The following is a 57,215-nucleotide window of genomic DNA, read 5'->3' on the forward strand; positions in this document are numbered from 1 at the left end:
AACACCATGGACGCCAGCGCCGGCGTGAGGTCCGGGTTGCGCACCCGGGCCAGCGCCTCGGCCACCGTCGTCGCCGGGGTGAGTACCACCGGCTCGGGGGTCATGAGACCGCCGGCGGTGTCGGGGGAGTGCTCGAGCAACCGCCGCACCGGCTCGGAATCCTCCGGATCCATCAGGCGCAGCAGCGACTCGGCGTCCGAGTCGGGCAGCTCGCCGAGCAGATCGGCGGCATCGTCGGGGTCCATCGCCTCGAGCAGGTCCGCGGCGCGTTCCACCTCGAGGTGCATCAGCAGATCGGTCTGGTCGTCGGTCGGCAGCTCCTGCACGACGTCGGCGAGCCGCTCGTCGTCCAGGGCGACCGCCACCTCGTGCCGGCGCTTCTCCGGCAGTTCGCGCAGCGCGTTCGCGACGTCGGCGGCGCGCATGTCCTCGAACTGCAGCAGCAGCTGCGAGACACCCTGGCCGGGCATGCCGAGGTTGGTGTAGGTCAGCCCGTGCACGTGCTGCCAGTCCACGACATGGATCGCGGACCGCCGGCCCAACCGGCCGCGCTGGGCCCGCACGGCCACGCGCGAGACCACCCAGTCCCGGGTGCGGGTCAGTTCGATGCCGAGGTCGACGACGACCACGTCCACGCCGGCGAGTTCACCCAGCTCGGGATCGTCGACGCGGACCTTCGAATCGAGCACCTGCGCAAGTGCCAGCACTTCGGTCGGCCGCTGCGTGAACCGGCGCAGGCTGACGTTGCCGGTGTTCAGGGTGACGGCCCCCGGCTCGATCGCCGTCACCCGCAGCATCGGCACGAATATTCGCTTGCGCGTCGGCAGTTCGACGACCAGACCGAGCACCCGGGGCTGCTGCCGCCCGATCCGGATGGTGAGCACGACGTCGCGCACCCGGCCGATCGACTCGCCGTCGGGTCCCAGGACCACCAGACCTGCGAGCCTCGCCGCGAATACCTTGCTCACTGCTGCCATGATGGTCAGGCTAGAACGTGCGGTCGTCGATTTCGGAACACGGAGGTCTGCCCAGCCCATGTCGTTCGACTTCAGGCCCCGGAGGTCCGTGCTCGCCGTTCCCGGCAGCAGCCGCAAGATGATCGACAAGGCCAAGGGCCTGCCCGCCGACGAGGTGTTCCTCGATCTCGAGGACGCCGTCTCCCCGCTGGCCAAGGAGCAGGCCCGCACGACGATCGTCGAGGCCCTGAACGAGGGCGGATGGGGCGAGCAGCTGAAGGTGGTGCGGGTCAACGACTGGACGACCGACGCCACCTACCTCGACGTCGCCACCGTGGTGGGCGGCGCCGGCGCGCACCTCGATGCGATCCTGCTGCCGAAGGTTCCCGACGCGAGCCATGTGCAGGCGCTCGACCTGCTGCTGACCCAGGTGGAGAAGGCCCACGGGCTCGAGGTCGGACGCATCGGTATCGAACCGCAGATCGAGGACGCGCTCGGGCTGACCAACATCGACGCGATCGCCACCGCCAGCCCGCGGGTGCAGACGCTGGTGTTCGGCCCGGCCGACTTCATGGCGAGCATCAACATGCGCACTCTCGTCGTGGGGGAGCAGCCCGACGGCTACGACCGCGGCGACGCCTACCACCACATCCTCATGACCATCCTCATGGCGGCCCGGGCCCATGGGTTGCAGGCGATCGACGGTCCGTACCTGCAGATCCGCGACGTCGAGGCGTTCCGGCGCTCCGCGCAGCGCACCGCGGCCCTCGGTTTCGACGGCAAATGGGTCCTGCACCCGAGCCAGATCGACGCCGCGAACGAGGTCTTCAGTCCGCGCCAGGAGGACTACGACAAGGCCGAGATGATCCTCGACGCCTACGAGTGGCACACCTCCGCGGCCGGCGGCGCGCGCGGTGCCGCGATGCTCGGGGACGAGATGATCGACGAGGCCAGCCGCAAGATGGCGCTGGTGATCTCGGCGAAGGGCCGGGCGGCCGGGATGACCCGCACCACGAGCTTCGAGCCGCCCCGCTAGGCGGCTGCGCCGCCGGTGTGTCCTTTGGGCCGTGGGAGCAGCCCAAAGGACACACCGGAGAAGGCGGGCAGAATAGACAGGGTGCGCCGGATCGGGGCGCGCAGTCACGAGAAGGAGCCGAAGATGACCAACCCCCTCGGACAGCCGGGACGCGCCACGCCGGGCCTGCCGACTCCGCCGAGCGGCTGGCCGGTCGGTTCGTACACGACCTACGCGGAGGCGCAGCGCGCTGTCGACCATCTCTCGGACCAGTCCTTCCCGGTCGAGGACGTCACCATCGTGGGTGTCGACCTCATGCAGGTCGAGCGGGTCACCGGCCGGTTGACGTGGGCGAAGGTGATCGGAGGTGGCATCGCCTCCGGCGCCTGGCTCGGTCTGTTCTTCGGTCTGCTGCTCGGGATCTTCTCGACCGATTTCCTCGGCCCCCTGCTCGTCGGCATGGTCGGCGGCATCGTCTTCGGTCTGATCTCCACGACGATCCCGTACGCCGCGACGCGCGGCCAGCGTGACTTCTCGTCGACAATGCAGCTGGTGGCCGGCCGCTACGACGTGCTGTGCGCGCCGCGCAACGCGGAACGGGCACGGGACCTGCTCGCCAAGCTCGCGTTGTAGACCGTTCGATCACAGTTCCGTTCCGGGCGGCAGTTGAGTCGCGCGGCGGCGTCCGGTGCGTTACGTTCGCACCAAGTGTGACGGAAGTCACCGTCACGCAGGGCGACGGTCGGAGGCTGCGGTGCGGAGACGGTCGGTGCGGGTCGGACTGGTGGGCGCCGCAGCGGTGCTCGCCCTGTCGTCGGTCGCGGCGTGCGGCAGCGAGTCCGGCGGGACGGTACTGAGCTTCTACACCGCCGCCGACGGCGCGGAGCAGTATGCGGCCGCGGCGGCGAACTGCACCGCCGCCGCCGGCGGCCGGTACACCATCGAGCAGCGCACCCTGCCCAAGGGCGCCGACGACCAGCGGCTGCAGCTCGCGCGGCGGCTCACCGGTGGTGACGAAACCCTCGACCTGATGACCCTCGACGTCGTGTGGACGGCCGAGTTCGCCGAGGCGGGCTGGGCGCTGCCGCTGCCCCCGGATGTCGCGGCGGCAGTGTCCGAGGGCACCCTCGCCGGACCGCTGGAATCCGCCACGTGGCAGGGCACCCTCTACGCGGCACCGCTGAACACCAACACCCAGTTGCTGTGGTACCGCAAGGACCTGATGCCCGGCGGTCGGCCACCGCAGACGTGGGACGAGATGATCGACATCGCGAGCGGGCTCGCGGCCGAGGGCCGTCCCAGCTGGATCGGGGTGCAGGCCCGCCAGTACGAGGGCCTGATGGTGTGGTTCAACACCCTGCTCGCCAGCGCCGGCGGATCGGTCGTGGCCGAGGACGGCACCACCGTCACCGTGGCCGACGGTGACGCCGCGGTGACGGCTCTGGACATCATGAAGCGGGTGGCGACCGCGCCCGGTGCGGACCCGTCGCTGAACCAGTCCGACGAGGCCGCTGCGCGTCTCGGTATGGAGAGCGGCAAAGCCGCGTTCCAGGTCAACTGGCCGTTCGTCTACCCCGGCATCATCGAGAACGCCGAGAAGGGCTTCCTGCCCTTCGTCGACGAGAACGGCAACGTGACCGCCGAGAACACCGGCAACACGGTCCTGACGGTGAACGGCGAACAGAATTTTCTGCCCGCCCCGTATCCGTCGGTGATCCCCGGCCGACCGGCCGAGGTCACGATCGGCGGGTTCAACATCGGGGTCGCCCGCACCACCAGGTATCCCGACCTCGCGTTCGAAGCCGTGCAGTGCCTGCGCAACGAGGAGAATCAGCGCAACAACGCCGTCGACGGCGGTGTCCCGCCGACGCTGGCATCGCTGTACGACGACCCGGAGTTCCAGCAGGCGTACCCGATGTGGCGGGAGGTGCGCGAGAGTCTGGAGAATGCGGCGGTGCGCCCGGTTTCACCTGCGTATCAGAGCATTTCGACGCTCATCACCGCGACTCTCAATCCGGTCGACCGGATCGACCCGCCGCGCACGGTCGACGAACTCGCCGAGCAGGTCCGCAAGGCGGTCAATTCGGAAGGGCTGATCCCGTGACCACCACGCCCGCAACCCGACCCGTCCCACCGGCCGAGGGCGACCGGCCCGCACCGTCCGAGCGTGGGAAAGCCGTTCTGTCCGAAGGTAAGAAGGCCGAACGCCGACTCGGCCTGTGGCTCGTCGCGCCCGCGGCGCTGATGATGCTCGCCGTCACCGCCTATCCGGTGGGGTACGCGGTGTGGCTGAGCCTGCAGCGGTACGACCTGCGCTTCCCCGACGAGCGTGAGTTCGTCGGATTCGCCAACTACGTCTCGGTCCTCACCGACACGTTCTGGTGGCAGGCCTTCTTCGTGACCGCCGGCATCACCGTCGTGTCGGTGGCGATCGAATTCGTCCTGGGTCTGGCGCTCGCGCTGATCATGCACCGCACCATCGTCGGCAAGGGCACCGTCCGCACCGTGGTGCTGATCCCGTACGGGATCGTCACCGTCGCCGCCGCCTACAGCTGGTACTACGCCTGGACACCGGGGACCGGCTACCTCGCGAATCTGCTACCCGAGGGCAGCGCCCCGCTGACCGAACAACTTCCGTCACTGGCGATCATCGTGCTCGCCGAGGTGTGGAAGACCACTCCGTTCATGGCCCTGCTGCTCCTCGCCGGCCTGGCGCTCGTCCCGGACGACCTGTTGCGCGCATCCCAGGTCGACGGCGCCGGAGCGTGGACGCGGCTGACCAAGATCATCGTGCCGCTGATGAAACCGGCGATCCTGGTGGCGCTGCTGTTCCGCACGCTCGACGCCTTCCGCATCTTCGACAACATCTACGTCCTCACGCGCGGGTCGAACGGCACGGGCTCGGTGTCGATCCTCGGATACGACAACCTGTTCAAGGCGTTCAACCTGGGCATCGGCTCGGCGATCAGCGTCCTGATCTTCCTGTGCGTGGCGATCATCGCGTTCGTGTTCATCAAACTGTTCGGGGCCTCGGCGCCCGGCTCCGATGCGGAAGGGAAGCGGTGATGACGACGACCGAAACCCCGCGGCGCAAGCTGAGCTGGTCGGCGGTGAACCTGCTGGTGCTGCTGTACGCGCTCGTGCCGGTGCTGTGGATCGCCAGCCTGTCGTTCAAGCCGGCCGGCACGATCAAGGACGGGCGCTTCATACCCCAGGAATGGACTCTGGACAACTACCGTGGCATCTTCCGCACCGACGCCTTCACCAGCGCACTGATCAACTCGATCGGCATCGGACTGATCGCCACGGTGATCGCGGTGGTCATCGGCACCATGTCGGCCTACGCGATCGCCCGCCTCGACTTCCCGGGCAAGAAGATCCTCGTCGGTGTCGCACTGCTGATCGCGATGTTCCCGCAGATCTCGCTCGTGAGCCCGCTGTTCGACATCATCCGCAGGCTCGGACTGTTCGACACCTGGGCGGGTCTGATCATCCCGTACATCACCTTCTCCCTGCCCCTGGCGATCTACACGCTCTCGGCGTTCTTCAAGGAGATCCCGTGGGAGCTGGAGAAGGCCGCCAAGATGGACGGCGCCACGCCCGGGCAGGCCTTCCGGAAGGTGGTGGCGCCGCTGGCGGCGCCGGGCATCGTCACCGCCGCGATCCTGGTGTTCATCTTCTGCTGGAACGACCTGTTGTTCGCGATCTCGCTGACGTCCACCGAGCGGTCCATCACCGCGCCCGCGGCCATCGCGAACTTCACCGGCGCCTCCCAGTTCGAGGAGCCCACCGGCTCGATCGCGGCGGCCGCGGTGGTCATCACCATTCCGATCATCGTGTTCGTGCTGATCTTCCAACGTCGCATCGTGGCCGGCCTGACGTCCGGCGCAGTGAAGGGATGACCCAGATGGCAGAAATCGTGCTGGACAAGGTGACCAAGCTCTACCCCGACGGGGCGCGGGCGGTCAGCGACGTGGACATGACGATCGCCGACGGCGAGTTCATCATCCTGGTCGGCCCCTCGGGTTGCGGAAAGTCGACGACGCTGAACATGATCGCCGGCCTCGAGGACATCTCCTCCGGCGAGTTGCGGATCGGCGGTGAGCGGGTCAACGAGAAGGCGCCGAAGGACCGCGACATCGCGATGGTGTTCCAGTCGTATGCGCTGTACCCGCACATGACCGTCCGGGAGAACATCGCCTTCCCGCTCACTCTGGTCAAGGTGCCCAAGGACGAGATCGCACGAAAGGTGGAGGAGGCCGCGAAGATTCTCGACCTGACCGGCCACCTCGACCGCAAGCCGTCGAATCTGTCGGGCGGGCAGCGGCAGCGGGTGGCGATGGGGCGGGCGATCGTGCGCAATCCCAAGGCGTTCCTCATGGACGAGCCGCTGTCCAACCTCGACGCCAAGCTGCGGGTGCAGATGCGCACGGAGATCGCCCGGCTGCAGAAGCGCCTGGGCACCACCACGGTGTACGTCACCCACGACCAGACCGAGGCCATGACGCTCGGGGACCGGGTGGTCGTCCTCCGCGGCGGGCTGGTGCAGCAGATCGGTGCCCCGCAGGAGCTCTACGACCGGCCGAAGAACCTGTTCGTGGCCGGGTTCATCGGCTCGCCGTCGATGAACTTCTTCGCCGGCCGGCTCGACGGCGACAGCGTGCGCACTGCGATCGGGGACTTCACGCTCCCGGCCGAACGGTGGGCGGCCGTGCAGAAGCACGATCCCGGGCGTGACGTCGTCGTCGGCGTCCGGCCCGAGCACTTCGAGGACGCCGCGCTCCTGGACCCGGCGCAGCGCGAGCTGGGCACCACCTTCACGGTCGACACCGACGTGCTCGAATCCATGGGATCGGACAAGTACGCGTACTTCACCGTCGAGTCCCCGCACCTGCATTCGAGCGACCTCGACGATCTGGCAGCCGATGTGGGCGTCGCCGATCTCGCCGGCGGGTCGATGGTCGCGCGGCTGCCCGCCGAGTCCGACGTCGCGAAGGGCCGGCCGGTGCAGCTGTGGTTCGATCCGGCGAAGGTTGCCCTGTTCGACCAGGCGACGGGGGAGAACGTCACCCTCTGAGCGAGGAGTGCATAGTAGGCCGGTGGACCTCGACGACATCGCCGACGAGCTGTACGGGCTCGATCCGGGTGAGTTCACCGCGGCCCGCAACGAGTACGTCGCCCGTGCCCGCGGCGCCGGCGACCGAGAGCTCGCGGTGGCGGTCGGCCGGCTGCGCAAACCGACCGTGTCGGCCTGGTTGGTGAACCTCCTCGTCCGCGAGAAGCCCGAGGAGATCACGGCCCTGCTCGGGCTCGGCGACGCCCTGCGCTCCGCGCAGCGTCAGCTCTCCGGGGCCGAGCTGCGGCGGCTGTCCACCCAGCGACGGCGGGTGATCGGCGCGCTCGAGAAGACGGCCTCCCGTCTCGCGGCCGAGCACGGCCGGCGCGCATCCGAGGCCGCCCTGCGCGAGGTGGGCCAGACCCTGCACGCCGCACTCGCCGAGGCCGAGCTCGCCGAGCAGGTGCGCGGCGGCCGGCTCGAGACACCCCTGGACTACAGCGGTTTCGGACCGGTGGGACTGTCGGTCGTTCCGTCCGCGCCGGAACGGAAGGCCGCCGGCGCGGACGACACCGGGGCGCAGGAGGCCGAGCGCACGCGGCGCGCCCTGGAAGCAGCCGTCGCCGAGGCGGAGGCGGCGCGGAACACCGCCGACGAGGCCCGGTCGGTTGCGGACCGTGCACGCGCCGCGGTCGAGGAACTCGACGAGCACGTCGCGCGGTTGCGCGAGGAGCTGGGCCGGGTCGAACACCAGCGCGAGTTCGCGCGACGCACCGCCCGGACGGCCGACGAGGACGCAGCGAAGGCCGAGGAGACGGCGCAGCAGGCGGAGGAGGCGGTGCGCGCACTGCAGGAACAGAGTTGAGCGGACGGTGACCGGGGCGGAGGACATCCGGTTTCCCGTCCCGTTCCGGACCGGGAGCTCAGCCCCGGCGGACCGCGTCGGCCTGCTCGTTCGGGGTGTGCTCCGCCGCGAGACCGGATACCGTGCTCCATTCGGCGGCCAGAGCCGTCGCCTCGACCTCGTCCTCCTCGCGATCGCTCAGAGCGCGCGTGGCCGGCCGTCCGCCGACGAGGACGAGCAGTGCGGCCGCGGCCGCGGCCCCGACGCCCAGCCCGAATGCGGCGACGAATGCGCTCTCGCGGACGACGCCCGTGCCGGGAACGGTCAGCGTGGCCAGCAGTGTCGTCACCACCGCACTGCTCAGTGAACTGCCCACCGTGCGAGCGATGGAGTTGATGCTGTTCGCGACGCCGGTCTGATCGGGACGGACCTCGGCGACGAGCAGCGCCGGCAACGCGGCATAGGCGAGGCTGACGAAGGTGGTCACGAGGATTCCGGAGACGATCAGCTGCCAGCTCCGGTCGTGCACGACCGCCACCAGGGCGAAGCCGGCGATCCCGAGAATGCACGCCCCGATCAGCACCCATCGGGCGTCGAACCGGTGGATGAGCCGGCCCGCGAGTGCCGCGGCAACCACCCCGACGAGCGCGCCGGGCAGCATGTACACCGCCGTCGCCTCGAGCACGGTGGCGCCGAACCCGTATCCGGCGACGGCGGGCGGCGTCTGCACGAAGTACGCCGTCGCGAGGAAGCTGACGAACATGGCCATGCCGACGAGGAACGCGGCGCCGTGCACCACGAACACCGGCCGATCGGTGAGCATCCGAGGCGGCACGAGCGGCTCGTCGACGTGCCGTTCGAAGAGCAGCCACGCCGCGAGCACGGCCAGTCCGAGTGCGGCGCTCCCGAGGGTGGGCGCCGACGCCCATCCCCACGTCCCGCCCTCGGACAGGGCCAGCAGCACCAGCGCCAGCCCGACGGCCAGCAGGGCCGCACCGAGCCAGTCGATCCGTCCGTCCGCGGACCGCGGACGTCGCGGCACGACCAGGAACGCGCTCAGCAACGCGACGGCGTTGAACGCCGCCACCAGCCAGAACACGCGACGATAGTCGCCGCCCGAGACCATCAGGCCGGTGAGCACCATGCCGATCGCTCCACCGACCCCGAGCGTCCCGGAGAACAGGCCCATCGCCCCGATCAACCGCTCCGGCGGCAGTTCGGCCCGCAGCACGGCGATGCCGACGGGGAACAGCGCGAACGACACGCCCTGCAGGACCCGGCCGATCAGCAGGAGCGCGAACGAGTCCGCGGCGGCGCACAACAGCGAACCGACGAACACCACGACGAGGACCGTGAGCAGAACCGGGCGTTTGCCGCGCAGATCGGCCAGCCGGCCCAGCAGGGGAGTGGTGACGGCGGCCGCGAGCAGGTTCGCGGTCAGGACCCAGCCCGCGGCGGTCGTGCTCACCCCCAGCTGTTCGCGAATGGTGCCGACGATCGGTACGACGGATGTCTGCATCACGGCGATGGTGGTGACGATGAAGCACAGCACCGGAACCAGCAGCCGCGCACCTCTCGGATCGGACATCGGCTCTCCTCGACGCTGCAACATGAAACTAAATTCAACTAAACATCTACCGGACGCTCGGTTGCCCCGTCCAGGCGCAGGCGCCGACGAGGCCGTGTCGGTCCGCCGTGACAGGGTGTCCACGTGACGCCGCGCACCCTCACCGCCCGTGCTCTCGGCCGCGCCACCCTCGCCCGTCAACATCTGTTGCATCGTGCCGACCTCCCGGTGCTCGACGCGGTCGAGCACCTGCTGGGCCTGCAGGCGCAGGCCCCGACACCGCCCTACTTCGCGCTGTGGGCGCGGTTGCGGCGGTTCCGGCCCGCGGCTCTTGCTGACCTCATAGAGGGACGGCACGTGGTGCGCACCGTACTCATGCGCGGCACGGTCTTCGCAGTCTCGGCCGCCGATGCTGCGGCGCTGCGGGACTGGGTCCAGCCGCTGCTGGACCGGGACCTGACCACCAACACCCAGTACGCAGCCGATCTGGCCGGGGTGGACCTGCGTGAGCTCGCCGCGGCGGGTCGCGACCTGCTCGGCGACGGCCCCCGCAGCCTGCAGGAGCTGCGCCCGTTGCTCGCAGAGCGATTCCCCGGCCGCGATCCGGCCGCGCTCGCCTACGGGCTGCGGAACCTGCTCCCGCTGGTGCAGGTGCCGCCGCGGGGGTTGTGGGGGCGTTCCGGGCAGCCGCGACTCACACCGCTCGGGGAGTGGACCGGTCACGGACCGGCCCGGCCGGACCCGGCCGTCGTCCTCCGGCGATACCTCGGCGCGTTCGGGCCCGCGAGCGTGCGCGACGCCCAGGCCTGGTCGGGGCTGACGCGGCTCGGGGAGGTGTTCGAACGGCTGCGCCCGTCGCTCGAGGTGTTCCGGGACGAGAACGGCGTCGAGCTGTTCGACCTGCCCGACGCACCGCGCCCGGATCCGGCGACACCGGCGCCGGTGCGGATCCTCGCGCCGTACGACAACGTCCTGCTCTCACACGCCGACCGGACCCGGATCGTCTCCGACGAGCACCGTCGCCGGATCGTGACGCAGAACGGCATCGTGCGCTCGGCCGTCCTCGTCGACGGGACGGTCGCCGGAACCGCGAAGCTGGCCGTCGCGAAGGACTCGGCCGTACTCGAGGTGACCCCGTGGCGGCGTCTGACGGCCCCGCAGCGCTCGGCGGTCGAGGCGGAGGGACTGCGGCTGGCGCGGTTCGGCGCCGCGACCGCCCCCACACACGAGGTGCGATTCCCCGCGGGGTAGCGGAGAGGCGTGGCGGCAGCCGTGCGTGGGGGCGGCCGTGCATGGGTACTACTGCGCGGACCGAGCTACGTGCAGGAGAAGCAGATGAGCAATCAGACCGAGACGTCCGTCGACCTCGTCGACGCCGTCCGCGAACAGAGCCGCGAGTACACCGGCGGGGAGGACATCCCCCTCCGGGGCTACACGAAGGTCCTCGCCGGTTACAGCACGCTGGTCACCGTCGCGGTGATCGCCGCGGTGGTCACCGGGCGCCGACTGCCGGAGCGGCTGAGCGGGCAGGACCTCGTCGTGCTCGCCCTCGGCACGCACAAGCTGTCGCGCACGGTGACGAAGGACGCGGTGACCAGCCCGATTCGCGCACCCTTCACGCGATACAAGGGGCAGGGCGGCCCGGCCGAGGTGACGGAGGAGGTTCGCGGGCCGAACAACAGTCTCCGGCACAGCCTGGGCGAGTTGCTGAGCTGCCCCTTCTGCTTCGACATGTGGGTTGCGACGTTCTTCACCATCGGAATGGTCTTCGCGCCGCGTCCGACCCGGCTCGTCGCCGGGCTGTTCGCCGCCCTGGCCGGCGCAGACTTCCTCCAGTTCGCCTACGCGAAGGCGCAGCAGAGCGTTCAGTGAGGCCGCCGTCCGAGGGCGGGCAGGATCGACGCGCCGGTTCGGAATCCGCCCATGTCACGGCGGGGCGGATTCCGAAGTCGCGGGCGAATCGACCGGGCGCATCCTCACCCGGGATCCGTCAGGCGATGTCCGGCTCCGGTTCGGGCTCCGAGTTCTCGGGGCGCAGCAGATCGTGCTCCTCCACCGCCTCGAGCGACAGCGTGCGGTAGCCGTACTCGTCGAACAGCACGGTGATCCGGTCCGGCTCGGCGCTCATCACCTCGCCGGGGCCCCACTGCGCATGCACCACGCGGGTGTGCAGCGGAATCGGCTCGTGAAGACTGTGTTTCGGCGGCTCCGCCCGGTGCTCGGGGATTCCTTCGCGGCAGCAGTCACAGTGGCCGCACGGATCGGGCAGCGACTCACCGAAGTACCCGAGCAGGAACTGCCTGCGGCAGCCACGGGTTTCGGCGTACCCACGCATCATCTCCACGCGCGAGCGGTCCATCCGTTCACCGACTGCGGCCACCTCGGCCGCGCGGCGGACGGCGATCTCCACCTCGACGGTGCGTGCGGTGAGTCCTTTGCGTCCCGAGGAGACCACCCCCGCGCGTTCGAGCAGGTTGATCGCATTGGTGAGCGTTCGGCCCTTGGTATCCAGTTCGGCGCGAAGGTCTTTCAGTCGCTTCGGTGACTTCGCGCGCGCCAGTGCGGTGAACGCCCGGCCGAGCAGTTCCTCGTCGGGGCGGTGGGTGGTGAAGAACTTCGCGAGCGACAGGTCCTCGGGCCGGTAGAACAGCAACGCCTTCGCCGCGAGCCCGTCGCGGCCGGCGCGGCCGATCTGCTGGTAGTAGCTGTCCACGGAATCCGGCGCGGAGGCGTGTGCGACGAACCGCACGTCGGGCTTGTCGATACCCATGCCGAACGCGGAGGTCGCCACCACCACGTCGAGCTCGTCGTCGAGGAATCCGTGGTGCACCCGCTCGCGCGTGGCCGCCGGCAGGCCGGCGTGGTACGCGGCCGCCCGCAGTCCCCGTTCGGTCAGTTCGGCCGCATAGAACTCGGCGTCCTTGCGGGTCGCGGTGTACACCAGTCCGGGTGTCTCGAGTCCGGCGACGGTCTCGATCACCGCCCGGCGCTTGTCGGCGTCGGTGGTGTACCGCTCGACGGCCAGGTCGATGTTGGGCCGGTCGAAGCCGCTGGCGATGACCACCGGGTCCCGCAGGCGCAGCTCCTCGACGATCTCCTGTCGCACCGGCGGCGACGCGGTGGCCGTGAGCGCCACCACGGGGGGCCGGCCGAGGCGGTCGAGCGCATCGGCCAGGCGCAGGTAGTCGGGCCGGAAGTCGTGACCCCACGCGGACACGCAGTGCGCCTCGTCGACCACCACGAGGGAGACACGCGCGGCGGCGAGGCGGGCGACCACCTCGTCGTTGGCGAGCTGTTCCGGTGCCAGGAAGATGTACTCCACGGTGCGCTCACGGATCGTCTCCCAGGCGGCTGCGGTCTCCGAAACCCGCTGCCGGGAATTGATCGCGACCGCGTCCGGCGCCGAGGTGGCGTCGAGCCCCGCGATCTGATCGTTCTGCAGCGCGATGAGCGGGGAGATCACCAGGGTGGTGCCCTCGATCAGCAGCGCCGGAACCTGGTAGATCGCCGACTTGCCCGATCCGGTGGCCATCACCGCGAGCACGTCCCGGCCCTGCACCAGCGGTTCCATCGCGTCGAGCTGGCCGGGACGCAGCTCCTCCCAGCCGAACACGCGGCGCGCGGCCGCACTCAGCTCGGTCCGGACGTCCCGGGTGGTGTCCGCTGCGTCCTGCACGGTCGCCGTCAAGCGCACTCTCCTGTCGTGGGCCCGGTCCTGCCGACCAGGGTACGGAGCGCGGGGGTTCCCCCGCGCGGACCGGCGCCGGCACGTTGCTCGACCGGCCCGGGCGCCCGCGTGTGCGGCGGACGTCCTCGGTGGCTGCCGGGGGCATACCTCCGGCGCCGCGGGGTCAAACCGGCCGGCTTGCGCTCACCGGGGGGCGCGCCGCTTCAGCCGCTCGACGATCTCCTCGTTCCACACGTGCCGGCGCACGAGCCGGTAACGTTCGCCGGCCAGCCACAGGTAGGCCTCGGCGTCGGTCCGGGTGCGCAGCATCCCCGCCGCCCGCACCATGTCGACCACGGGCACGAACTCCTCGTCGAACCAGCGCTGCGCCACCACGTCGCGGGTGAGGAACTCGCCCTGCTCCTGCATGAGCCGGAAACCCCACGCCTCGATGCACTCGGCCAGCTCGGCGTAGTCCCACGGGTCCCGGACGGTCACCGCGTCACGCCGGTCGCCGGTGAGCGGCACCCGGCTCAGGAACATCCGGTAGTGGTCCTTCCGCATCAGGTCCGAGTGCTGGGTGACCCCCTCGGGCGAGATCCGGGTGACGATCTCGGTCACGTAGGCGTCGATGGTCGCGTCCCCGCGGGCGTAGGCGATGGAGACGCGGTGGTGTCCGTCCACCACGAAGTGCATCGACCCGACCCGGTACACCGTGATCGGCGGCACCGCCTCGCCCCGCCGACGAGCCGTGGCCAGCTTCTCCCACCGTTGCCGCAGCCGGGCCGACGTGGGCCGGAACCGCCGGTCGAAATCCTCGGTGCGGTCCACGCTGCCGACGATCGAGGCCACGTCGATGCTCTGCAGCCCCAGACGCCGTTCCCCGACCCGGCCCAGCGCCCGCACCACGGCGTCGAACGGCAGCACGGTGTTGACGTCCCCGGGTTCGCGGCGCAACCAGGCGATCAGCCGCGCGTACTCGGCGCGCCGGCGCTGCCGGGAGAAGTCGTCGCCGGCATCGGCGCCGGGGAAGCCGGTGTCTCGCACCATGACACGACGGTACCGGCGGACGGGCTCCGGGTTGCCCGGATCGGTGCGGGACGCACCGGCGGCATCGGCCCCGCACCGGGTCTACATTGCAGGGGTGATCGACGCCGTGCTGCCCGCCGTCCGTGCCCATCTCAGCGCCCGCTTCGGGGGCGCCGAGCCGGAGACGGCGTCCGTGACGTTCCTCGGACTCGAACCCATCGAGGTGCTGCGGTTCCGCGTGGAGCAGCCGGACCTGGTGCGGTTCGCGACCCTGGGATGTTCGCGGCATCCGATGGGCGACCCCACCGCGACGGTCGCCGACCCGAACCGGGGGCCGCGCGCCGAACTGATCCTGAGCGTGCGCGGCCTCACCGGCGCTCTGCCGGGGCTGGTCCGCACGCTCGCGACGCTCGCGGCACTGCCTGCGGTGGAGGGTGTCGTCCTCACCGACGACGCCCTGCTCGACCTGGGCGAGCCGTTGTGGGAGGGGGCACCGTTCACCGCGGTGATGCTCGAGCCGAGCGACGTCCCCGAACTGGTCCTGCCCGAGCCCGCCGACCCGGTGCGGTTCTTCGAGGTGATCCCGTTGACGGGCACCGAGGCCGCGTGGAAGCGGCTGCGCGGCGGCGACGCGCTGCGCGAGGCGTGGTCGGAGGCCGGCATCGACGTGCGGGACCCGAACCGCGCCCCAGCCCGCATGTGACGGGCCCGGTCAGCGCGGGACGACGACCCCGATCGGGCCGCCGGCCAGGCAGACATCGAGGTCCGGCGACGCCGAGCGGGCCTGCAGCCCGGTGCCTGCGCCCGGCACCCGTGCGTAGGCCGTGCCCAGTCCCTCGGTGACCGGCACCCGCACCCGCGGGCCGGCGGGAAACCCCACCTCGATCTCGCCGTCGGCGGAGGCGCGGTAGTTCAGCTGCACCGTCCACTCCCCGCCCACGAGCGCCGTGTCGGCGGGCAGCACGGTCGTCGTCGAGTCGGTGAGCAGATGCCCGCAGTCGGGCACCGGGCCGGGCAGCACGTGCCGCACCGGGACGAGTTCCGCCGGCACCAGCCGGCCCCGGTCGTCGAGCACCTGCAGTTCGGTGGTGACGGCGCCGATCTCGGCGCGTCCCGGCAGCGACGAGAACACCCGGCTCAGGAGATTGTGGGGGTGGGTGACCGGCAGGAGCACCCACACCGACACGGGATGGTCGAGGATCGGCACATCGGGGCGTGTGGTGAGTGCGGACTTCGCGGCGGCCAGATAGGCGCCGGTGGGGTTGTCGGACCAGGTGCGGGCGAAGGTCGCCGTGGACCACAGGCAGCTCGCCGTGAAGGCCACCGCGCACCCGGCGGCGACGATCCGTCCCGTGGGTGAGGGCCGGGGGTCGTCGCGTGGGCGGGTGCGCAGGATCAGGGCCGCTCCGATCGCGACGACCACGGCGGTGTCGGTGTGGTAGCGCAGGGTCTGGGCCAGTTCGTACGTCGTGTCCGGGCCGAAGCGGGTGCTGATCATCGCGGCCGTCGAGGCCGCCACGTAGGCGGCCGTTGCCGCCCACACCCAGCCCGTGCGCCGGCTGCGCCGCAGCGACCACACCAGGACGGCGAGCACCGCGGCCCAGGCCACCACGACCAGCCCGGTCGGCGGATCTGCCCACGGCGGGCCCGGATTCCAGCGGTCCCATCGCCAGGGTCCGCCCAGCAGCGCCGGCAGCACCCCGAACGAGACACCGTGGTGCGTCAGCCCCCGGACCATGTCGGCCGTCGGCGCCCCGAACCGGGACTCGACGAGGGACAGGTACGCCGTCGCCCACGCCGCGAGGACCAGCGACGAGCCGAGCCACAGCGGCGCCGCGCGTCTCGCCGCGGTGCGCACCGCCCGGGGGTTGCCGTCGAGCCCGTACATCAGCGCGACGGTCGCGAAGGCCACCGCCGGAACCAGCACCGACTTCTCGAAGAACAGCAGAGCGACGCCGGTGACCGCCGTCCCGCTCAGCGCGTAGCGGAGCCGGCCGGTACGCGCCGCCCGGATCGCGTCGCCGGCCACCCACGCCATACCCGCCTGCAACGGCAGCGAGTTCAGGCCCGCCGCCCACCACGCGAACGCCGGCAGTGTCAGGGGGGTGAACAGGTAGAACAGCAGCGGGCCGAGCAGCGCCGGCCGCGGCCCGAGCAGCAACCACAGCACGCGCAGCACGGCCAGCGACGCCAACGCCTGGCCGGCCACCAGCGTCGCGGCCGCCGGCCACCACTGCAGCGGCGCGAAACTCGTGACCACGTCGGCCACCAGGAACGCACCCGGCATGAGATGACCGTCGTGGTCGTAGCCGAGCAACTCGAACGACAGCAGCGGGTGCAGGCCCGCCCGTCCGGCCAGAATCAGGTCGTCCCAGTAGAACTGCCCACCGAACGCGAGCACTGAGCGCACCGTCAGCTGCAGGACGATCAGGACGAGGGCCGCCGCGAGTACCCACGTCCCGCGAGGGTGCCCTGCGGAAGCGGCCGGCGCCAGGCGCTCCCGCGCCGCGGTGATCAGAGCCATTTGTTGCGGCGGAAGGTGACGAACAGGCCGACGGTGATCACCACGATCGCCCCGACGACCACGAAGTAGCCGTGCTCCCAGTGCAGTTCGGGCATGTTGTCGAAGTTCATCCCGTAGATCCCGGCGATCATGGTGGGCACGGCCGCGATCGCCACCCACGCCGAGATCCGGCGCATGTCGGTGTTCTGCTGCACCGTCACCTTGGCGATCGCGGCATCGACGAGAGTGCTCAACGTCTCGTCGTAGTCCGCGATGCGCTCGGCCACCTTGGTGTGATGATCGGCGACGTCGCGGAAGTAGCGCCGCACCTCCTTGGGTACCGGGTTGCCGGGGCCGCGGGTCAGCTGGCGCAGCGGCGATGCGAGCGGGAGTACCGCCCTCCGCAGCTCGACGATCTCCCGCTTGAGCAGATAGATCTGCTCCACCGCGATGCGGGTGTCGGGCGTGAACACCAGTTCTTCGAGGTCGTCGATGTCCGGCTGCACGGCGTCGACCACGGCGAGGTACGAGTCCACGACATGGTCGGCAACGGCGTGCAGCACCGACGACGGACCGAGCGCGAGGCGTTCCGGGGCGTCCTCGAGCCGATGCCGCACGTCCGCCAGCCCCGAGTGCTCGCCGTGGCGGACGCTGACGACGAAGTCCCGGCCACAGAAGAGCATGATCTCGCCGGTCTCGACGATCTCCTTGGTCGTGGTCACCGATTCGTGTTCGACGTAGTTCACGGTGCGCAGCACGAGGAACGTCACGTCGTCGTAGCGTTCGAGCTTGGGTCGCTGATGCGCGTGCACGGCGTCCTCGACCGTCAGTTCGTGCAGCCCGAACGTGCGGCCCACGCTCGTCATCTGCTGTTCGTCGGGCTCGTGCAGGCCGAGCCACACGAAGCCGGCGCCTCGTCGGCGCACCTCCTCGAGCGCCGCGTCGTGGGCGTAGCGGCCGGGCAGCCGGACCCCGTCGACGTAGACGGCGCAGTCCACCACGGCCCGCTCCGCGGGGACGCGCAGGGTGGACGCCGGGGCACCGGTCCGGCGCGACGGGTGCGAGGGCAGGTTCGACATCGGTTCCCTTCCGCGCAGCACGCTCCGGCCCGTCCGGGCGGTCGCAGCGTCATGCTAACCCGCCCCGGGCCGCCCGCCGGGGCCGCACGACGGGACCTGACACACTGGTGGGGTGCGTATCGACCTGCATGCCCACTCGCTGGCTTCCGACGGGACCGACTCCCCGGCGGGACTCGTCCGTGCCGCGGCCGACGCCGGGCTCGACGCGGTCGCCCTGACCGACCACGACACGACCGCCGGCTGGGACGCGGCGGCCGACGCGCTGCCTGCGGGGCTGCGGCTGATCCGCGGCATGGAGATGTCGTGCACCGGGCGCGGTGAGGACGGACGGCCCGTCGCGGTGCATCTGCTCGCCTACCTGTTCGACCCGCGGAACGAGGCGTTCGCGGTCGAGCGGGAGCGCCTGCGAGGGGAGCGGGTGGCCCGTATCCGGACGATGGCGGAGCGGATGGCCGACGACGGTCTGCCCGTCGATCCCGAACGGATCGTCACCGCCGCCGGCCCGGTGGCGGGGCGGCCGCACCTGGCGCGCGCCCTGGTGGAGGCGGGGGTCGTGCCGAGCATCGAGGCCGCGTTCGCGGACCTGCTGTCGTCGCGGGGCCGCTACTACGTCACCAAGGCGGACACTCCGCTCTCGGAAGCCGTGCGCATGGTCGCCGACGCCGGCGGTGTCACCGTCGTCGCGCATGCCCGTGCTCGATCCCGCGGCCGGTTGCTCGCACTCGACCACATCGAGGAACTCGCGGAACTGGGTCTCGGTGGCCTCGAGGCGGACCATCCGGACCACGATCCTGCCGACGCGCAGCTCATGCGAGACCTGGCGGCGAAGCTCGATCTGTTCGTCACGGGGTCGTCCGACTACCACGGCGGCAACAAGGCCGTCCCGCTCGGCCGGTACACGACGGACCCCGAGGCGTTCGAGGCGCTGACGGCGCGGGCCACCGGGATCGAGGTGCTCGAGGGATGAGCACCTGGGGCCGCCCGGCGCGCCGCGACGACCGCGCCGCCGGACACGACGACTACTACGACGATCCCGCCTACCGCTCCGGCCGCGACCCCTACGAGACACCCCCGGCGACAGCGTCCCGCGGTGGGACGCCGAGACGGGACGGGTTCGTCGTGCGGGGATTGCGGGCGCTGTCGGGGGTGGTGTGCGGCGCGGTGATCGTCCTGACGGTGGTGGTCTGGGTGGCGCAGTACCTCGGGGACAAGCGGGACTTCCCGGGACCGGGCTCGGCGTCGCTGTCCGCGCACGTCGTCGCGGCGATCGTCGTGACGGCCGCGCAGCTGTTCGCGGACCGTCGGCACGGTCTCGCCGCCGCCGCGGCCGCGGGTGTGGTCTATCTCACGGGTGCGGTCCTGATGTTCACCCAGTGGTGGGGCTGACGTTCGGACCCCGTCCGTTACCGGTTGGTAACCGGTCGAGATCTCGGGCTTTTGCCTCGGAACGACCCCGATCCTCGGGTCGACATTGCGGCTCGGCTGTCCAAACTCACAGGTGAGCGGCGAAAATCGTGAGACATTCGCAAGAAATACCGATTTGATTGTTGGCTTGTGAAGGTGGCAAACTTTTCCCCAATCCGGCGTCGGTGCCACCGCCCCGAAGCCGGACGAAGATGGCAGACCCTGTAGAGGGCTCGTCGCCAGGGCTCACCCGCCTCGGCGCCATCACGCTCCGGAAGTCGTACAGCGTTGTACAGCGGTAACCGTGATCGCGCCCGGAAGCTTCACCGAAATGTCCTTGGCGAAGCACTGCGCCTGAAGTCTGTCGCGCAGCTACTTCGCAGTAACCGGAACCCGAGTGGTTCCGGCTCGAGCAGGAGTGTCATCGTGTCAATCGTGTCTGATGCACCTACCCCCCAGAAGGTCGAGTTGACCGACGAGGAGATCTTCGGCAGCCACGTCGACGGCAAGCTGTCCGTCGAGCTCACGGCACCGCTGGAGACGCAGCGGGACCTGTCGATCGCCTACACCCCCGGCGTCGCGCAGGTCTCCCGCGCGATCGCGGCCGACGAGACGCTCGCCGACCGCTACACCTGGACCAACCGCCTGGTCGTGGTCGTCTCCGACGGCTCGGCCGTCCTCGGCCTCGGTGACATCGGCCCGCGCGCGTCGCTGCCGGTGATGGAGGGCAAGTCCGCGCTGTTCAAGAAGTTCGCCGGCCTGAACTCGATCCCGCTGGTCCTCGACACCAAGGACCCCGACGAGATCGTCGAGACGCTGATCCGGCTGCGGCCGAGCTTCGGTGCGGTCAACCTCGAGGACATCTCCGCCCCGCGCTGCTTCGAGATCGAGAAGCGCGTGATCGAGGCGCTGGACTGCCCGGTCATGCACGACGACCAGCACGGCACCGCGATCGTCGCGCTCGCCGCGCTCAAGGGCGCGGCCAAGGTGCAGGGCCGGGAGCTGAGCGGCCTGCGCATCGTCATCTCCGGTGCCGGTGCCGCCGGCGTCGCGGTGGCCAACATCCTGCTCGCCGCCGGTGCGGCGGATGTGACCGTGCTGGACTCGAAGGGCATCGTCTCGGCCGATCGCACCGACCTGAACGAGGTCAAGATCGATCTGGCCGCGCGGACCAACCCCGCCGGCCGGCACGGTGGGCTGATCGAGGCCCTGAGCGGCGCGGACGTGTTCATCGGCGTCTCGGCCGGCACGGTGCCCGAGGAGATCGTGGCGGAGATGGCCGAGGGCGCGATCGTGTTCGCGCTGTCGAACCCGGACCCGGAGATCCACCCGACGATCGCCGCCAAGCACGCCGCGATCGTGGCGACCGGGCGCAGCGACTTCCCGAACCAGATCAACAACGTGCTGGCCTTCCCCGGTGTGTTCAAGGGCGCGCTCGATGCCGGTGCCCGGCGCATCACCGAGGGCATGAAGCTCGCCGCCGCCGAGGCCATCCTCTCGGTCGTCGGTGACGAGTTGGCCGTGGACAAGATCGTCCCGAGCCCTCTCGATCCGCGGGTGGCGCCCGCCGTCGCCGAGGCCGTCGCGGCCGCGGCACGGGCCGAGGGCGTCACCGACTGACGCGATCGACCGCACGCCCCGTCCGGAGCCCGCACCCAGGTTCCGGCCGGGGCGTTCGGCGTTCCGGGGATGCGCGAGGATGGGCAACGTGTGGAACGTGAGGAGCCGGGGACGGCGCGGCGGGGGATTCGGACGGACGGTGGCCGGGCTGACGGTCGCCGTCGCGGTGCTGACCGGGTGCGGCCCGTCGGTTCTCGACGAGTCGGCGGACACCGCCACGGTGGTCGTCGGAGCCGGGGACGGCGTGGCGAGCGAGCTGCTGGCCCGCATCTACGCCGGTGCCCTGGCCGGGAGCGGAACCCGTACCGAACTGCGGACCGGGCTCGGTGATCGTGCCGGGTACCTGGCGGCGCTGGACGCGGCCGAGGTGACCCTCGTGCCGGACTACACCGGCCGGTTGCTGAGGTACTTCGCTCCGGCTGCCCCGGACACGGACGCCGAGGACGTGTTCGAGGCCCTGGCCCGTTCCCTGCCCGAGGACCTGGCGATCACGGATTATGCTGCCGCCCAGGATCGTTCGATGCTGGTCGTGTCCGACGCCACGGCGGAACGGCTCGGCACCACCGAGCTGACCGGAATCCTCGGCCGGTGCGGCGAGCTGACCGTGACGGTGACCGCCGGGTTCGAGACGAACGACGGCCTGGGGGACATGGCCGAAAGAGGTTGCGTCCCAGGTCGCGTCGAAGAAGGCGACGGCGATGTGGCGCTGCGCGCGGTCACGCAGGAGGGGAGCGCGGCCGCGCTGACCACCACCTCGGTCGTCGCGCGCGACGCACCAGGAGTCGCGCTCGAGGACGCACCGGACCGCGCGCCCGGAACCGGGCCGGAGGACGGAACCGTCACGGAGCCACCGGTGTTCACTGCCCAGAACGTCGTCCCCGTATTCCGCAAACACGCGCTGGGGGAACGTCAGCTCGAAGCCCTGAGCCTCGTCGCGGGGGAGCTCACCACCGCCGACCTGGCCGAGATGCTCGGCCGGATCGACGGCGGCGAGGACTCAGCGGCCGTCGCGCAGGCGTGGCTCACCGAGCACGTGTGAACGCAGGTAGCCGCCGAGCTGCGCCACTGCGTCGGCGGCCTCGCCCACCAGCGCGGCCTGCAGATGGGCCACGTGCCACAGGTCGCGCTGCTCGGTGACCGTCACCTCCACCCCCGCGTCGCGGAGCTCGCGGGCGAACTCGCTGACCTGCGGGTACAGCATCTCGCCGGTGCCGACGTGGATCAGCGTCGGCGGCAGCCCGTTCAGGTCCCCCCGCAGGGGCGCGTAGCCGGGGTCGGCGGCGTCGTGGCCGCCGAGATACGCGCGGGCCGAGGCCGAGATCCAGGCGGCGTTGAGGACCGTGTCCCGGTCGAACGGGAAGTCGCGCGAGCCGGGGTCGGCCCAGGGGGCGACGAGGCCCAGGGCGGCGGGCCGGACCCCGTGCCGGTCGATCAGCCGTCGCGCCGTCGCGACCGCCAGCCCGCCCCCGGCCGAATCCCCGGCGATCGGGGCGGTTCCCGGGGTCACGCCGTGCTCGGTCACCAGCTCGAGGTACGCACCGACCGCGTCGTCCAGGGCGGCGGGGTAGGGGTGCTCGGGAGCCAGCCGGTAGTTGAGCACGTAGACCGCCGAACCCGAGGCCGCGGCCAGGTGCGCGGCCAGGGACCGGTGCGTGGCGGGTGAACCCACCGTGTACGCGCCGCCGTGCAGGTACAGCACCGCGGTGGGACGTTCGGTGGCGCCGACGGTGACGCGCTCGGCCGGCCTCCCCGCGAGTGTGACCTGCCGGACCACCGTGCCCTCGGGCAGGGTCTGGATCGGCGCGACCAGCTCGAGCAGCCGTCGCTGGACGGAGTACGGCAGCCGGGCGTTGAGAGCGAGCCGGTACGCCGGACGCAACGCGGCCCGCACGACGGGCAGGGGGAGCTGTGGCATGACCGCGACCCTAGCCCCTGGGCACGAAGCGGCCACTGACGAATGCGACGACACGCTGGTAGGACGGACCCACCGCGCGCACCCAGGCGTCCAGGAACTTCGCGTCGGCGCCCACGAGTATCCGGGGCCGGCCCTTGCGCACCCCCTCGACGATGGTGCGGGCCGCGTCCTCCGGGCTGGTGCGTGCCAGCTTGCGGTCGAAGAACTGGGCGAAGGACTCCTGGTCGTCGCCGTCCGGGACGGCTGCATTGCGGGCGATCGCGGTCTTGATGCCGCCGGGGTGGACGCAGCTGACCTTGACGGGGTGCCCGGCGATCAGCATCTCCTGGCGCAGGGACTCGGTGAAGCCGCGGACGGCGAACTTCGCGGAGTTGTAGGCGCTCTGACCGGGGATGGACAGCAACCCGAACAGGCTCGAGACGTTGACGACGTGGCCGTCGCCGGACGCGACGACGTGGGGCAGGAACGCCTTGGTGCCGTTGACCACGCCCCAGAAGTCGACGTCCATGATTCGCTCGATGTCCTTGAACTCCGAGCGCTCGAACTCCCCGTGGTAGGCGATGCCGGCGTTGTTGTAGATCTGGTTGACCTGGCCGAAGTGGGCGGCGACGGCCTCGGCGTAGTCGAGCACCGCCTCGCGCTGCGTGACGTCGAGGTGGTCGGCCTTGACCTCGGCGCCGAGGTCACGGGCCCGGCGCGCGGTTTCCTCCAGCCCGACGGTGTCGACGTCGGACAGGGCCAGCCGGGCGCCGCGCCGGGCGAGCTCGAGCGCCAGAGCGCGGCCGATGCCCGATCCGGCACCGGTGATGACGGCTACCTTTCCTGCGAACTCGCTCACTGTGCTGCCACCTTCCGGGCGTCGGTCTCTTCGGTGTCGCGAACGGCCGACGGCGTCGGCGCCGGGACCGGGGGGAGGTCTGCCGCAGCGACGCTGCGGTAGGCATCCAGATCGAAATGCTTGGTGATGCGGCGGAACTCGAATGTGAAGCTCGGCCACAGGGTGGTGTTGTTGCCGTGCTTGTCGAGGTACCAGCTCGCGCAGCCGCCGTTGTTCCACACGCTGCGCTTCAGGGCGGCCTGCAGGTTGCGGTTGTAGTCGTCCTGCACCTCGGGACGCACCTCGACGGTGCCGATCCGATGGCGGTCGATGGTCTCGATCGCGTCCACGACGTAGTTGAGCTGGGATTCGATCATGTACACCATCGAGGTGTGGCCCAGGCCGGTGTTCGGTCCCACGAGGAAGAACAGGTTGGGGAAGCCGGCGACGGCGGCACCCTTGTATCCCTGCATCCCGGTGGCGTCGAAGACGTCGGCGAGGCTGCGGCCGTCCTTGCCGAAGACGCCGGCGAAGGTGGGCGAGTCGGTGACGTGGAAGCCGGTCGCGACGACGATGGCGTCGACCTGCCGGGTGGTGCCGTCGCGGGTGACGATGCCGTCCGCCGTGACCTCCGCGATGCCGTCGGTGACCAGGTCGACGTTCGGCCGGGCCAGCGCGGGGTAGTAGTTGTTCGAGATGAGCATGCGCTTGCAGCCGATCTGGAAGTCCGGGGTGACCTTGCGGCGCAGTTCCGGATCGGCGATCTGGCGGCGGATGTGCGTGCGGGCGGCGAGCTCGAGCGGCTTCATGAACGCCGGTGCCTTGGCGAGACCGACGACCTGTGTCTCGCGGGTGAGGTACTGCAGGGCGCGGGACAGGCGCTGGAATCCGGGCACGTGGCGGAACGCGAGCCGCTCGACGGGCGTGTACTCGCGGTCGGCGCGCGGCAGCACCCACGGTGCGGTGCGCTGGTAGACGTCGAGGTGGGCGACCTTGCCGGCAATCGCGGGCACGATCTGGATCGAGGACGCGCCGGTGCCGATCACGGCGACGCGCTTGCCGCTCAGGTCCGCGTCGTGGTTCCACCGGGCGGAGTGGAAGATCTCGCCCCGGAACCGGTCGATGCCCTCGATGTCGGGCAGCGCCGGTTCGCACAGCGCGCCGACGGCGGAGACGACGATCCGGGCATCGAACGCGCCCTTGGTGGTCCGCACGTCCCAGCGGTGGGTGGTGTCGTTCCAGCGGACGGTCTGCACGTCGCAGCCGAAGACGGTGCGGCGGCGCACGTCGTACTTGTCGGCGATCGAAGCGATGTAGGCCTGGATCTCGGGCTGGGGGGAGAAGGACCGCGTCCAGCCCGGGTTCAGGGCGAACGAGTAGGAGTACAGATTGGACGGAACGTCGCACGCCGCGCCCGGGTACGTGTTGTCGCGCCAGGTGCCGCCGACCTCCGATCCGCGTTCGAGGACCACGAAATCCTTGCCGGCCTGCGTCAGCCGGACGGCGGCGCCGAGTCCGGCGAACCCGCTGCCGATGATCAGCGTGTCGACCTGACGCGGGTGCGCATCGGTGGCGATGGTGTCTGTAACCGGAAGACTCATGTAAATGAGCGTAGGGCCATATTGAGTGGCGGTCAATAGCTGTTGACTGCGATTCAACAAGAATGCTTGCATGGCACCTGTGAAGGGCAACATCGTCAAGCGCACCAGGCTCAGTCCCGCCGAGCGCCGGGCCCAGCTCGTCGACCTCGGCGTGCAACTGCTCGCCGAACGGCCGCTCGAGCAGATCTCCGTGGAGGAGATCGCCGATCAGGCCGGGGTGTCGCGCGGGCTGCTGTTCCACTACTTCGCGTCCAAGCACGACTTCCACGTCGAACTCGTCCGGCACACCAGCCGCGACATGCTCGAGCGCACCGCACCCGACGACAGCCTCGAACCGATGGACATGCTGCGGGGCACGATCGTCGCGTACGTCGACTACGTCACCGACCACCGCGACACCTACCTGTCGATGCTGCGCGGCACCGCGAGCGGGGATCCGGACATGCGGCAGGTGTTCGAGGACACCCGCACCGCAATGGTCGAACGCACCGTCGCGCACCTGCCCCGCATCGGCATCGACGCAGGCCCCGCCGTCGCCCTGGCCGTGCGCGGCTGGATCGCGTTCGTCGAGGACACCACGATCGCCTGGCTGCGGGATCCGCAGCTCAGCCGCGAGGAGTTCGTGGACCTCGCCGTCGCGGCCCTGCCGGCGCTCGCCCTGGCTGCCGGCGGACCGGATGTCACATTCGGTCGATCGAATCGACCGGATGTCACATTCGGTCATGACGCTGGGACGTAGGAAACGGCGCGAGCCGGGCCGGCCGCCCCGAAGGGGCAAGCGCGACCCGGCTCGTGTGAGAACCGCGGGGTACCGCCGGTGACTACTGACCGAACGCCTTCTCCAGGATCTCCTGCTGCTCGACAGCGTGCACCTTGCTCGACCCGGACGACGGCGCCGACATCGCGCGGCGCGACACCCGCTTGATGCCCGACAGCTTCTCGGGCAGCATCTCCGGCAGCGCCAGGCCCAGGAACGGCCACGCGCCCTGGTTGGCCGGCTCCTCCTGCACCCAGAAGAACTCGTGCGCGTTCGGGTACCGGTCGAGTGCCTCGGCGATACGGCGGCGCGGCACCGGGTACAGCTGCTCGATCCGCAGGATCGCGACGTCGTCCCGCTTCTCCTTGTCCTTCTTTGCCTTCAGCTCCCAGTAGAGCTTGCCGGAGGTCAGCAGGACGCGGGTGACCTTCTCGCGGTCGCCGCCGTCGCTCTCGTACAGCGGCTCCTCGAACACCGAGCGGAACTTGCCGCTGGTGAAGTCCTCGAGGTTGCTGAGCGCGGCCTTGTTGCGCAGCATCGACTTCGGCGTGAACACCACCAGCGGACGGCGGATCCCGTCGAGGTGATGCCGGCGCAGCAGGTGGAAGTAGCTCGCCGGGGTGGACGGCATGGCCACCGTCATCGACCCCTCCGCGCACAGCTGCAGGAACCGCTCGATGCGGCCCGACGTGTGGTCCGGGCCCTGGCCCTCGTGGCCGTGCGGCAGCAGCAGCACCACGTCGGAGAGCTGGCCCCACTTGGCTTCGCCGGAGGAGATGAACTCGTCGATGATGGACTGCGCGCCGTTGACGAAGTCACCGAACTGCGCCTCCCACAGCACCAGCGCCTCCGGATTGCCCACGGAGTAGCCGTACTCGAAGCCCAGGCCCGCGAACTCGGTGAGCGCCGAGTCGTACACCATGAACTTGCCGCCCTTGCCGCCCTCGGCAGCGACCTGCTGCAGGGGGGTGTACTCGGCGCCGGTCTTGCGGTCGATGAGCACTGCGTGACGCTGGGTGAACGTGCCGCGGCGCGAGTCCTGGCCGGCCAGACGCACCAGCGCGCCCTGCTCGACCAGCGAACCGAACGCGAGCAGCTCGGCGTACGCCCAGTCGATGTGGCCCTCACGGGACATCTCGCGACGCTTCTCGACGACCGGCTTGACGCGCGGGTGCACGGAGAAGCCCTCGGGGACGTTCACGAACGCGTCGCCGATCCGCTCGAGCACCGACTTGTCGACGGCGGTGGTCAGCTTCGCCGGCGGCGTCTGGTCGAGCTCGACCGACTCGGACGGCTCCGGCTTGAACTTCTCGAGCTCGCGGACCTCGTTGAAGACCCGTTCGAGCTGGCCCTGGTAGTCGCGCAGCGCGTCCTCGGCCTCTTTGAGCGAGATGTCGCCACGACCGATGAGGGACTCGGTGTAGCTCTTGCGGACGCTGCGCTTGGTGTCGATCACGTCGTACATCGCCGGCTGCGTCATCGACGGGTCGTCGCCCTCGTTGTGCCCGCGACGGCGGTAGCAGATCATGTCGATGACGACGTCCTTGTTGAACTTCTCGCGGAAGTCCACGGCGAGGCGGGCCACCCACACGCACGCCTCCGGGTCGTCGCCGTTGACGTGGAAGATCGGCGCACCGATCATCTTCGCGACGTCGGTGCAGTACTCCGACGACCGCGAGTGCTCAGGGGCCGTGGTGAATCCGACCTGGTTGTTGACGACGATGTGCACGGTGCCGCCGGTGCGGTAGCCGCGCAGCAGCGCGAGGTTGAGGGTCTCGGCCACGACACCCTGACCGGCGAATGCCGCGTCACCGTGCAGCAGCAGCGGCATGACGGTGAAGCCGCCCTCACCCTTGTCCAGGATGTCCTGCTTGGCGCGCACGAGGCCTTCGAGGACCGGGTTGACGGCCTCGAGATGCGACGGGTTCGCCGTGAGCGAGACGTTGATGTCGTTGTCGCCGAACATCTGGATGTAGTTGCCCTCGGCGCCGAGGTGGTACTTCACGTCGCCGGATCCGTGCGCAGCGGCCGGGTTCAGGTTGCCCTCGAACTCGGTGAAGATCTTCGAGTACGGCTTGCCGACGATGTTGGCCAGCACGTTCAGGCGGCCGCGGTGCGGCATCGCGATGGCGACCTCGTCGAGCTCGTGCTCGGCGGCCTGGTCGATGATCGCGTCCATCATCGGGATGACCGACTCGGCGCCCTCGAGCGAGAACCGCTTCTGGCCGACGTACTTGGTCTGCAGGAACGTCTCGAACGCCTCGGCGGCGTTGAGGCGGCTGAGGATGTACTTCTGCTGCGCCACGGTCGGCTTGACGTGGTGCGCCTCGACGCGCTCCTGCAGCCACTGCTGCTGCTCGGGGTCGAGGATGTGGGTGTACTCCACGCCGACGTGACGGCAGTAGGCGTCGCGCAGCACCGACAGCACGTCGCGCAGCTTCATGCGCTGCTGCCCGTGGAACCCACCGACGTTGAACTCGCGGTCGAGGTCCCACAGCGTCAGGTCGTGCGTGGTGACGTCGAGGTCCGGGTGGGACCGGAACTTGTCCTTGACGAACTGCAGCGGATCCGTGTCGGCCATCAGGTGGCCGCGGCTGCGGTAGGCGGCGATCAGCTCGAGGACTCGGGTGCTCTTGTCGACGGCGCCTTCCGGCACATCCTTGCGCCAGCGGACCGGCTCGTAGGGGATGTGCAGCGTGTGGAAGATCTCGTCGTAGAAATCGTCGCTGATGAGCAGGTTGTGGACGGTCCGCAGGAAGTCGCCGGACTCCGCGCCCTGGATGATGCGGTGATCGTAGGTGGAGGTCAGCGTCATGAGCTTGCCGACACCGAGCTCGGCGATGCGCTCGTCGGAGGCGCCCTGGAACTCGGCCGGGTACTCCATCGCGCCGGCGCCGATGATGGCGCCCTGGCCCGGCATCAGCCGCGGCACCGAGTGCACGGTGCCGATACCGCCCGGGTTGGTCAGCGAAATGGTGACCCCGGAGAAGTCCTCCGCGGTGAGCTTGCCGTCGCGCGCGCGACGGACGATGTCCTCGTACGCGGAGTAGAACTGCGCGAAGTTCATCGACTCGCAGTTCTTGATCGCGGCGACGACGAGCGACCGGTTGCCGTCCTTGCCGGCCAGGTCGATGGCCAGACCGAGATTGGTGTGCGCGGGGGTGACCGCGTTCGGCTTGCCGTCGATCTCGGCGAAGTGGCGGTTCATGTTCGGGAACGCCTTGACCGCCTGCACGATGGCGTAGCCGAGCAGGTGGGTGAACGAGACCTTGCCGCCGCGGGTACGGGCGAGGTGGTTGTTGATGACGATCCGGTTGTCGACCATCAGCTTCGCAGGGATGGCGCGCACACTGGTGGCGGTCGGGATCGAAAGCGAGGCGTTCATGTTCTTCGCGACGGCAGCGGCAGCGCCACGGAGAACCTTGGACTCTTCCTGAGGGGCCGAAGCGGCGGGCTTCGCGGGAGCCGGCTTGGCGGCGGGCTTCGCGGGGGCCGCCTTGGCGGCTGCCGGCTTGGCGGCGGGCTCGGCCGGCTTCGGAGCGGGCTTGGCCGGGGCGGTGCCGGGCTTGGCCGGGGCGGTGTCGGCCTTCGGCGGGGTGGGGGTGGCCTTCGGCGGAGCCGCGGCCGGGGCGGCCTTCGAGGCGGGAGCGGATTCGGTGGAGGTCGGAGCGGAACTCTGCGCCGGACGCTGGGTCTGCGTGGCACCGTTCGCGCCACCTGCGACCGCCGCCTCCGGGGAGTAGTCCGTCAAGAATTCGTGCCAGCTGGCGTCCACGGACGACGGATCGTCCTGGAACCGCTGGTACATCTCGTCAACCAACCACTGGTTCTGTCCGAACTGGGAAGTAGAGCTGCTGCTCACGGCAGTTGTTCGCCTCGTTTCTTTCTTCGGTACCCGATCGGAGTGCCTATGTATATGAGGCTAGCCCGCGACTGTGACGAACGAAAAAGCTCTGCCACGGTCGAGACCTACCTCACAATCTCTGAGTCGACGGGGTCCCCATCGACGACGGTTCTCGCCAGCCGATTATTCCCTGCCCGCATTTGGGCCGCATCACAGAGGGTCGTGTACACGCCCCCGGCATGACGCAGCGCGTCGTGCGATCCGGTCTCCACGATGCGCCCACCGTCGACCACCACGATCAGGTCGGAGCGGGCCGCGGTCGCCAATCGGTGGGCCACCACCACGGCAGTGCGGCTGCGGGTCACCGACTCGCCCGCCGCGAGTACCGCGCGTTCGGTGCCCGGGTCGAGAGTCGCCGTGGCCTCGTCGAGCAGCAGCAGGTCCGGATCGACGAGTTCGGCCCGGGCCAGCGCGACGAGCTGACGCTGCCCGGCGGACAGGCCTTGCCCCCGCTCGCCGACGGGGTGCAGCATGCCGCCGGGCAGACCGGCGATCATGTCGAGCGCCCCCACTGCGCGGGCTGCCGCCTCGATGTCCGAGCGGTCCGCGCCCGGCCGCCCGTAGGCGATGTTGCTCGCGACGGTGCCGGTGAACAGATGCGCTTCCTGCGGGACGACGCCGAGCCGGGCCCGGTATTCGGGCAGTCGGTAGCCGCGCAGGTCGACGTCGTCCACGCGCACCGAACCGGACGTCGGATCGTAGAACCGGGCCAGCAGTTTGACGATCGTGGACTTGCCGGCCCCCGTGCGTCCGACCAGTGCCACCGTCGAACCGGCCGGGAAGTGCAGGTCCACGCCGGTGAGCGCGTCCGCGTCGGCACCCGCGTAGCGGAACCCGACCTGTTCGAGCCGTACGTCGCCGCGCAGATGTCCCGGGATCGGCACCGTGCCGGTGCCGCCCGTCTCGAGGGAACTCTCGGTCCGCAGCAGGTCACCGATCCGGCGCAGTCCCACCCGGGCCTGCTGATAGCCGTCGAACACCTGCGACAACTGCTGGATGGGGCCGAACAGCAGACCGAGGTAGAGCACGAATGCGACGAGCACGCCCGCGGTCGTCGCGCCCGACGCCACCTCCCGGGCCCCGACGAACACCACCGCCGCCAGCGCGAGGTCGGACAGCAGCGCGATGAACGGGAAGTACAGCGAGATGGCCCGCTGGGAGCGCATCCGGCTGCGCCGGTACGCGTCGGCGCGTTCCGCGAACCGGCGGGCTGCGAATTCCTCGCGACGGTATGCCTGGGCCGCCCGCAACCCGGTGATGTTCTCCTGGAAGTCCGCATTGACCAGCGAGATGCGTTCACGGGAGACCGAGTAAGCCGTGGACGAGACCCGCCGGAACCACAGTGTCGCCGCGAGCAGCGGCGGCACCACCGCCAGCGCCACCAGCCCCAGGGTGAGGTCGGTGGCGAGCAGGGCGACGGAGATCCCGGCCAGCGTCAGCACGCTCACCACCGCAGTGGACAACCCGGTCTGGATGAACGACGAGAGCGCATCGACGTCCGTGGTCATCCGGGTCATGATGCGGCCGGACAGTTCCCGCTCGTAGTAGTCCAGACCGAGTCGTTGCAGGTGCGCATAGCTGCGCACCCGCAATCCGAACAGCACCCGCTCACCGGCACGCGCGGTGAGGACGGTGAGCAGCGCGACCACCAGCCACGCCAGCAGCGCCAGCGCGGCACCCACCGCGGTGGCCGCCCACAATCGGCCGGGGTCGCCCGGCGTGACGCCCCGGTCGACGGCGTAGCGCACGATCGACGGGAACGCGATGGACGTCAGCGACTCGACCGCCAGGCACAGCACCACCGCCGCGAGAATCCACCGCACCGGCCGCAGCGTCCGGGACAGACGGAACTCGGGGTCGAATCGGCGCAGCTGTGCCGTGTCCAGTCCCGGTTGCTCGGTGGCCGGGGGCAACGCCTCGACCGCCCGGCGCAGCGCCGGCGTCGGGGCGATCGACCCGAGGGCACCGCTCATCGGGCCGCCACCGCGGCCGCCGCTCGTCCGGCCGCCCGCGGCCGGACCCGCCTGTGGCGCCGCCACCCGGGCCACGGCCGGATCGGAGTCCGGCGCTGTCTGCGGCCACAACGCCCCAGCGGCGTGCGTGGTGCGGTCCGGCTCGGGTGCCTCGTCCTCGTCGCCACTGAGCAGGGCCCGGAACAGCGCATTGCGCGTCTCGAGTTCGTGGACCGTTCCGGAGTCGGCCACGCGGCCGCCGTCGAGCACCGCGACCCGGTCGGCGAGGGAGAGCGTGGACCGCCGGTGCGCGAGGATCAGCGTGGTGCGCTTCGGGCGTGCCCGCAGCGCCGCGAAGATCGCGGCCTCCGTCTCCGCGTCCACGGCCGAGGTCGCGTCGTCGAGAATCAGGACCCGAGGGTCGAGCAGCAACGCACGGGCCAGCGCGACACGCTGCCGTTGCCCGCCGGAGAGCGTCAGCCCCCGCTCGCCGACCACGGTGTCGTATCCGTCGGGGAGCGCCTCGACGAACTCGTCCGCGCACGCCGCCCGCGCGGCGGCGCGGATCTCCTCGGCGCTCGCCTCGGGCCGGCCGAGCGCGATGTTCGCGGCGATCGTGTCCGAGAACAGGAACGGCTCGTCGAACACCAGGCTCACCGCCTCGCGCAACTGCTCGGCACGCAGGGCGGCGACGTCGATTCGTTCGCCGTCGGCGGCGGTGACGTACACCGTCCCGCACTCGGGGGCATAGAACCGGGGCAGCAACAGCGACAGCGCGGTCTTGCCGGAGCCGGCGGCGCCGACCACGGCGACGGTCTCGCCCGGCGCCAGTTCGAGATCGAGACCGTCGAGGACGGGCCGGTCGGGCTCGAAGCCGAAGGTCACCGAATCGAGGACCAGCCCGAGCGGTCCCTCCGGCAACGGCACCGGGTGCGGCGGGTCGGCGACGTCGGGTTCGGTGTCGATCACCTCGTACACCCGCTCGACCGCCGCCCGGGAGAGCTGCGCCATGATCACCACCGACGACAGCGTGCGGGTGGTCGCCGTCATCGTCGCCAGGTAGGCGGCGAACGCGAGGAACGTGCCGACGGTGACGGTGCCCTGCAGGGCCAGCCAGCCGCCGAGCGCGATCACGGCGACGAGCCCGAGCTGGGGGATGGCCCCCATCGGGGCGGCGAACGCGGCGTTGACCCGGGCGGCGCGCATGCGCTCGGCGTAGAGGGCGCGACCGTGTTGTTCGAGCTGGTCGACGGCGCGAGCCTCCTGCCCGAATCCCTTGACCACCCGCACCCCGGTGACGGTCTCCTCCACGTGCTGGGCCAGGTCTGCGGCGCGTTGCTGCGCCGACCACGTCGCCGCGAACAGCCTGGGCCGGACGAGGGCCACCACCCCGGCGATCACCGGCACGGTGACGAGAGCGACCAGGGTCAGCAGCGGTGACAGCACCGCCATGATCACAAGTGCCAGCACGAACTGGAGCAGCGCCCCCGCCGACATGGGGACCATCGCGAGCAGACCCTGGACGAGTTGCAGGTCGGTGATGGAGCGCGACACCACCTGCCCGGTGCGGATCTGGTCCTGGCCGCGTCCGTCGAGCCGCTGCAAGGAGGCGAGCAGACCGAGCCGCAGGTCGTGCTGCACGTCGAGGGAGAGCCGGCCGGCGAGCATCCGCCGGCCGTACTGGCACCCGAACCGCACCACCGCGCCCCCCGCGATCGCCGCCGCCGCCAGGCCGATCAGCTGGAGGTCGTGACCCTCCGGGTGGGTGGCGCTGTCGAGTGCCAGCTTGGTCAGCAGCGGGAAGGTGATGTCGATCAGTGCGGCGACGACGGTGACGGTCAGCGCGCCGAGCGCGACGCGGCGATGCCGCCAGGCCTCCGCGCCCAGCCGACGGATCCAACCGGGGGAACGCGCGTCGTGTGCCATCGTCCTCCGACATTAGCGCCGGCGGCCGACAGGACGCGGGCCGCGGTTACGGCGATCCGCTCCCGTCGAAGCGGATCCGCTCGGCCCTTCGGAATCCGCTCCGCGCGCGACCGGCGCGAATTCGCAACGAGCGGACGAATCCGCGCAGAGGGTCTCAGACGATGTCGCGGGTACGGGTACGCCACCAGCCGAGGCCGCACAGCAGCACCGTCCAGCCGAGCAACCCCAGCGGCGCCGCCGGCCACGTCACGGCCGGGTCCACCTCCTCGGGCAGGTCGATGACCGTGAAGACGGTGTACCAGGTGAGCTGTCCGGGCAGCAGCCGGGCGAGCGCGCCCGCCCCGAGACCGTCGAGGATCAGCGAAACGATCAGTTCCCCGAACGGGATCCAAGCGGTGATCGCCAGGACACTGCCGACCGTCGAACCGGTGAGCAGGCCGAGTCCCGCGCCCATGAGGGCCCACAGCATCGCGGCGAACAGGCCGGCGCCGAGGACCGCGACGACACTGCCCGCCCCCGAGCCGTCGCCGGACAGTCCGCCGCCGAACATCAGGATGGTCAGCATCGACACGGTTTCGGCCACCACGCAGTACAACAGGCCGAACGCGACCGCCGTCGTCAGCTTGGCGGCGATCACCCCGTCGCGGCCGTGGGTGGTCAGGAAGCTGGTGACGATGGTGCGGTGCTGGAACTCGCTGCCCGTGTTGACCACTCCGAACAGGGCCGCGAACAGGAACACCAGCGCGAGTGCGACCGCGACACCGATCGCGGCGGCGGCGGCTTCGGCGAAGTTCTCGCCGACGAAGCCCTCGAGCGTGGTGAGGATCGGCAGGGTCAGAGCCCCCGAGAACAGGCCCACCACCACGGGGGCGATGCCGAGGGTCCACCAGTAGCGCAGGCCCAGGACCTTTCGGAACTCGGCCGTCAGCAACGCAGTCAACGGGGTCCTTCCCAACCGGTCGGCGGATGAGGTTGCCCGGCAGGCGGGAACTGCCCCGGGTAGGGCGGGGGCTGCGGAGACGGCGGTCCCTGCATGCCCCATGCCGGGGCGGCGCCCACGTACTGACCCGCCGTCATCGCCAGGAACACCTGTTCCAGGTCGGCGTGCTCGACGCTCGTCCCGAAGACGGTCACGCCGTACGCGGCGGCGAGCTCGGTGACGCGCTCGGGTTCCACCCCGACGATCGCGAGCCGCCCGTCGGGCTGCACCTGCGCGTCCGTGTGGCCCGACGCGGCGAGAGCCGTCGCCAGGCGGGCGGGATCGGAGACGGCGACGAGGACCCGGGCGCGGTGCGCATGCCGCAGATCCGCCGTCGTGCCCTGGTGCACGAGCCTGCCGCGGCTGATGATCACCAGACGGTCGGCGGTCTGCTCGACCTCCCGCAGGATGTGACTCGAGATCAGCACGGTGCCACCGGAGCGGGCGTAGCCGAGCAGGAAGTCGCGCAACCAGGCCATACCTTCGGGATCGAGGCCGTTCGCCGGTTCGTCGAGCACGAGGTAACGCGGTTCACCGAGCAGCGCGGTGGCCAGCGCCAGCCGCTGCCGCATGCCGAGGGAGAACTCGCCGATCCGCCGGCGGGCGGCCGCGGCGAGCCCGGTCAGGTCGAGGACGCGCCGCACCTGCGCCGAGGGCACGCCGATCGCCGCGGCGTACACCTCGAGATGGGTGCCGGCGGTGTGCTTGGGATGGAAGCTCTGCGCGTCCAGCACCGCACCGAGCACCCGTGCCGGGTGTGGCAGCGACGTGAAGGGCACCCCGTCGACGAGCGCGACACCGGCAGTCGGGCGCACCAGACCGAGCAGCATCCGCAGGGTCGTGGTCTTCCCGGAGCCGTTCGGCCCGAGAAATCCGGTGATCGAGCCCGGCGGCACGGAGAACGACAGGTCCGACACCGCGGGCACGTCGCGGAAGTTCTTCCACAGGCCCTGCACGGCGATGCCCGGCGGCGCGGTCGCGTACCCGGAGCCGGCGGCCGGCTCCGTCGGGAACGGCGCTGTCATCGATTCCCTCTCTGGTGGGTCCTGCTCGGACCCCGCGAGCCTACGTGCCCGGCGCGGCAGGCCGGGAGAAGGACCGTTCGAGGAACGGCAGCACCAGTTCGAGAAATTCGCTGGGGGCGTCGAGCTGCGGGCAGTGCCCGGCGTCCGGAATGATCGCGACCCGCCGTCGGGCGCCGGTGTGCACCCGGCCCGCGGCGCGCGCCGGGGTGATGAGATCCCGCTCGCCCCACACCAGCAGTGCCGGCACGGACAGGGAGTTCACCATCTCGGGGATCGGCAGCCGGGCCAGTTCGGGGATCACGGCCCGGCCGACGGCCAGCAGGGTCTCGATGCTGCGCCGGGTCGCGTAGTTCGCCGCGAACGCGGTGCGGGTGTCGACGCCCAGCCGGTCCGGACGATGGAGCGCCGCGCGGGCGTAGAGGGTGGCGACGGCGAACTGAACCAGGGCGGGCGGCACGGGCCGGGACAGCGCGCGCGAGACCATGTCCAGCGGCAATCGCGCGCCGCTGGACCAGCTGCGCGGGATGCCGGCCATCCCCGGCATGTCGGCGAGCACGACGCCGTCCACCCGGCCCGGATACGTCGACGCGAATGCCAGCGAGGTCACCGCCCCCAGCGAATTGCCGATCAGCGCCACCGGATCCGCACAGTCGGCGATCACCTCGGCGACGGTGTCGACGTAGTGGTCCAGCACCGGCGCCCGCCAGTGCCCGGCGCTACGGCCGAATCCGGGCAGGTCGACGGTCAGGACCCGGTGGCGCTCGGCCAGAGCCGGGGCCACCTTGCACCAGGTGCCCCCGTGATCGGAGTATCCGTGCAGGAGGACCACGGTGCGGGATCCGGACCCACTCTCGCGCACGAACACCTTGCCGGCGGACATGTCACCAGCCGGTCAGGGGAGAGGACAGCGCCTGCCAGTTCGGATCCCCGTCCGGTCCGGAAGCCGCGTCGGTGAGCCGCCGACGCTGCGACGGCCACTGCGCCGGCGGCGGCCCGAACGCGTCCCGCGCGTTCGCGATGACCCGCTTGCCCAGCGCTCGGTTGCCCGCACCACCGATCGCGGCACCGATGCCGGCCGGCACGAGCTTGCCGAACACCAGGGCGCTGCGCTTGGCGAGGTACTTGCGGACGAAGGTCCGCACGAGCGACTTGTTCACGGACTTCAGCTGGGCCCCGGGGATCTTGCCGGTGAGCGCCGACGTCCACGTCTTCGCGGTCGTGCCGGTGGCCCGCTCGACGATCTCCATGCCGGCTTCGCCCAGTGCCACGGCGAGCACGAGGGCGCGGCGCTGCTCGTGCTGGTGCGGTTCGATCCCGTGCACCGACGCCACCGCCAGGGTCAGCAGCGCGGCGGCCTCGAGGAAGAATGCGGTCTCGGCGCCGACCGCGGCGATCGACGCGAGCGTGCCGAGACCGGGCACGGTCGCCGCGGCGCCGGCCGCCGTACCGCTCCCGGTGACTCCGTTGAGGAAGGTCTTCTCCAACCGCCTGATGATCTGCTCGGGGGTCTCGTCGGGATGGGCGCGCCGCGTCAGGTCGACGTAGCGTGCCACCGCAGGCGCCTGCAGCCTGCTGCCGTTGTCCAGGAGCGTGACGAGATACTTCTCCACGCGTCCCACCCTGTCGCTCATCGTCCTCGATCCTCCCGGCCCCCTCGGGCCTGTGCGCAGGGGCCGTGCGTCCCACGGCCGTCCACCTTGTGTACCCCGTGAGCTACGGGTCTATCCCTGTCTACTCTGGGACCGTGACCGGCATCTCGGACGGTGCCCGGCGGCGGCCCGCCCCGCCGCTGCGCCCCTACGTGCGCAGTTACGACGGGTACCGGCTGACGGGCTTCGCCCCCGGTACCCACCTCGGTCTGCCGTCCCCGGACCTGACCGTCGTGCTCACGATCGGCGCCCCTGTCGAACTCGCGCGGGCCGCGGCGCCGGGGCAGGGCCCGGGCCGGTTCGGTGCGCTCGCGAGCGGCCTGGCCACCACCGCCGTCACCATCGCCCACGACGGCAACCAGCACGGAATCCAGCTCGCGCTCACCCCGGCGGGAGCCCGGGTACTGCTGGGGGTGCCCGCCGGTGCGCTCGGCGCGTGGGTCGTCGATCTCGAGGACGTGCTCGGTGCCGCCGCCCGCGAACTCGCTGAGCGGATCGCCGCCACTGCGGAGTGGGAGAGCCGATTCCGGATCCTCGACGAGGTGCTCGCCCGGCGGCTCGCCGCCGAGCGCGGCGAGATCGATGCGCACCTGCGGCACGTGTGGAGCAGACTGCAGGACCCCCGCACGCCCGGCGTGCGGATCGCCGACCTCGCCGACGAGATCGGTTGGAGCCGTAGGCATCTGAACGCTCGATTCACCGCCGAGTTCGGGGTCGGGCCCAAGGAGGCGGCGCGGGTGGTCCGGTTCGACCGGTCCTGCCGGCTGCTGCGCCGTCCCGGGCCACACGTGCTCGCCGACGTGGCCGTCCGGTCCGGGTTCTACGATCAGGCCCACCTCGCACGGGAATGGCGCGCGATCGCCGGGGTTCCGCCGTCGCGCTGGCTGCGCGACGAGCAGTTCCCAATCGTCCAAGACGGCGACCCGGACGCCGACGAACACTGGCAACCATGACCACGACAGCACTCACCACACCCGTATGGCCCTGCCTCTCCTACACCGATGCCCGGGCGGCGATCCGCTTCCTCGTCGACGCGTTCGGTTTCACCGAGAACGCCGTCTACGGCGACGGCGAGCGCGTCGACCACGCCGAGCTGAGCTGGCCGCACGGCGGCGGCGTCATGCTCGGCTCGGCCGGCCGGGGCGGCCCGATCGAGATACCCGCCGGCACCGGCTGCATCTACCTCGTCGTCCCCGACGCCGCCGCGGTCGACGCGCTGCACGCCCGCGCCGTGGCCGCCGGCGCCACGGTCGTCCTCGGTCTGCACGACACCGACTACGGATCGCACGACTTCACGTGCCGGGACCCGCAGGGGGTGTACTGGAGTTTCGGAACGTACGCGGGCGCGTGAGTCAGGCCCAGGCCGGCACCGCCTCCCGCGCCCGCGGCGGGGGCGGAGGCGTGCCGTCGCCGAACGGCGTGCCGCCCAGCTCTTCCCGGCCGTGCGGGGTCAGCCACCCGCTCGGGTCGGGGCCCTTCGGCACGATCTGCGTCGGATTGATGTCGGTGTGCACGATGTAGTAGTGCTGCTTGATCTGCCCGAAGTCGATGGTGTCGCCGAAACCGGGAGTCTGGAACAGGTCCCGGGCGTACCCCCACAGTGCCGGCATCGACGCCAGCAGATTCCGGTTGCACTTGAAGTGCCCGTGGTAGACGGCGTCGAAGCGGGCCAGGGTGGTGAACAGCCGCACGTCAGCCTCGGTGATCGTCTCGCCCACCAGGTACCGACGGGAGGTCAGCCGTTCCTCGAGCCAGTCCAGCCGCGCGAACAGCCGGTCGAAGGCGCGGTCGTACGCGCGCTGGGACCCCGCGAACCCGCACCGGTACACGCCGTTGTTGACGTCCTGGTAGACGAGCTCGGCGACCTCGTCGATCTCGTCGCGCAGCGGTTCCGGATAGAGGTCGGGGGCGCCGTCGCGGTGCAGCGCCGTCCACTCCGTGGCGAAGTCCAGGGTGATCTGCGGGTAGTCGTTGGTGACCACGCGGCCGGTGGGCACGTCCACGACGGCGGGCACCGTGATCCCCCGGGAGTACTCCGGGTCACGGGCGAAGTACGCGTCCTGCAACCGCGGGATCTGCAGCACCGGATCCAGTCCGTCCGGGTCCAGATCGAAGGTCCAGCTGCGCTCGTCGTGCGTGGGCCCGCACAACCCCAGCGACAGCGCGTCCTCGAGCCCCAGCAGCCGGCGCACGATGAGCGCGCGGTTCGCCCAGGGGCAGGCGCGGGCGGCGACCAGCCGGTACCGGCCGGCCTCCACCGGGTACCCGTCGCGCCCGTCGGCCGTGATGCGCGTGGTGATGTAGTGCGTGTCGCGGTTGTACTCGGCGCCGGGCGTGACGTACCCGTCCCCGTCGCCTCCGGAGTGCTCGTTCACCGGTCTCCCTTCGTTCGTCACGTTCCTGCGGCGGCCGGTAGTGCCACCGAGACGTGGGTTCCCAGTTCGGTGTACCCCAACACCGCGGCCAGGCCACGTCCGGCGGTGTTGTCGCGCCGGGCCCGCCACTGCGGGACGAGCCCGGAGTCGAGCGCGTCGTGCGTCGCCAGAGTCGCGACGGTCGCCGCCAGGCCGATCCGCCGGTGCTCCGGCACGGTCAGCGCCGTCACGTCCGCCAGGATCGACTGCACCTCCGTGTACACCGCACCCGACAGCGGCCGGTGGTCGTCGTCGAGCAGCACGAACGACGACGCCTCCCCGGTCACGTTTTCGAGGCCCGCCTCGGTCGCATCGTCGGGTGGGCAGCGCCGCAGCAGCTCCGCGAGGTCGTCGAGCTCGGGGGAGATCAGCGGATCGCGGACCCGTGTCGCGTCGACCCAGTCGGCGCAGTAGCTCAGCGCGTGGCTGCGCACCGCGTGCCCGCGCGTCAGGTCGAGCAGCACCGACGCGTCCAGCTCCGCATCGGGCACCGCCGCGACCGCGTCCACCACCCAGCCCGGGCCCACCACCGCGCTGACCTCACCGAGCCGCAACACCCGGACCAGGGCGGATGCGTCGTCCACCCGCGTCACCCGTCCCGGGGCGGCGAGCGCTGCGTCGTCGAGCCCGAGTTCGCGGCACCAGGCCAGCCGCACGATGTCCAGGAGATGTCCGTCCACGGCGCTACCGTAGACGCCTACGAGCGGAGGACGTGCGGGTGGAGACCGAGACAAGTCCGTGGCCGGCGCTGTGGGCGCTGTGCCTCGGGTTCTTCATGATTCTGGTGGACAGCACCATCGTGGCGGTCGCCAACCCGGCGATCATGCGGGCGCTGGACACCGACATCAACAACGTCGTGTGGGTCACCAGTGCCTACCTGCTGGCCTACGCGGTGCCGCTGCTGGTCACCGGCCGCCTGGGGGACCGGTTCGGCCCGAAGCGCGTCTATCTGGCGGGGCTGGTGGTGTTCACCGCAGCGTCGTTGTGGTGCGGGTTGTCCGGCACCGTCGCCGTTCTCGTCGTCGCCCGGGTCTTCCAGGGCCTCGGTGCGGCGCTGATGACTCCCCAGACCATGGCGATCATCACCCGCACCTTCCCGCCGGACCGGCGGGGCACCGCCATGGGACTGTGGGGCGCGGTGGCCGGCGTGGCCACCCTCGTGGGTCCGCTGGCCGGCGGTGTCCTCGTCGACCACCTCGGCTGGGAGTGGATCTTCTTCGTCAACGTGCCGGTCGGGATCGTCGGGTTCGTCCTGGCGGCGCGCCTGGTCCCGGCGCTGCCCACCCATCCGCACCGGTTCGACCTCCTCGGCGTGCTGCTCAGCGGCGCGGGCATGTTCTGCCTCGTGTTCGGTATCCAGGAGGGCAACTCCTACGACTGGTCCACGCCCGTGTGGGTGCTCGTCGCCGCCGGGGTGGCGCTGCTCGTGGTGTTCGTGTGGTACCAGTCCCGTGGGCGCGGAGAGCCGCTCGTCCCGCTCGGCTTGTTCCGTGACCGCAACTTCTCCCTGGCCAACCTCGGCATCGCCGCGATGGGTTTCTCGGTCACCGCGATGGTCCTGCCGCTGATGTTCTACGCCCAGGGCGTGCGCGGCTGGACACCCACGGAGTCGGCGCTGCTGATGGCCCCGATGGCGGTCCTGACCGGCGTGCTCGCCCCGATGGTCGGCCGGCTCGTGGACCGGACCCATCCGCGCTACATCGCCGGCACCGGATTCGCGCTGCTCGCAGTGTCGCTGACGTGGCTGGCGGCAGTGATGACGCCCGACTCGCCGGTGTGGCAGCTGCTGCTGCCGATCGCCCTCATGGGTGCCGCGATGGCCGGCATCTGGTCGCCGCTGGCCGCCACCGCGACGCACGGCCTGCCGCCACACCAGGCGGGGGCCGGGTCGGGTGTCTACAACACCACCCGTCAGGTCGGTGCCGTCCTGGGCAGCGCCGCGGTGGGCGCGCTCATCACCTCGCGCCTCGCCGTGCACGGGTTGACCGGGGGCGGGGCCGCCGAGTCGGCCGGGGGCGGGGCGACGGTCCTGCCGGAGCCGGTGCGCGAGCCGTTCGCCGCCGCCATGGCCGAGTCGACGCTGCTGCCTGCCGCAGTCCTGCTCGTCGGCTTCGCCGCCGCGCTGTTCTTCGCGCGGCCCGAGCGGGTCGAGCCGGCGCCGCGCCCGTCCCTCGAGGAACGCAGCACACTCGCCTAGTGTGGCGCGCATGACGCAGATCACCCATCCCACCCGCCTCGAGCGCCACACCACCGCGGCCGGCGCCGAGGTCGCCGTGCTGACCGTCGCGCACGGCAAGCTGAACCTGTTCGACCGGGCCCTGTTCGACGCCGTGATCGCCGACGTCGCCGCGCTCGCGGCGGCGCCGCCACGCGCGGTGTTGATCCGCGCGGAGGGCAAGGTCGTCTCCGGCGGTGTGGACGTCCACCTGTTCGACGGGCTCGACGCCGGCCAGGGGGCGCAGCTCTGGCAGGACCTGTTCGCGCTGATCATCCATCCGCTCGAGGCCCTGCCGTGCCCCGTGGTGTTCGCCGCGCACGGGCTCACCCTCACCGCGGCGTTCGAGATCTCGCTCGCCTGCGACATCGTCCTCGCGGCACCGGGCGCGAAGTTCGGGCTGGTGGAGACCGTCGTCGGCCTGACGCCGTCGATGGGCGGGCCGCAGCGGCTGGCGGAGCGGGCCGGCTCCGGCCGTGCGCGTGAGCTGGTGATGACCGGCGACCTCTACGACGCCGAGACGCTGCGGTCGTGGGGGGTGGTCAACGCGGTCCACGACGACGTCGACGCCGCGGCACGCGCCCTGACGGACCGGCTCGCCGACGGTCCCACCCGCGCCCACGACGCCACCAAGCGCATCATCGGCGCGTGGCGGTCCGGCGGCGTCGCCCACGCCGATTCGGAGACCCCGGAGGTCTCCGGTGCGCTGTTCGGCACCGACGACCTGCAAGGCGCGGTGCGCAGCTTCCTCGTCGACGGGCCGGGGAAGGCGTCGTACACCGGAAGGTGAGCCGATCCAGCCCCCAACTGTGACCCGCGCCATATAGTGCAGGCACACGACGAGGCGGAGGTGACGATGTCGGTGGCGCTGGTCCGGGTTTCGTGTGCAGCCGGGTGGTTCCGTGACGAACGCGTCAGCCGCCGCTTGGACGGTGTCCTGCGGTACGAGGACCTCGAGCCGTGCCTGGCCGAGCTGCTCGACCGCAGCGCGCTGCGGCATTCCGCCCGCGTCGCCGCCGTGGACCGGGCCGGCAACGCCCTCACCTACGGGCAGATGTGGTCGGCGGCGGCCCGGGTGGCCGGCGGCCTGCTCGATCAGGGCGTAGGCCCGGCCGACCGCGTCGTCGTCCACTGTCCGAACGGATTCCGCTGGCTGTACGCGTTCCTCGGGGTGGTCCTCGCCGGTGGCGTGCCGGTGCTGCCGGATCCGACGTGCAGCGACCCGGAGCTCGAGTGGATCGCCGAGGACAGCGGCGCCGTCCTCACCCTCGACGGACAGCTGCCCGACGGGGTGGCGTTCCTGGACGAGGGCGCCGCGCCGGACGAGCTCGCGGTGTTGTACTACGTGCGCAAACGCGGCGGGGGACTGCACGGGGTGGAACTCACCAACGAGAACATCCTCTCCACGATCGAGGCCGTGGTGCACGCGATGGACCTGACCGCGGAGGGGGCGCGCACGGTGCTCACCGCACCGCTGTCCACGGCGGCGGGCAGCGCCGTGCAACTGCTGCCGACCCTGGCGGCCGGCGGCACCGTCGTCGCCGCCGGGGCGCGGGGGGTGCGCGTGCCGTGGCGGCACCTGCGTGCGTCGTTCCCCGCGGCGAGATGCGTGCGCGGCTGGGGGGTGGCCGAGACCGGCGGCATCGGGTTGCTGCTGCCCACCGATCAGCGGGCCGCGCACCCGCGCAGCGTGGGGGTTCCGTTCGGCGGGATGGAGGTCGCCCTCCTCGGCCCGGCGGCCGATCGAGGCGAGGGCGAACTGCTGTGCCGCGGCCCCAGTGTCGCTCGCCGCTACTGGAACGACCCGGAGGCGACCGCCGAGACCTTCGACGACGGCTGGTTCCACACCGGCGACCAGGTGCACATCGACGCGGACGGTTTCGTCACGCCCCTCGCCGTCCGCGTGTCGTGACACGGCGGTCCGCTGTCGTCGGGTTCGGTTGCGGTATAAGCGAACGGACCGCGGAACGCGCGGTCGGCAACCGAACCCCGGTGAAAGGTGTGCGCGCATGTCCGACGAGGTCCTGCTCGAGCGTCGCGGTCGAATTCTGGTGATCACCATCAACCGTCCCGAGGCCCGCAACGCCGTGAATGCGGCCGTCAGTCACGGCCTCGCGGCCGCCGTCGACGAACTCGACGCCGACCCCGACCTGTCCGTGGGTGTGCTCACCGGTGCCGGCGGCACCTTCTGCGCCGGTATGGATCTCAAGGCCTTCGTCGCCGGGGAGAAGGTCGCGGTGCCGGGTAAGGGTCTCGGCTTCACCGAGGCGCCGCCGCGCAAACCGATCATCGCCGCCGTCGAGGGCTTCGCGCTGGCCGGCGGTACCGAACTCGTCCTCGCCACCGACCTCGTGGTCGCCGCCACGGATGCGAAGTTCGGCATCCCGGAGGTCAAGCGCGGACTCGTCGCCGCGGGCGGTGGCCTGCTGCGCTTGCCCACCCGGATTCCGTACCAGAAGGCGATGGAACTGGCGCTCACCGGCGATGCGTTCACCGCCGAGGAGGCCCACGGCTACGGCTTCGTCAACGTTCTCACCGAGCCGGGCGGTGCGCTGGCGGGCGCCCTGGCTCTCGCCGAACGGATCACGGCCAACGGCCCGCTTGCCGTCGCGGCCACCAAGGAGGTCATCGCCAGGGCCGCCGACTGGCCGGCGGACGAGGCCTTCGACCGGCAGCGCGAGATCGTCGGCCCGGTGTTCGTGTCCGAGGACGCCCGCGAGGGTGCGACGGCGTTCGCGCAGAAGCGTTCCCCGGTCTGGAAGGGCCGCTGACGACCCGCGCCGACGAAGGAGGATCGCTCGTGCTCGCCGAACTGCACGTCCACATCGAGGGCACCCTCGAGCCGGACCTGATCTTCGCTCTCGCCGAGCGCAACCGCGTCTCGTTGCCGTATGCCGACCTCGACGAGCTGCGCAGCCGGTACGAGTTCACCGACCTGCAGTCGTTCCTCGACCTGTACTACGCGAACATGCAGGTGCTGAGGACCGCCGAGGACTTCACCGATCTCGCGAAGGCGTACCTGCGCCGGGCGGCGCAGGCCGGGGTGACGCGGGCCGAGTTCTTCTTCGACCCGCAAGCGCACACGAGCCGCGGCGTGCCGCTGGCCGAGGTGGTCGAGGGCCTCGCCGAGGCCGTCGCGGCGGGCCGGCGAGAGTTCGGCGTCGACGCGGCGATGATCGCCTCCGTCGTGCGGGACCGGCCCGTGCACGAGGCCGAGGAGGTGTTCGGGGAACTGCTGCGCCTGTCGGCTCCGATCATCGGGCTGGGCCTGGACTCCGCGGAGGTGGGTTATCCGCCGTCGCTGTTCGAGGACGTGTTCGCCCGCGCCCGTGCCGAGGGCCTGCACGCGGTCGCTCATGCGGGGGAGGAGGGGCCGCCCGAATACGTCTGGCAGGCACTGGATCTGCTCGGGGCCGAACGCATCGACCACGGAATCCGCTCCCTCGAGGACCCGCTCCTCGTCGCACGTCTCGTCGACGAGCAGATTCCGCTCACCGTCTGCCCGTTGTCGAACGTCCGCCTGCGCGTGGTGGATTCGCTCGAGCGGCATCCGCTGCCGCGCATGCTCGAGGCGGGCCTGCTGGTGACCGTGAACTCCGACGATCCGGCGTACTTCGGCGGGTACGTCGACGACACCTTCGCGGCGCTGCGAGACCGGCTCGGACTCACCGACGAGCAGCGGGAGACGTTGGCGCGCAATTCGATCGAGGCATCGTTCGATTAGGACATGCGGTCGGGGTGCGTGTCACGGGCCGAGCACGCGGTCCAGATACGGATTGGCGAACGTGCGCTGCGGATCGACACGGTCGCGGACGGCGAGGAAGTCGTCGAATCGCGGATACGTCGTGCGCAGGTCGTCCGCGGTGCGGCCGTGCATCTTGCCCCAGTGCGGTCGGCCGTCCACGGCGCGAGCGATCGCCTCGACCGCATCGAAGTACGGCCGGTGTTCGCGACGGTGGTACTGGTGCACGGCGACATACGCGCTGTCGCGGCCGTGGGCCGTCGACAGCCACACGTCGTCGGCGGCGGCGAACCGTACCTCTACCGGAAACGCGACGTGGAAGTCGTTGCGGGAGAGCCACGCATCGATTTCGGTGAGCACCTCGGTCGCGGATTCGACGGGGACGGCGTACTCCATCTCCCGGAACCGGACCCGGCGCGGGGAGGCGAAGACGCGGTAGCTGCGATCGACGAACTCCCGGGGGGACAGGGTCCGGGCGGCGAACCCGTTGAGCCTGGGGACGAGGGCCGGCGCGCGGGTTGCCAGGCGCTGGACGACCTCGAACATGCCGTTGGCGAGTACCTCGTCGTCGAGGAAGCCGCGCAGCCGTCCCACCGGGGCGCCGGGTGCGTCGGCGGGCAGCCGGGTGTTGCGCTTGGTGAGCACCCGGTCGGTGTGCGGGAACCAGTAGAACTCGAAGTGGTCGACGCCGAGCCGGTCGCGCTCGAGCACGGCCAGGGTGTCGTCCAGGGTGCCGGGGGCTTCCGCCGCATGCAATGCGAACGCAGGGACACATTCGAGGGTGATCGTGGCGAGGATGCCGACGGCGCCGAGGCCGAGCCGGGCGGCCTCGAAGAGTTCCGGTTCGTCGTCGGGGGAGCAGCGCACGACGGAGCCGTCCGCGAGGACGAGGGTGGCCGCGCGGGCGACGGTGGCCAGGCCCCCGAACCGCGCGCCGGTGCCGTGGGTACCGGTGGACATCGCGCCGGCGAGCGACTGCACGTCGATGTCCCCGAGGTTCGGCACCGCCAGGCCGAGGTCCCACAGGAGGCGGTTGAGGTCCCGCAGCCGGGTGCCGGCCCGCACCGTGACGAGCGCACCCGCCGGGGTGGGACGGACCTCCTCGATGCCGGTGAACCGGTCGAGGGAGACGAGCACGCCGTCGGTGACGGCGACCCCGGTGAAGGAGTGACCCGCCCCGACCGCCTTGACGCGCAGCCCGCGTCCGGATGCCCGTGCGACGACGGCGGCGAGCCCCTCCAGGGTATCCGGGGTCTCGTACGCGTGTGGCGTCGCGGATTCGGTGCGGGCCCAGTTGCGCCAGGTGGCGACGGGACGGTCGGTGGACATGGGCCAATCATCGACTTGGACGACCGTCCAGGTCAATAGGCGCCGACGGATCCGGACCGGGTTCTACGATCGGAGGCATGCTGAACCGGTTGCCTGCGGACCAACGTCGAGCCCAACTCGTCGAATCCGCTCTCGCGCTGGCAGAGGGCGGGGGTCTCGGGGCCGTCACCGTGCGGGCCGTCGCCGAGCACGCCGGCGTCTCGCTCGGGGTCGTGCACTACTGCTTCGAGAGTAAGGAGGCCCTCGTCGCTGCGATGGGGGAGACGCTGGTGCTCCAGCTCAGCCAGGCGCTGCGCACCGCCTTCACCCTTCCGCAGGACGGACCCGACCCGCAGGGCCTGCGCGGTTTGCGGCAGCTGCTCTACGTGGGGATCAACGCGATGTGGCCGACGATCGAGAAGACGCCCGACCGGCAGCTGCTCACCTACGAGATCACGGCGTATTCGCTGCGTCACCGCGCCGCCGGCGAACCCCTCGGCGGCAACATCGCCACCGATCAGTACCGCATCATGGATGTGGAGGCGCGCACGTTCCTCGAGGAGTGCGCCGCCCGCACCGGCACCGAGTGGATCGAGCCCGTCTCGACCGTCACCCGGCTCGCGCTGGCCATGCTCGACGGCCTGGTCCTGCGCTGGCTGGTCGATCGGGACAGCGACTCCATCGTCACCGAGCTCGACGACATCGCCGCGATCGTCGCTGGGCGGGCCGTGGAAAAGACCTGAACCTGGACACAGGTCCAACTCGGTGCTTGACTGGCCGCGACCCTCGACCTGCCGTGGATTGGACCCCGCCGTGACCCACCCCCTCGACCGGCTCCACGACGCGACGGCCGACCTGGACCCTCCGCTCGCGGCCGCCGATCTCCCCACGCTCCGAAGCAACGCCGCCGACCTCGTCCGTCGGGCCGGAGGGACCCCCGTGCGGGTGGCGAGCAAGTCCGTCCGGTGCCGCGCGGTCCTCGAAGAGGCGCTCGGCCCCGGCCTCACCGCCAGGGCCGGCTTCCGCGGCATCATGGCGTACTCGCTGCGCGAAGCGCTGTGGCTGGTCGAGCGCGGTGCCCGCGACGTGCTCCTCGGCTATCCGACCGTCGACCGAGCCGCGCTCGCCGAACTGGCCGACCGGCCGCAGGCGCTCGACGCCGTCACCCTCATGGTCGACTGCGCCGCTCAGCTCGGTATCGCCCGCGACGCCCTCGGCACCGCCCGCGTGCGCCCCCGGGTGTGCCTCGACGTCGACGCGTCACTGCGGCTCGGCCCGGTGCATCTCGGTGTGCGGCGCTCGCCGCTGCGCACCCCCGACGAGGTGGCGCAGCTTGCGCGCTGCGCGACGACCGCCGGCTTCACCGTCGTCGGTGTGATGTTCTACGAGGCGCAGATCGCCGGTCTGCCCGACACCTCGCCGGCGGTCCGCCTGCTCAAGCGCCGTTCGGCGGCCGAGCTGTCCACCCGTCGCGGCGCCGTCGCCGGGGCGGTCCGTGCCGTCGTCGGCGACCTCGAGATCGTCAACAGCGGGGGCACGGGCTCGCTCGAGATCAGCTCCGCCGACCCGGTCGTCACCGAGGTCACTGCCGGCTCCGGCCTGTACGTGCCCACGCTGTTCGATCGATACCGCGCCTTCACCCCGCGTCCTGCGCTGTATTTCGCGCTGCCCATGGTGCGCAGGCCCGGCCCCACCGTCGCCACCCTCTTCGGGGGCGGCTACATCGCCTCCGGGCCGGCGGGTCCCTCCCGGGTGCCGCGTCCGGTCCGCCCCGCCGGACTGCGGCTGCTGCGCGCCGAGGGAGCTGGTGAGGTGCAGACCCCCGTCACCGGCCGTGCCGCGGCGGACCTGCCCGTCGGCGGGCGCGTATGGCTGCGGCACGCCAAGGCAGGGGAGCTGTGCGAGCGGTTCGCGCAACTGCACCTCGTCGATGCCGACGGCACGCGCACCACCGTCCCCACCTACCGCGGCGAGGGCCACTGCTGGTGACCTACGGCGTGCTGTCGCACAGCGCCCGCCAGTCCTGCTCCGTGCGATCGGCGTAGTCGACCGACCACCGCGCGATCGCCTCGTCGAACACTGTCCCGCGGCCGAGGTACCCGGCGACGAACGCGCCGACCGGGCTCTGGCTGTGGGCACGGGCGAGCAGCGCTCCGCACAACCGGCCGTACTGCTCCGACTGTGCGGGACTCAGCCCTGCCCACTGCACCGACCCCTTCATGTCGCGAAACTGGCGGACGTAGAAGTCCCGTCGCACGCCGTCGGCACCGGGTACCCCGGTGATCCAGCCGAGGAGCGGATCCGAGTGGGCCTGCAGAATTCGCTGCGCACCCACGACCCGGGCGCCCTGGCCGTGCGCGATGAGTTCCGCCGCGACCGGGTGGGGGGTGTCCCGGATCCCGCCGTGCGTCTCCAGCACCGACTGTCCGGCCTCCTTCACCTGCAGGAACAGCGGCTCGTCGGCCGGTCCGAGCAGCAGGGCGACGAAGCACCGGGGGCCCACACTGCCCACCCCCACGATCCGCATCGCGAAATCCGCGACGCGGTACTGGGAGAGCAGCAGCTGGACATCCGCCCGTACCGTCGCCCGGTAGGACGCGACGATCCCCTCGATGACCTCGAGCGACCCGATGTCGAGGTGCCGGACGATCGGGGGTTGGTCGACGATGCGCGGAACGCCGTCGGCCGTGGTGACCGTCAGCTTCCTCAGGACCTGTTCGGAGGTGCGGCCCCGCGCCTTCTGCACGACGGCGCGTATCGCCTCCGGATTCCGCGACGCCTGCTCGATCTCGTCCGCGTCGACCTGGAAGTAGAACCGCTCGGTGGCCGTCAGGCCGGACAGGAACCGGATCGTCTCGCGGTACGAGCGCACCGTCGTGAGGGTCGCGTCCCGGCACTGCTGCTCGGTGCAACCGGTCTGACGGCCGGCCAACCACACCGACGCGGCCAGCCGTTTGACGTCCCATTCCCACGGCGCCGGATACGCCTCGTCGAAGTCGTTGAGGTCGAACAGGACTCGGCGCTCCGGTGAGGCGTACAGGCCGAAATTCGCCAGGTGCGCGTCGCCCGAGCCCACGACGTGCGGTCCCGTCACCGGCTCGGTGGACAGGTCCTTCGCCATCGCGGCGGCGCTGCCGCGGTAGTAGGCGAACGGGGACTCCGTCATCCGCTCGTACCGGATCGGCACCAGTTCCGGCAGCCGGGTGCGGTTCTGCTGCTCGAAGATTGCGACCGGATCCCTGTCGGGACAACGGAATTCGCCGTGCGCACTTCGGGGCACCCGGGTGCGGGCGGCACGCCCCTCGGCTCGACTGCGCTCGGCGACGGTAGTCGGTGTCACCCCGTGATTGTGCACCGGCGCACAATGGCCGCATGCCCTTTTTCGACGGCAGCACCGGCCGCATCCACTACCGGCACTGGTCCGTCGACGGCGCGACAGCCGCCGTCGTCTTCGCCCACGGGATGCGTCAGCACACCGGCCACTACCACCGCTTCGCCGCGGGTCTGGCGCCGCACGGCATCGCGGTGTGGGGGCTCGATCTCGCCGGGCACGGCCTGTCCGAGGGCAGCCCCGGTGAACCGGGTGCCGTCGACGACCTGGCCGCGGACCTGCTGCGCGTCGCCGAGGTGGCCGAGCGTGCCGAGCCGGGGATGCCGCTGGTGGTGATGGGGCATTCGCTGGGCGCAGCGACGGCACTCACCTTGTTACGCACCGACGCCGGCCGCTTCCGCGGCGCCGTGCTGTGCGGGACGCCCCGCTCGGCGGCCGTGCCTGCCACGGCCGAGATCCTCGAGCAGGCGCACATACCGCTGCTCGCGGTGCACGGCGCCGACGATCGGCTGGCCCCGATCGACCCCGTCCGGACCTGGGCCCGGGCGATCCCGGACCTGGAGCTGCGCGAGTACCCGGACGCGGGGCACGATCTGCTGCACGAGCCGGTGCACCGCGCGGTGACCCGTGACGTCGCCGAGTTCGTTCTGGCCGTGACGGACGTGCCGGCCCCTCGGCACGGGTGAGCGAGTGCATCCCTCCTGAGGAGAGGAGGGATGCACTCGCTCAGCCAGGGGGTGGCCCTACGAGTAGATGGCCTCGATCGCCGTGCCGTGCGCCTCGTGGATGACGTTGCGCTTGAGCTTGAGCGTCGGGGTCAGCTCGCCGGTCTCGATGGTGAAGTCCACTTCGAGGATCCGGTACTTCTTGATCTGCTCGGGGTTCGAGACCTTCTTGTTGCCCTCGGCCACCGCGGCGTCGATCTCCGCGATCAGGTCGGGGTGCTTCAGCAGCTCGGACACCGGAGCGTCGGCCGCGATGCCGTGGCGATCCTTCCAGCCGGGCAGGGCTTCCGGATCGAGGGTGATCAGCGCGCCGATGAACGGCTTCGCATCGCCGACGACGATGACCTGACTGATCAGCGGGTGCGCCCGGAGCGCGTCCTCGAGCACGGCCGGGGCGACGTTCTTGCCGCCGGCGGTGACGATGAGCTCTTTCTTGCGGCCGGTGATGTGGACGAACCCGTCCTCGTCGATCGTGCCGATGTCACCGGTGTGGAACCAGCCGTCGACGATCGATTCGGCGGTGGCCTTCTCGTTCTTCCAGTAGCCGCCGAACACCGCGGGACCCTTGAGCAGCAGCTCGCCGTCCTCGGCGATCCGTGCGGCGTGCCCGTTGACGGGCCGGCCGACGCTGCCCACCCGCTGGTGCTCGGGGGTGTTGAGGGTGACGCCGCCCGTGGTCTCGGTCAGGCCGTAGCCCTCGTAGATCGGGATGCCGACGCCGCGAAAGAAGTGGCCGAGGCGCGCGCCGAGGGCGGCGCCGCCGGAGACCGCCTGCTCGCACTCGCCGCCGAGGGCCGCGCGCAGCTTGCTGTACACCAGCTTGTCGAAGACGAAGTGCTTGATCTTGAGGCCCAGACCGGGCCCGCCCTTGTCCAGCGCCTCGCTGTACGCGATGGCGGTGTCGGAGGCCTTCTCGAAGATCTTGCCCTTGCCGCCGTCGTACGCCTTCTGCTTGGCCGAGTTGTAGACCTTCTCGAACACGCGCGGGACCGACAGGATGAAGTTCGGCTTGAACTCGCCGAGCTGGTCGAGCAGCGTGGTGAGGTCGGAGGTGTGCGCGACGGTCACGCCGTGCTCGAAGGCGCCGAACGAGATCTCGCGGGCGAACACGTGGGCGAGGGGCAGGAACAGCAGGGTCCGCTTGCCGCTCACCATGGAGTTCGGGAGGGCGAGCTTGACGGCGGCGGCCTCGGCCCACAGGTTGCTGTGGGTCAGCTGCACGCCCTTGGGGCGGCCCGTGGTGCCCGAGGTGTAGATCAGGGTGGCGGGGGACTCGGCCCGCACCTGGTGACGCCGCTCCTCGAGCTGCGCGTCGGTGATCGCCGCGCCCCGGGCGATCAGCTCGTCGACGGCGCTCTTGGCTCCCGGTGCGCCCTCGATCTGCAGGACCTCGCGCAGGGCCGGCGCGGCCTCGGCCACCGTCGCAACCGTGCGCGCGTGCTCGTCGTTCTCGACGACCAGCAGTGACGTCCCCGAATCCTCGAGGATCCACTGGGCCTGGTCGGCCGAGGAGGTCTCGTAGATGGCGACGGTGCAGCCACCGGCAGCCCAGATCGCGTAGTCGATCAGGACCCACTCGTAGCGCGTGCTCGACAGGATCGCGACCCGGTCGCCGAGCTCGATCCCGGAAGCCATCAGGCCCTTGGCCACCCCGCGGACCTGGGCGGCGAACTCGGCGGCGGTGACGCTGACCCACCGGCCGTCGATCCGGCGCTCGAACGGCACCCAGGTCGGCGATTCCTTCTCGTGCCGGAAGACGGCGTCCGCCATCGATGCGTCCTCGGGGATCGAGAACGACTGTGGCACGGCAAACTCTTTCACGGTGACCCCTCCATCAATTTTCCACTTGTGGATGTGCATTGCATCACACGAGGGCGGAAAATGCAGCAGCGGGGGTGCCCGATTTGTAGCCTTTCGCGCTGACCTGTGGGGATACCTGTGAACGGGGGAAACGGGCACCGGCCGGCGCAGGGGTGCTCAGGCGGATCCGAGCAGGCGAGCGGCCTCGTCGTCGGAGAGCTGATGGAAGTCGTCGTACGCGGCGCCGACGCTGCCCAGGTCGGCCGGCGTGAACGGGCACACCACCTCGTCGGCCACCGCTCGGACGCGTCGCGCGGCCTCCGGGGAAGCGACGGGAACTGCGAGCACCACCCGCTCGGCGCCGGACTCGCGGGCGGCCAGGCAGGCGACAGCGGCGGTCGCACCGGTGGCCATGCCGTCGTCGACGAGGACGACCGTGCGTCCCGACAGCGACGTGCGCTCCTTGCCGCCGCGCAGCAGCCGGGCGCGACGGTCGAGTTCGGTGCGTTCCCGGGCCTCGATCCGTTCGATCGAGTCCTCGGCCACCCGGCCGATGCGGATGACGTCCTCGTTGAGCACGCGGAAGCCGCCCTCGGCGATGGCGCCCATCGCCAGTTCCGGCTGCCACGGCACGCCGAGTTTGCGGACGACGAGGACGTCGAGCGGGGCGTCGAGCGCGTGTGCCACCTCCCGCGCGACGGGGATCCCGCCACGCGGCAGCGCGAGCACCACGGGGTTCGCGTCGCGCAGGTGGGCAACCGAGCGGGCCAGCCGCCGCCCGGCCTCCGGACGGCCGGAATAACGCATACGTCGAGTATGCGCTCGGCCGTCGGGCGGCCGGGCGGGTTTGCGGCCGGATCCGGGCCGGGTCAGGCGACGCCGGACAGGGCCCGGGCCGGACGCAGGGCGTCGAGGAGGGGCTGCCAGACGGCCGGGTCGCCCCCGGCCCGCTGCCAGTCGTCGGCGAGGGTCGTGTCGTCCGTGCCGGCGAGGTCGTCGACGGTGTCGACCCCGTGGCGGTACAGGACGTCGGCGGCCAGTTCGACGGTGTCGGCGGCGATGGGCGCGTCCTCGGGACTGTAGCGACGACGGTAGTGCCCGACCTTGCCGGCCCACTGGGCGCTGCCGCCGGTCTCCTCGAAGGTCCGCAGGAGGGCGCGGATCCCGTCGTGGCCGGCGTCCGCGCCCTGCGCCGCCCGGTAGGCCCGGTAGCGATCGGTGACGATCCCGGGGTCCACCCCTCGGGTGCGGTGCACTGCGTCGAGCAGGCGCAGGGCCAGGTTGTCGGCTGCGTCGGGCATCGGGGCCTCCCGGTGGTGACTCGGAGCGGTTCCACAGGTGTATCGCCGATCACCGGGCGTGTGTTGCATCACAGAATTCCTCGGCGTGTCTTCCTCCCCACCACAGAAGGAAGACACGCCCGGGCGCTACCCGAGTTCGCCGTGCAGATAGGCGGCGTAGGCCGGCAGGTCGAGCTGCCCGTGCCCCGACAGCCCGATCACGATCACCTCGGGTTCGGTCACGGTCCGCGCGTACTCGGCGGCCGCCGCGATCGCGTGGGCCGACTCGGGGGCCGGCACGATGCCCTCGCTGCGGGCGAACTCGACGGCCGCCGCGAACGCGTCGGTCTGCGCCACCGCGGTGCCCTGCACGTAGCCCAGCTCGACGGTGTGGCTCAGCAGGGGCGCCATGCCGTGATAGCGCAGCCCGCCGGCGTGGATGGGATCGGGGATGAAGTCCTGGCCGAGGGTGTGCATCTTGAGCAGCGGGGTCAGGCCCACGATGTCGCCGTGGTCGTAGCGGTACTCGCCGCGCGTGATGGACGGGCACGCGGCCGGCTCGGCCGCCACCACGCGGGTGGTGGCACGGCCGTGCAGCACCTCGCGCAGGAACGGGAACGACAGGCCTGCGAGGTTGGAGCCGCCGCCGGCGCAGCCGAACACGACGTCGGCCTGTTCCTCGCCGGCGGCTCGCAGTTGCTCGACGGCCTCGAGGCCGATCACGGTCTGGTGCAGCACGACGTGGTTGAGCACGCTGCCGAGCGCGTACCGGGCGGCGGGGTCGCCGGCCGCGACCTCGACGGCCTCGGAGACGGCGATGCCCAGCGAGCCGGGGGTGTCCGGCTGCTCGTCGAGGACCTTGCGGCCGGACGCGGTGAGGTCCGACGGGCTCGAGTGCACGGTGCCGCCGTACACCTCGATGAGGTGCCTGCGGTACGGCTTGGACTCGAACGAGGCACGCACCTGCCACACCTCGAGGTCGATGCCGAACTTGGCGCATGCGAACGACAGGGCGCTGCCCCACTGGCCGGCGCCGGTCTCGGTGGTGAGCTTCTTCACGCCGTCGACCGAGTTGTAGTACGCCTGTGCGAGAGCCGAATTCGTCTTGTGGCTGCCCACCGGGCTCACGCCCTCGTACTTGACGTAGATGCGGGCGGCGGTGCCGAGTGCCCGCTCGAAGGACCGGGCCCGCAGCAGCGGCGTGGTGCGGTAGGTCGCGTACGCCTCCCGGACGGGTTCGGGGATCGCGATGTCGGTCTCGGTGGACAGCTCCTGCTCGATCAGCCCCGCGGCGAACAGCGGTTCCAGATCGGTGGCCGTGACCGGTTCCCTGGCGCCGGGATGCAGGTGCGGCGGCGGGGCCTCGGGCAGATCTCCCGCGATGTTGTACCAGTGGGTGGGAATGCTGACGGGCTCCGGCACCGGACGGTCCTTTCGTCTTACGAGAGTGGAACGAGTTCAGTGTGCCCTCCGTCGCATGCGGGCTGCCCCGCCAGGGCGGTCGGGGTCGACAGAATATGTAGACCGGTCTATTATTTCGCTGTGACCACCAAGGGAGCGCGCACGAAAGCACGCATGATCGACACCACGCTGGAGCTGATCCAGTCCCGCGGCTACCACGGCACCGGTCTGGCCCGCATCACCGACGCCTCCGGAGCGCCGCGCGGCTCGGTGTACTTCCACTTTCCCGGCGGCAAGGACGAGCTCGTCGCGGCGGCGCTGGACCGGGTGGGGGAGGAGTTCGCCGGCCTCCTCGAAGGGCTGCTGGCCGAGGGGCGGACCGCCGCCGAGATCGTCGCCGCGGTGTTCGACGACCTCGCGGCCCGGCTCGAGGAGGCCGGGTTCGCGGCCGGCTGTGCCGTGGTCGCCGTCGCCGTCGACGCCGCCGCCGACAATCCCGTGCTGCAGCAGAGCTGCGCCCGCGTCTACGAATCGTGGCGGGTGATCCTCGAGCGCGTGCTCGCCCGCGACGGGATACCCGATGCCGCCCGGCTCGCCGGAGTGATCGTCAGCCTCGTCGAGGGCGCGACCACCGTCGCCCGGGCCCGGCACGACGTGGCCCCCCTCGCGGACGCCCGCGCGGTCGCACTCGGCCTCGTCGGAGCCGGCCGATGAGCGCCGCGGTGGTCTTCGGGGCGACGGGGTTCCTCGGCCGCGGGCTGCTGCGGGAACTGCTCACCGGCAACGACGGGGACGTCCTCGTCGTCGCCGCGGTGCGTTCGGCGGAGTCCGGGGCACGCCTGCGCGACCGGCTCGCCTCCGACGGGGTGCCGCTCGACCGGCTCTCGGTCCACGTGTTCGACCCGGACGCCGCCGAGCTCGCCCTCGATCCCGTGCCGGCGGACGTGCGTGACGTCTACAACCTGGCGGCCGCGTTCGCCTTCGGGATGACCTCGCATGCGGCGCGGGAGGTGAATGTCGTTCTGGCGGAGAAGATCACCCGATTCGCGGCGGTGATGGGCGCGCGCCGGCTCGTGCACGTCAGCGGCTACCGGGTCGCGGCGTACCCGGCCGTGCCGGCGCCGTGGCCCCAGCGGCACCGGCGCCGCACCTACCGCCGGTTCGGCGCGTACGAGGCATCCAAGATCGAAGCCGACGCGGTGGTGCGTGCACTCGCAGCCCGACTCGGGGTTCCGCTCACGGTCGTCAACCCCGGGACGGTGATCGGCGACTCCCGAACCGGGGCGGCCGACCAGTTCCTCGGTCTCGCGGAGCTGGTCGTGCAGCTCGCCCGCGGGCGGCTGCGTGCCGTGCCCGGTTCCCGGCGCACCGTGCTGCCCGTCGTCACCGTCGATCATCTCGCGCGTTTCCTGGCGCTGGTCCCGCGCGACCCGGAGACGGTGGGGCAGGCCTACTGGGTGCTCGACGAGGCCACCCCGCCGCTGCCCGAGCTCGTCGCCCTGGTCGCCGACGAACTCGGCGTTCCCGCACCGCGCCGGCGGATCCCCGTGGCCGTCCTGCGGGTGCTGCCGTCCCGCCTGACCGGTGCGGAGAAGGAGACCCTGAGCTTCCTCAGTGCCGACACCTACCCGACGGCGTCCGCCACCGCCCTCGCCCGCCGGCACGGACTCGAGTACCCGCCGGTGCGGCCGGCGCTGCGGCTGTGGGCCCACCATCTGGCGGCGACGGCGCCCG

At 71.1% G+C, this 57,215-nt stretch carries 50 protein-coding genes (2 of these 50 running past the window's edge); 27 read left to right on the forward strand and 23 right to left on the reverse strand.

Annotation, left to right across the window (positions count from 1 at the left end):
* Nucleotides 1–977, reverse strand: the 5' portion of a protein-coding gene (locus tag ACM26Y_RS07800; RefSeq protein ID WP_040781955.1) for a magnesium transporter MgtE N-terminal domain-containing protein. Its footprint begins 298 nt before the window's first position; only the first 977 of its 1,275 coding nucleotides appear in the window; the start codon lies at nucleotides 975–977; its stop codon lies off the left edge, out of view.
* Between the two features lie 58 nt (nucleotides 978–1,035).
* Between ACM26Y_RS07800 and ACM26Y_RS07805 the strand changes: the two genes are divergently transcribed.
* From ACM26Y_RS07805 to ACM26Y_RS07835, 7 genes are all read left to right on the forward strand, one after another.
* Nucleotides 1,036–1,992, forward strand: coding sequence for an HpcH/HpaI aldolase/citrate lyase family protein (locus ACM26Y_RS07805; protein WP_003936098.1), 957 nt, complete (start codon nucleotides 1,036–1,038; stop codon nucleotides 1,990–1,992).
* Nucleotides 1,993–2,115: 123 nt separating this feature from the next.
* A complete protein-coding gene (locus ACM26Y_RS07810; RefSeq protein ID WP_003936099.1) occupies nucleotides 2,116–2,604 on the forward strand; it encodes a general stress protein in 489 nt (162 codons plus the stop codon).
* A gap of 136 nt (nucleotides 2,605–2,740) precedes the next feature.
* Nucleotides 2,741–4,075 (forward strand): ABC transporter substrate-binding protein, encoded by a 1,335-nt coding sequence (locus ACM26Y_RS07815; RefSeq protein WP_416063634.1) that lies wholly within the window; start codon nucleotides 2,741–2,743, stop codon nucleotides 4,073–4,075.
* Nucleotides 4,072–5,037 (forward strand): carbohydrate ABC transporter permease, encoded by a 966-nt coding sequence (locus ACM26Y_RS07820; protein WP_416063095.1) that lies wholly within the window; start codon nucleotides 4,072–4,074, stop codon nucleotides 5,035–5,037. Before ACM26Y_RS07815 ends, ACM26Y_RS07820 begins: the two co-directional genes overlap by 4 nt.
* On the forward strand, nucleotides 5,037–5,873 hold the full coding sequence (locus tag ACM26Y_RS07825) for a carbohydrate ABC transporter permease (protein WP_003936102.1): 837 nt from the start codon (nucleotides 5,037–5,039) through the stop codon (nucleotides 5,871–5,873). Before ACM26Y_RS07820 ends, ACM26Y_RS07825 begins: the two co-directional genes overlap by 1 nt.
* 5 nt (nucleotides 5,874–5,878) lie before the next feature.
* Nucleotides 5,879–7,048, forward strand: a complete 1,170-nt coding sequence (locus ACM26Y_RS07830) for an ABC transporter ATP-binding protein (protein ID WP_416063096.1) — start codon at nucleotides 5,879–5,881, stop codon at nucleotides 7,046–7,048.
* A 22-nt stretch (nucleotides 7,049–7,070) separates the two neighbouring features.
* A complete protein-coding gene (locus ACM26Y_RS07835) occupies nucleotides 7,071–7,892 on the forward strand; it encodes a hypothetical protein (protein WP_416063097.1) in 822 nt (273 codons plus the stop codon).
* A 58-nt stretch (nucleotides 7,893–7,950) separates the two neighbouring features.
* On the opposite strand, the gene ACM26Y_RS07840 is transcribed toward ACM26Y_RS07835, so the two are convergent.
* On the reverse strand, nucleotides 7,951–9,459 hold the full coding sequence (locus ACM26Y_RS07840; protein WP_416063098.1) for an MFS transporter: 1,509 nt from the start codon (nucleotides 9,457–9,459) through the stop codon (nucleotides 7,951–7,953).
* Nucleotides 9,460–9,582: 123 nt separating this feature from the next.
* Between ACM26Y_RS07840 and ACM26Y_RS07845 the strand changes: the two genes are divergently transcribed.
* Together ACM26Y_RS07845 and ACM26Y_RS07850 are read left to right on the forward strand one after the other, a co-directional pair.
* Nucleotides 9,583–10,689: a winged helix DNA-binding domain-containing protein gene (locus ACM26Y_RS07845; protein ID WP_416063099.1), complete on the forward strand. Its 1,107-nt coding sequence runs from the start codon at nucleotides 9,583–9,585 to the stop codon at nucleotides 10,687–10,689.
* 84 nt (nucleotides 10,690–10,773) lie between these two features.
* A complete protein-coding gene (locus ACM26Y_RS07850) occupies nucleotides 10,774–11,310 on the forward strand; it encodes a DUF1360 domain-containing protein (protein WP_416063100.1) in 537 nt (178 codons plus the stop codon).
* A 118-nt stretch (nucleotides 11,311–11,428) separates the two neighbouring features.
* Here ACM26Y_RS07850 and ACM26Y_RS07855 read toward each other — a convergent pair whose 3' ends face one another.
* Entirely contained in the window at nucleotides 11,429–13,126 is a 1,698-nt protein-coding gene (locus ACM26Y_RS07855; protein ID WP_416063101.1) for a RecQ family ATP-dependent DNA helicase, read from the reverse strand.
* 183 nt (nucleotides 13,127–13,309) lie between these two features.
* On the reverse strand, nucleotides 13,310–14,155 hold the full coding sequence (locus tag ACM26Y_RS07860) for a ParB N-terminal domain-containing protein (protein ID WP_003936109.1): 846 nt from the start codon (nucleotides 14,153–14,155) through the stop codon (nucleotides 13,310–13,312).
* 94 nt (nucleotides 14,156–14,249) lie between these two features.
* Between ACM26Y_RS07860 and ACM26Y_RS07865 the strand changes: the two genes are divergently transcribed.
* Nucleotides 14,250–14,837: a suppressor of fused domain protein gene (locus tag ACM26Y_RS07865; protein ID WP_289379954.1), complete on the forward strand. Its 588-nt coding sequence runs from the start codon at nucleotides 14,250–14,252 to the stop codon at nucleotides 14,835–14,837.
* Nucleotides 14,838–14,846: 9 nt separating this feature from the next.
* Here the strand turns inward: ACM26Y_RS07865 and ACM26Y_RS07870 are convergent, their stop codons facing one another.
* Nucleotides 14,847–16,658 (reverse strand): hypothetical protein, encoded by a 1,812-nt coding sequence (locus ACM26Y_RS07870; RefSeq protein WP_416063102.1) that lies wholly within the window; start codon nucleotides 16,656–16,658, stop codon nucleotides 14,847–14,849.
* Nucleotides 16,649–17,716, reverse strand: coding sequence for a magnesium and cobalt transport protein CorA (locus tag ACM26Y_RS07875; protein WP_416063103.1), 1,068 nt, complete (start codon nucleotides 17,714–17,716; stop codon nucleotides 16,649–16,651). The genes ACM26Y_RS07870 and ACM26Y_RS07875 overlap by 10 nt, the downstream gene beginning before the upstream one ends.
* 112 nt (nucleotides 17,717–17,828) lie before the next feature.
* On the opposite strand from ACM26Y_RS07875, the gene ACM26Y_RS07880 reads away from it, so the two are divergent.
* The 4 genes from ACM26Y_RS07880 (at nucleotide 17,829) to ACM26Y_RS07895 (ending at nucleotide 21,779) form a co-directional block, all read left to right on the forward strand.
* Nucleotides 17,829–18,683 (forward strand): PHP domain-containing protein, encoded by an 855-nt coding sequence (locus ACM26Y_RS07880; protein ID WP_371384277.1) that lies wholly within the window; start codon nucleotides 17,829–17,831, stop codon nucleotides 18,681–18,683.
* A complete protein-coding gene (locus ACM26Y_RS07885) occupies nucleotides 18,680–19,102 on the forward strand; it encodes a hypothetical protein (RefSeq protein ID WP_003936114.1) in 423 nt (140 codons plus the stop codon). The genes ACM26Y_RS07880 and ACM26Y_RS07885 overlap by 4 nt, the downstream gene beginning before the upstream one ends.
* A gap of 444 nt (nucleotides 19,103–19,546) precedes the next feature.
* On the forward strand, nucleotides 19,547–20,740 hold the full coding sequence (locus ACM26Y_RS07890; RefSeq protein WP_289379965.1) for an NADP-dependent malic enzyme: 1,194 nt from the start codon (nucleotides 19,547–19,549) through the stop codon (nucleotides 20,738–20,740).
* A 79-nt stretch (nucleotides 20,741–20,819) separates the two neighbouring features.
* Nucleotides 20,820–21,779 carry a glycine betaine ABC transporter substrate-binding protein gene (locus ACM26Y_RS07895; protein ID WP_371384276.1) on the forward strand — a complete coding sequence of 320 codons (960 nt, stop codon included), beginning with the start codon at nucleotides 20,820–20,822 and terminating at the stop codon, nucleotides 21,777–21,779.
* On the opposite strand, the gene ACM26Y_RS07900 is transcribed toward ACM26Y_RS07895, so the two are convergent.
* Genes ACM26Y_RS07900 through ACM26Y_RS07910 form a run of 3 tightly spaced genes read right to left on the reverse strand, consistent with a single transcriptional unit; the run spans nucleotide 21,738 to nucleotide 25,073 of the window.
* Nucleotides 21,738–22,655 carry an alpha/beta hydrolase gene (locus ACM26Y_RS07900; RefSeq protein ID WP_416063104.1) on the reverse strand — a complete coding sequence of 306 codons (918 nt, stop codon included), beginning with the start codon at nucleotides 22,653–22,655 and terminating at the stop codon, nucleotides 21,738–21,740. The genes ACM26Y_RS07895 and ACM26Y_RS07900 overlap by 42 nt on opposite strands.
* A 10-nt stretch (nucleotides 22,656–22,665) precedes the next feature.
* Nucleotides 22,666–23,493, reverse strand: a complete 828-nt coding sequence (locus ACM26Y_RS07905; protein WP_289379971.1) for an SDR family NAD(P)-dependent oxidoreductase — start codon at nucleotides 23,491–23,493, stop codon at nucleotides 22,666–22,668.
* Nucleotides 23,490–25,073 carry a flavin-containing monooxygenase gene (locus ACM26Y_RS07910; protein WP_416063105.1) on the reverse strand — a complete coding sequence of 528 codons (1,584 nt, stop codon included), beginning with the start codon at nucleotides 25,071–25,073 and terminating at the stop codon, nucleotides 23,490–23,492. The genes ACM26Y_RS07905 and ACM26Y_RS07910 overlap by 4 nt, the downstream gene beginning before the upstream one ends.
* Before the next feature lie 70 nt (nucleotides 25,074–25,143).
* Between ACM26Y_RS07910 and ACM26Y_RS07915 the strand changes: the two genes are divergently transcribed.
* Complete coding sequence (locus ACM26Y_RS07915) at nucleotides 25,144–25,812, forward strand: TetR/AcrR family transcriptional regulator (protein WP_040781959.1); 669 nt, start codon at nucleotides 25,144–25,146, stop codon at nucleotides 25,810–25,812.
* A gap of 82 nt (nucleotides 25,813–25,894) precedes the next feature.
* On the opposite strand, the gene ACM26Y_RS07920 is transcribed toward ACM26Y_RS07915, so the two are convergent.
* From ACM26Y_RS07920 to ACM26Y_RS07945, 6 genes are all read right to left on the reverse strand, one after another.
* Entirely contained in the window at nucleotides 25,895–29,692 is a 3,798-nt protein-coding gene (locus ACM26Y_RS07920) for a multifunctional oxoglutarate decarboxylase/oxoglutarate dehydrogenase thiamine pyrophosphate-binding subunit/dihydrolipoyllysine-residue succinyltransferase subunit (RefSeq protein WP_081005161.1), read from the reverse strand.
* Between the two features lie 107 nt (nucleotides 29,693–29,799).
* Nucleotides 29,800–33,612, reverse strand: coding sequence for an ABC transporter ATP-binding protein (locus ACM26Y_RS07925; RefSeq protein ID WP_416063106.1), 3,813 nt, complete (start codon nucleotides 33,610–33,612; stop codon nucleotides 29,800–29,802).
* 154 nt (nucleotides 33,613–33,766) lie between these two features.
* Nucleotides 33,767–34,552 (reverse strand): ABC transporter permease, encoded by a 786-nt coding sequence (locus tag ACM26Y_RS07930; RefSeq protein ID WP_416063107.1) that lies wholly within the window; start codon nucleotides 34,550–34,552, stop codon nucleotides 33,767–33,769.
* The gene (locus tag ACM26Y_RS07935) at nucleotides 34,549–35,616 is read right to left on the reverse strand and encodes an ABC transporter ATP-binding protein (RefSeq protein ID WP_416063108.1); all 1,068 of its coding nucleotides are present in this window, start codon (nucleotides 35,614–35,616) and stop codon (nucleotides 34,549–34,551) included. The genes ACM26Y_RS07930 and ACM26Y_RS07935 overlap by 4 nt, the downstream gene beginning before the upstream one ends.
* Nucleotides 35,617–35,656: 40 nt before the next feature.
* A complete protein-coding gene (locus tag ACM26Y_RS07940) occupies nucleotides 35,657–36,496 on the reverse strand; it encodes an alpha/beta fold hydrolase (RefSeq protein ID WP_003936125.1) in 840 nt (279 codons plus the stop codon).
* A gap of 1 nt (nucleotide 36,497) precedes the next feature.
* A complete protein-coding gene (locus tag ACM26Y_RS07945) occupies nucleotides 36,498–37,247 on the reverse strand; it encodes a hypothetical protein (protein ID WP_054372257.1) in 750 nt (249 codons plus the stop codon).
* Between the two features lie 113 nt (nucleotides 37,248–37,360).
* Between ACM26Y_RS07945 and ACM26Y_RS07950 the strand changes: the two genes are divergently transcribed.
* Together ACM26Y_RS07950 and ACM26Y_RS07955 are read left to right on the forward strand one after the other, a co-directional pair.
* Entirely contained in the window at nucleotides 37,361–38,218 is an 858-nt protein-coding gene (locus tag ACM26Y_RS07950) for a helix-turn-helix domain-containing protein (RefSeq protein ID WP_416063109.1), read from the forward strand.
* Nucleotides 38,215–38,616, forward strand: coding sequence for a VOC family protein (locus ACM26Y_RS07955; RefSeq protein ID WP_416063110.1), 402 nt, complete (start codon nucleotides 38,215–38,217; stop codon nucleotides 38,614–38,616). The genes ACM26Y_RS07950 and ACM26Y_RS07955 overlap by 4 nt, the downstream gene beginning before the upstream one ends.
* Before the next feature lies 1 nt (nucleotide 38,617).
* Here ACM26Y_RS07955 and ACM26Y_RS07960 read toward each other — a convergent pair whose 3' ends face one another.
* Together ACM26Y_RS07960 and ACM26Y_RS07965 are read right to left on the reverse strand one after the other, a co-directional pair.
* Nucleotides 38,618–39,640, reverse strand: a complete 1,023-nt coding sequence (locus ACM26Y_RS07960; RefSeq protein WP_003936129.1) for a glutathione S-transferase family protein — start codon at nucleotides 39,638–39,640, stop codon at nucleotides 38,618–38,620.
* 17 nt (nucleotides 39,641–39,657) lie between these two features.
* Nucleotides 39,658–40,359 (reverse strand): GNAT family N-acetyltransferase, encoded by a 702-nt coding sequence (locus tag ACM26Y_RS07965; protein ID WP_416063111.1) that lies wholly within the window; start codon nucleotides 40,357–40,359, stop codon nucleotides 39,658–39,660.
* Nucleotides 40,360–40,454: 95 nt separating this feature from the next.
* Here ACM26Y_RS07965 and ACM26Y_RS07970 point away from each other — a divergent pair, with 95 nt between their 5' ends.
* The 5 genes from ACM26Y_RS07970 (at nucleotide 40,455) to ACM26Y_RS07990 (ending at nucleotide 45,618) form a co-directional block, all read left to right on the forward strand.
* Nucleotides 40,455–41,876, forward strand: a complete 1,422-nt coding sequence (locus ACM26Y_RS07970; protein WP_416063635.1) for a DHA2 family efflux MFS transporter permease subunit — start codon at nucleotides 40,455–40,457, stop codon at nucleotides 41,874–41,876.
* 10 nt (nucleotides 41,877–41,886) lie between these two features.
* Nucleotides 41,887–42,684 carry an enoyl-CoA hydratase/isomerase family protein gene (locus ACM26Y_RS07975; RefSeq protein WP_416063112.1) on the forward strand — a complete coding sequence of 266 codons (798 nt, stop codon included), beginning with the start codon at nucleotides 41,887–41,889 and terminating at the stop codon, nucleotides 42,682–42,684.
* 66 nt (nucleotides 42,685–42,750) lie between these two features.
* Complete coding sequence (locus ACM26Y_RS07980; protein ID WP_416063636.1) at nucleotides 42,751–43,806, forward strand: class I adenylate-forming enzyme family protein; 1,056 nt, start codon at nucleotides 42,751–42,753, stop codon at nucleotides 43,804–43,806.
* Between the two features lie 97 nt (nucleotides 43,807–43,903).
* Nucleotides 43,904–44,665 (forward strand): crotonase/enoyl-CoA hydratase family protein, encoded by a 762-nt coding sequence (locus ACM26Y_RS07985; protein WP_416063113.1) that lies wholly within the window; start codon nucleotides 43,904–43,906, stop codon nucleotides 44,663–44,665.
* A 29-nt stretch (nucleotides 44,666–44,694) separates the two neighbouring features.
* Nucleotides 44,695–45,618: an adenosine deaminase gene (locus tag ACM26Y_RS07990; RefSeq protein ID WP_416063114.1), complete on the forward strand. Its 924-nt coding sequence runs from the start codon at nucleotides 44,695–44,697 to the stop codon at nucleotides 45,616–45,618.
* A 21-nt stretch (nucleotides 45,619–45,639) separates the two neighbouring features.
* On the opposite strand, the gene ACM26Y_RS07995 is transcribed toward ACM26Y_RS07990, so the two are convergent.
* Nucleotides 45,640–46,965 (reverse strand): D-arabinono-1,4-lactone oxidase, encoded by a 1,326-nt coding sequence (locus ACM26Y_RS07995; protein WP_416063115.1) that lies wholly within the window; start codon nucleotides 46,963–46,965, stop codon nucleotides 45,640–45,642.
* A gap of 77 nt (nucleotides 46,966–47,042) precedes the next feature.
* On the opposite strand from ACM26Y_RS07995, the gene ACM26Y_RS08000 reads away from it, so the two are divergent.
* Entirely contained in the window at nucleotides 47,043–47,687 is a 645-nt protein-coding gene (locus ACM26Y_RS08000; RefSeq protein ID WP_416063116.1) for a TetR/AcrR family transcriptional regulator, read from the forward strand.
* Nucleotides 47,688–47,757: 70 nt separating this feature from the next.
* The gene (locus ACM26Y_RS08005) at nucleotides 47,758–48,933 is read left to right on the forward strand and encodes an amino acid deaminase/aldolase (RefSeq protein ID WP_416063117.1); all 1,176 of its coding nucleotides are present in this window, start codon (nucleotides 47,758–47,760) and stop codon (nucleotides 48,931–48,933) included.
* 1 nt (nucleotide 48,934) lies between these two features.
* On the opposite strand, the gene ACM26Y_RS08010 is transcribed toward ACM26Y_RS08005, so the two are convergent.
* Nucleotides 48,935–50,284 (reverse strand): DUF2252 domain-containing protein, encoded by a 1,350-nt coding sequence (locus ACM26Y_RS08010; protein ID WP_416063118.1) that lies wholly within the window; start codon nucleotides 50,282–50,284, stop codon nucleotides 48,935–48,937.
* A gap of 32 nt (nucleotides 50,285–50,316) precedes the next feature.
* On the opposite strand from ACM26Y_RS08010, the gene ACM26Y_RS08015 reads away from it, so the two are divergent.
* Nucleotides 50,317–50,961 (forward strand): alpha/beta hydrolase, encoded by a 645-nt coding sequence (locus ACM26Y_RS08015; RefSeq protein ID WP_371383833.1) that lies wholly within the window; start codon nucleotides 50,317–50,319, stop codon nucleotides 50,959–50,961.
* Between the two features lie 57 nt (nucleotides 50,962–51,018).
* On the opposite strand, the gene ACM26Y_RS08020 is transcribed toward ACM26Y_RS08015, so the two are convergent.
* From ACM26Y_RS08020 to ACM26Y_RS08035, 4 genes are all read right to left on the reverse strand, one after another.
* Nucleotides 51,019–52,821: an AMP-dependent synthetase/ligase gene (locus ACM26Y_RS08020; RefSeq protein WP_416063119.1), complete on the reverse strand. Its 1,803-nt coding sequence runs from the start codon at nucleotides 52,819–52,821 to the stop codon at nucleotides 51,019–51,021.
* A 156-nt stretch (nucleotides 52,822–52,977) separates the two neighbouring features.
* Entirely contained in the window at nucleotides 52,978–53,607 is a 630-nt protein-coding gene (locus ACM26Y_RS08025) for a phosphoribosyltransferase (protein WP_003936142.1), read from the reverse strand.
* 62 nt (nucleotides 53,608–53,669) lie between these two features.
* Nucleotides 53,670–54,101 (reverse strand): hypothetical protein, encoded by a 432-nt coding sequence (locus ACM26Y_RS08030; RefSeq protein ID WP_040781965.1) that lies wholly within the window; start codon nucleotides 54,099–54,101, stop codon nucleotides 53,670–53,672.
* A 126-nt stretch (nucleotides 54,102–54,227) separates the two neighbouring features.
* Complete coding sequence (locus ACM26Y_RS08035; protein ID WP_416063120.1) at nucleotides 54,228–55,502, reverse strand: TrpB-like pyridoxal phosphate-dependent enzyme; 1,275 nt, start codon at nucleotides 55,500–55,502, stop codon at nucleotides 54,228–54,230.
* Nucleotides 55,503–55,622: 120 nt separating this feature from the next.
* Here ACM26Y_RS08035 and ACM26Y_RS08040 point away from each other — a divergent pair, with 120 nt between their 5' ends.
* Both ACM26Y_RS08040 and ACM26Y_RS08045 read left to right on the forward strand, forming a co-directional pair.
* Nucleotides 55,623–56,195, forward strand: a complete 573-nt coding sequence (locus ACM26Y_RS08040; protein WP_258913667.1) for a TetR/AcrR family transcriptional regulator — start codon at nucleotides 55,623–55,625, stop codon at nucleotides 56,193–56,195.
* On the forward strand, nucleotides 56,192–57,215 hold the 5' portion of the coding sequence (locus tag ACM26Y_RS08045) for an SDR family oxidoreductase (RefSeq protein WP_416063121.1). The gene runs 17 nt beyond the window's last position; the window shows 1,024 of its 1,041 coding nt (coding positions 1–1,024); the start codon lies at nucleotides 56,192–56,194; its stop codon lies beyond the right edge, outside the window. The genes ACM26Y_RS08040 and ACM26Y_RS08045 overlap by 4 nt, the downstream gene beginning before the upstream one ends.

The sequence above is a fragment of the Rhodococcus indonesiensis genome, from assembly GCF_047782815.1.
Classification (GTDB): domain Bacteria; phylum Actinomycetota; class Actinomycetes; order Mycobacteriales; family Mycobacteriaceae; genus Rhodococcus; species Rhodococcus indonesiensis.

Bases quoted from the DNA above. Each gene is read 5' to 3' on its own strand.
- ACM26Y_RS07805 (WP_003936098.1), top strand. From the start codon at position 1,036: ATGTCGTTCGACTTCAGGCCCCGGAGGTCCGTGCTCGCCGTTCCCGGC.
- ACM26Y_RS07810 (WP_003936099.1), top strand. From the start codon at position 2,116: ATGACCAACCCCCTCGGACAGCCGGGACGCGCCACGCCGGGCCTGCCG.
- ACM26Y_RS07825 (WP_003936102.1), top strand. From the start codon at position 5,037: ATGACGACGACCGAAACCCCGCGGCGCAAGCTGAGCTGGTCGGCGGTG.
- ACM26Y_RS07830 (WP_416063096.1), top strand. From the start codon at position 5,879: ATGGCAGAAATCGTGCTGGACAAGGTGACCAAGCTCTACCCCGACGGG.
- ACM26Y_RS07840 (WP_416063098.1), bottom strand. From the start codon at position 9,459: ATGTCCGATCCGAGAGGTGCGCGGCTGCTGGTTCCGGTGCTGTGCTTC.
- ACM26Y_RS07850 (WP_416063100.1), top strand. From the start codon at position 10,774: ATGAGCAATCAGACCGAGACGTCCGTCGACCTCGTCGACGCCGTCCGC.
- ACM26Y_RS07860 (WP_003936109.1), bottom strand. From the start codon at position 14,155: ATGGTGCGAGACACCGGCTTCCCCGGCGCCGATGCCGGCGACGACTTC.
- ACM26Y_RS07870 (WP_416063102.1), bottom strand. From the start codon at position 16,658: ATGGCTCTGATCACCGCGGCGCGGGAGCGCCTGGCGCCGGCCGCTTCC.
- ACM26Y_RS07875 (WP_416063103.1), bottom strand. From the start codon at position 17,716: ATGTCGAACCTGCCCTCGCACCCGTCGCGCCGGACCGGTGCCCCGGCG.
- ACM26Y_RS07885 (WP_003936114.1), top strand. From the start codon at position 18,680: ATGAGCACCTGGGGCCGCCCGGCGCGCCGCGACGACCGCGCCGCCGGA.
- ACM26Y_RS07895 (WP_371384276.1), top strand. From the start codon at position 20,820: ATGGGCAACGTGTGGAACGTGAGGAGCCGGGGACGGCGCGGCGGGGGA.
- ACM26Y_RS07900 (WP_416063104.1), bottom strand. From the start codon at position 22,655: ATGCCACAGCTCCCCCTGCCCGTCGTGCGGGCCGCGTTGCGTCCGGCG.
- ACM26Y_RS07910 (WP_416063105.1), bottom strand. From the start codon at position 25,073: ATGAGTCTTCCGGTTACAGACACCATCGCCACCGATGCGCACCCGCGT.
- ACM26Y_RS07915 (WP_040781959.1), top strand. From the start codon at position 25,144: ATGGCACCTGTGAAGGGCAACATCGTCAAGCGCACCAGGCTCAGTCCC.
- ACM26Y_RS07925 (WP_416063106.1), bottom strand. From the start codon at position 33,612: ATGGCACACGACGCGCGTTCCCCCGGTTGGATCCGTCGGCTGGGCGCG.
- ACM26Y_RS07935 (WP_416063108.1), bottom strand. From the start codon at position 35,616: ATGACAGCGCCGTTCCCGACGGAGCCGGCCGCCGGCTCCGGGTACGCG.
- ACM26Y_RS07940 (WP_003936125.1), bottom strand. From the start codon at position 36,496: ATGTCCGCCGGCAAGGTGTTCGTGCGCGAGAGTGGGTCCGGATCCCGC.
- ACM26Y_RS07945 (WP_054372257.1), bottom strand. From the start codon at position 37,247: ATGAGCGACAGGGTGGGACGCGTGGAGAAGTATCTCGTCACGCTCCTG.
- ACM26Y_RS07955 (WP_416063110.1), top strand. From the start codon at position 38,215: ATGACCACGACAGCACTCACCACACCCGTATGGCCCTGCCTCTCCTAC.
- ACM26Y_RS07970 (WP_416063635.1), top strand. From the start codon at position 40,455: ATGATTCTGGTGGACAGCACCATCGTGGCGGTCGCCAACCCGGCGATC.
- ACM26Y_RS07975 (WP_416063112.1), top strand. From the start codon at position 41,887: ATGACGCAGATCACCCATCCCACCCGCCTCGAGCGCCACACCACCGCG.
- ACM26Y_RS07980 (WP_416063636.1), top strand. From the start codon at position 42,751: ATGTCGGTGGCGCTGGTCCGGGTTTCGTGTGCAGCCGGGTGGTTCCGT.
- ACM26Y_RS07985 (WP_416063113.1), top strand. From the start codon at position 43,904: ATGTCCGACGAGGTCCTGCTCGAGCGTCGCGGTCGAATTCTGGTGATC.
- ACM26Y_RS07995 (WP_416063115.1), bottom strand. From the start codon at position 46,965: ATGTCCACCGACCGTCCCGTCGCCACCTGGCGCAACTGGGCCCGCACC.
- ACM26Y_RS08000 (WP_416063116.1), top strand. From the start codon at position 47,043: ATGCTGAACCGGTTGCCTGCGGACCAACGTCGAGCCCAACTCGTCGAA.
- ACM26Y_RS08015 (WP_371383833.1), top strand. From the start codon at position 50,317: ATGCCCTTTTTCGACGGCAGCACCGGCCGCATCCACTACCGGCACTGG.
- ACM26Y_RS08025 (WP_003936142.1), bottom strand. From the start codon at position 53,607: ATGCGTTATTCCGGCCGTCCGGAGGCCGGGCGGCGGCTGGCCCGCTCG.
- ACM26Y_RS08030 (WP_040781965.1), bottom strand. From the start codon at position 54,101: ATGCCCGACGCAGCCGACAACCTGGCCCTGCGCCTGCTCGACGCAGTG.